The organism is Streptomyces pseudovenezuelae, from assembly GCF_001513955.1.
Lineage (GTDB): Bacteria > Actinomycetota > Actinomycetes > Streptomycetales > Streptomycetaceae > Streptomyces > Streptomyces pseudovenezuelae.
This window is the reverse complement of sequence record NZ_KQ948146.1, coordinates 494,024-550,400: the sequence shown is the minus strand read 5'-3', so window position 1 is coordinate 550,400 and position 56,377 is coordinate 494,024. Positions and strand designations below refer to the sequence as shown.

Annotated in this window: 53 protein-coding genes (2 of these 53 cut by a window edge); 31 read left to right on the top strand and 22 right to left on the bottom strand. The window is 72.2% G+C overall.

What is annotated here, in order from left to right; all coding sequences use genetic code 11:
* The 3 genes in view from AQI94_RS14570 to AQI94_RS14560 are tightly spaced (at most 6 nt apart) and all read left to right on the top strand, a layout consistent with a single transcriptional unit that may run on beyond the window.
* Nucleotides 1-1,165, top strand: the 3' portion of a protein-coding gene (locus AQI94_RS14570; RefSeq protein WP_031048756.1) for a polysaccharide pyruvyl transferase family protein. It extends 68 nt beyond the left edge of the window; only the last 1,165 of its 1,233 coding nucleotides appear in the window; its start codon lies off the left edge, out of view; its stop codon occupies nucleotides 1,163-1,165.
* Entirely contained in the window at nucleotides 1,162-1,713 is a 552-nt protein-coding gene (locus tag AQI94_RS14565) for a dTDP-4-dehydrorhamnose 3,5-epimerase family protein (protein ID WP_031048757.1), read from the top strand. The genes AQI94_RS14570 and AQI94_RS14565 overlap by 4 nt, the downstream gene beginning before the upstream one ends.
* A gap of 6 nt (nucleotides 1,714-1,719) precedes the next feature.
* Nucleotides 1,720-3,063: a glutamate-1-semialdehyde 2,1-aminomutase gene (locus tag AQI94_RS14560; RefSeq protein WP_031048759.1), complete on the top strand. Its 1,344-nt coding sequence runs from the start codon at nucleotides 1,720-1,722 to the stop codon at nucleotides 3,061-3,063.
* Nucleotides 3,064-3,070: 7 nt separating this feature from the next.
* Here AQI94_RS14560 and AQI94_RS14555 read toward each other — a convergent pair whose 3' ends face one another.
* The 4 genes from AQI94_RS14555 to AQI94_RS14540 form a co-directional block, all read right to left on the bottom strand.
* Nucleotides 3,071-3,757: a phosphatase PAP2 family protein gene (locus AQI94_RS14555; protein ID WP_031048760.1), complete on the bottom strand. Its 687-nt coding sequence runs from the start codon at nucleotides 3,755-3,757 to the stop codon at nucleotides 3,071-3,073.
* A 163-nt stretch (nucleotides 3,758-3,920) separates the two neighbouring features.
* Nucleotides 3,921-4,520, bottom strand: a complete 600-nt coding sequence (locus tag AQI94_RS14550) for an acyltransferase (protein WP_031048762.1) — start codon at nucleotides 4,518-4,520, stop codon at nucleotides 3,921-3,923.
* Between the two features lie 14 nt (nucleotides 4,521-4,534).
* Nucleotides 4,535-5,551, bottom strand: a complete 1,017-nt coding sequence (locus tag AQI94_RS14545; RefSeq protein WP_031048765.1) for a zinc-dependent alcohol dehydrogenase — start codon at nucleotides 5,549-5,551, stop codon at nucleotides 4,535-4,537.
* The gene (locus AQI94_RS14540; protein ID WP_324607562.1) at nucleotides 5,551-6,375 is read right to left on the bottom strand and encodes an IclR family transcriptional regulator; all 825 of its coding nucleotides are present in this window, start codon (nucleotides 6,373-6,375) and stop codon (nucleotides 5,551-5,553) included. The genes AQI94_RS14545 and AQI94_RS14540 overlap by 1 nt, the downstream gene beginning before the upstream one ends.
* 39 nt (nucleotides 6,376-6,414) lie before the next feature.
* On the opposite strand from AQI94_RS14540, the gene AQI94_RS14535 reads away from it, so the two are divergent.
* From AQI94_RS14535 to AQI94_RS14520, 6 genes are all read left to right on the top strand, one after another.
* Nucleotides 6,415-8,127: an IlvD/Edd family dehydratase gene (locus tag AQI94_RS14535; RefSeq protein WP_031048770.1), complete on the top strand. Its 1,713-nt coding sequence runs from the start codon at nucleotides 6,415-6,417 to the stop codon at nucleotides 8,125-8,127.
* Between the two features lie 412 nt (nucleotides 8,128-8,539).
* On the top strand, nucleotides 8,540-8,662 hold the full coding sequence (locus tag AQI94_RS46395) for a putative leader peptide (RefSeq protein ID WP_318658107.1): 123 nt from the start codon (nucleotides 8,540-8,542) through the stop codon (nucleotides 8,660-8,662).
* 114 nt (nucleotides 8,663-8,776) lie between these two features.
* Nucleotides 8,777-9,643: a glutathione S-transferase C-terminal domain-containing protein gene (locus AQI94_RS14530; RefSeq protein WP_031048772.1), complete on the top strand. Its 867-nt coding sequence runs from the start codon at nucleotides 8,777-8,779 to the stop codon at nucleotides 9,641-9,643.
* Nucleotides 9,644-9,733: 90 nt separating this feature from the next.
* Entirely contained in the window at nucleotides 9,734-9,880 is a 147-nt protein-coding gene (locus AQI94_RS45035) for a putative leader peptide (RefSeq protein WP_167364503.1), read from the top strand.
* A gap of 84 nt (nucleotides 9,881-9,964) precedes the next feature.
* Nucleotides 9,965-11,167: an LLM class flavin-dependent oxidoreductase gene (locus tag AQI94_RS14525; protein WP_031048774.1), complete on the top strand. Its 1,203-nt coding sequence runs from the start codon at nucleotides 9,965-9,967 to the stop codon at nucleotides 11,165-11,167.
* Between the two features lie 21 nt (nucleotides 11,168-11,188).
* Entirely contained in the window at nucleotides 11,189-12,559 is a 1,371-nt protein-coding gene (locus AQI94_RS14520) for an NtaA/DmoA family FMN-dependent monooxygenase (protein WP_062229753.1), read from the top strand.
* 121 nt (nucleotides 12,560-12,680) lie between these two features.
* Here AQI94_RS14520 and absR1 read toward each other — a convergent pair whose 3' ends face one another.
* Complete coding sequence (gene absR1 / locus AQI94_RS14515) at nucleotides 12,681-13,766, bottom strand: beta-glucuronidase AbsR1 (protein ID WP_031053370.1); 1,086 nt, start codon at nucleotides 13,764-13,766, stop codon at nucleotides 12,681-12,683.
* Nucleotides 13,767-13,861: 95 nt separating this feature from the next.
* Here absR1 and AQI94_RS14510 point away from each other — a divergent pair, with 95 nt between their 5' ends.
* Complete coding sequence (locus AQI94_RS14510) at nucleotides 13,862-15,781, top strand: LuxR family transcriptional regulator AbsR2 (protein ID WP_062229752.1); 1,920 nt, start codon at nucleotides 13,862-13,864, stop codon at nucleotides 15,779-15,781.
* A 112-nt stretch (nucleotides 15,782-15,893) separates the two neighbouring features.
* On the opposite strand, the gene AQI94_RS14505 is transcribed toward AQI94_RS14510, so the two are convergent.
* Nucleotides 15,894-18,461, bottom strand: a complete 2,568-nt coding sequence (locus AQI94_RS14505; RefSeq protein WP_062229751.1) for a CHAT domain-containing protein — start codon at nucleotides 18,459-18,461, stop codon at nucleotides 15,894-15,896.
* 148 nt (nucleotides 18,462-18,609) lie between these two features.
* Here AQI94_RS14505 and AQI94_RS14500 point away from each other — a divergent pair, with 148 nt between their 5' ends.
* Genes AQI94_RS14500 through AQI94_RS14490 form a run of 3 tightly spaced genes read left to right on the top strand, consistent with a single transcriptional unit; the run spans nucleotide 18,610 to nucleotide 21,172 of the window.
* Complete coding sequence (locus AQI94_RS14500; protein WP_031036509.1) at nucleotides 18,610-20,037, top strand: S8/S53 family peptidase; 1,428 nt, start codon at nucleotides 18,610-18,612, stop codon at nucleotides 20,035-20,037.
* Between the two features lie 59 nt (nucleotides 20,038-20,096).
* Nucleotides 20,097-20,672, top strand: a complete 576-nt coding sequence (locus AQI94_RS14495; RefSeq protein ID WP_031036506.1) for an RNA polymerase sigma factor — start codon at nucleotides 20,097-20,099, stop codon at nucleotides 20,670-20,672.
* Between the two features lie 5 nt (nucleotides 20,673-20,677).
* Nucleotides 20,678-21,172 (top strand): hypothetical protein, encoded by a 495-nt coding sequence (locus AQI94_RS14490; protein ID WP_031036503.1) that lies wholly within the window; start codon nucleotides 20,678-20,680, stop codon nucleotides 21,170-21,172.
* Between the two features lie 18 nt (nucleotides 21,173-21,190).
* On the opposite strand, the gene AQI94_RS14485 is transcribed toward AQI94_RS14490, so the two are convergent.
* Complete coding sequence (locus AQI94_RS14485; protein WP_031036500.1) at nucleotides 21,191-21,988, bottom strand: N-formylglutamate amidohydrolase; 798 nt, start codon at nucleotides 21,986-21,988, stop codon at nucleotides 21,191-21,193.
* Nucleotides 21,989-22,035: 47 nt separating this feature from the next.
* Here AQI94_RS14485 and AQI94_RS14480 point away from each other — a divergent pair, with 47 nt between their 5' ends.
* Entirely contained in the window at nucleotides 22,036-22,365 is a 330-nt protein-coding gene (locus AQI94_RS14480) for a DUF5713 family protein (RefSeq protein WP_031036497.1), read from the top strand.
* A gap of 119 nt (nucleotides 22,366-22,484) precedes the next feature.
* Here the strand turns inward: AQI94_RS14480 and AQI94_RS14475 are convergent, their stop codons facing one another.
* The gene (locus AQI94_RS14475; RefSeq protein WP_031036496.1) at nucleotides 22,485-24,704 is read right to left on the bottom strand and encodes an NADP-dependent isocitrate dehydrogenase; all 2,220 of its coding nucleotides are present in this window, start codon (nucleotides 24,702-24,704) and stop codon (nucleotides 22,485-22,487) included.
* A 206-nt stretch (nucleotides 24,705-24,910) separates the two neighbouring features.
* Between AQI94_RS14475 and AQI94_RS14470 the strand changes: the two genes are divergently transcribed.
* Complete coding sequence (locus AQI94_RS14470) at nucleotides 24,911-26,446, top strand: M1 family metallopeptidase (RefSeq protein WP_031036492.1); 1,536 nt, start codon at nucleotides 24,911-24,913, stop codon at nucleotides 26,444-26,446.
* Between the two features lie 5 nt (nucleotides 26,447-26,451).
* Here the strand turns inward: AQI94_RS14470 and AQI94_RS14465 are convergent, their stop codons facing one another.
* Nucleotides 26,452-27,537: a mechanosensitive ion channel family protein gene (locus AQI94_RS14465; protein WP_031036489.1), complete on the bottom strand. Its 1,086-nt coding sequence runs from the start codon at nucleotides 27,535-27,537 to the stop codon at nucleotides 26,452-26,454.
* 482 nt (nucleotides 27,538-28,019) lie between these two features.
* The gene (locus AQI94_RS14460; RefSeq protein ID WP_199814275.1) at nucleotides 28,020-28,994 is read right to left on the bottom strand and encodes a lysylphosphatidylglycerol synthase transmembrane domain-containing protein; all 975 of its coding nucleotides are present in this window, start codon (nucleotides 28,992-28,994) and stop codon (nucleotides 28,020-28,022) included.
* A gap of 144 nt (nucleotides 28,995-29,138) precedes the next feature.
* Here AQI94_RS14460 and AQI94_RS14455 point away from each other — a divergent pair, with 144 nt between their 5' ends.
* On the top strand, nucleotides 29,139-31,049 hold the full coding sequence (locus AQI94_RS14455) for an ABC transporter ATP-binding protein (RefSeq protein WP_078902558.1): 1,911 nt from the start codon (nucleotides 29,139-29,141) through the stop codon (nucleotides 31,047-31,049).
* An 85-nt stretch (nucleotides 31,050-31,134) separates the two neighbouring features.
* Here AQI94_RS14455 and AQI94_RS14450 read toward each other — a convergent pair whose 3' ends face one another.
* From AQI94_RS14450 to AQI94_RS14440, 3 genes are all read right to left on the bottom strand, one after another.
* Complete coding sequence (locus tag AQI94_RS14450; RefSeq protein WP_031036480.1) at nucleotides 31,135-31,773, bottom strand: hypothetical protein; 639 nt, start codon at nucleotides 31,771-31,773, stop codon at nucleotides 31,135-31,137.
* On the bottom strand, nucleotides 31,770-32,480 hold the full coding sequence (locus AQI94_RS14445; RefSeq protein WP_031036478.1) for a YqjF family protein: 711 nt from the start codon (nucleotides 32,478-32,480) through the stop codon (nucleotides 31,770-31,772). Before AQI94_RS14445 ends, AQI94_RS14450 begins: the two co-directional genes overlap by 4 nt.
* A 78-nt stretch (nucleotides 32,481-32,558) precedes the next feature.
* Nucleotides 32,559-32,708: an LmrA/YxaF family transcription factor gene (locus AQI94_RS14440; protein ID WP_225890192.1), complete on the bottom strand. Its 150-nt coding sequence runs from the start codon at nucleotides 32,706-32,708 to the stop codon at nucleotides 32,559-32,561.
* Nucleotides 32,709-32,711: 3 nt separating this feature from the next.
* Here AQI94_RS14440 and AQI94_RS14435 point away from each other — a divergent pair, with 3 nt between their 5' ends.
* Nucleotides 32,712-33,065, top strand: coding sequence for an MDR/zinc-dependent alcohol dehydrogenase-like family protein (locus tag AQI94_RS14435; RefSeq protein ID WP_031036475.1), 354 nt, complete (start codon nucleotides 32,712-32,714; stop codon nucleotides 33,063-33,065).
* Nucleotides 33,066-33,278: 213 nt separating this feature from the next.
* Here AQI94_RS14435 and AQI94_RS45030 read toward each other — a convergent pair whose 3' ends face one another.
* Entirely contained in the window at nucleotides 33,279-33,449 is a 171-nt protein-coding gene (locus AQI94_RS45030) for a hypothetical protein (protein ID WP_167364502.1), read from the bottom strand.
* A 272-nt stretch (nucleotides 33,450-33,721) separates the two neighbouring features.
* Here AQI94_RS45030 and AQI94_RS14430 point away from each other — a divergent pair, with 272 nt between their 5' ends.
* On the top strand, nucleotides 33,722-34,555 hold the full coding sequence (locus tag AQI94_RS14430; protein WP_062229750.1) for a hypothetical protein: 834 nt from the start codon (nucleotides 33,722-33,724) through the stop codon (nucleotides 34,553-34,555).
* A 55-nt stretch (nucleotides 34,556-34,610) separates the two neighbouring features.
* On the opposite strand, the gene AQI94_RS45580 is transcribed toward AQI94_RS14430, so the two are convergent.
* Both AQI94_RS45580 and AQI94_RS14425 read right to left on the bottom strand, forming a co-directional pair.
* Nucleotides 34,611-34,814: an NUDIX hydrolase gene (locus AQI94_RS45580; RefSeq protein WP_225890191.1), complete on the bottom strand. Its 204-nt coding sequence runs from the start codon at nucleotides 34,812-34,814 to the stop codon at nucleotides 34,611-34,613.
* Nucleotides 34,815-34,855: 41 nt separating this feature from the next.
* The gene (locus AQI94_RS14425; RefSeq protein WP_225890190.1) at nucleotides 34,856-35,512 is read right to left on the bottom strand and encodes an NUDIX domain-containing protein; all 657 of its coding nucleotides are present in this window, start codon (nucleotides 35,510-35,512) and stop codon (nucleotides 34,856-34,858) included.
* A gap of 372 nt (nucleotides 35,513-35,884) precedes the next feature.
* On the opposite strand from AQI94_RS14425, the gene panD reads away from it, so the two are divergent.
* Both panD and AQI94_RS14415 read left to right on the top strand, forming a co-directional pair.
* Nucleotides 35,885-36,304, top strand: a complete 420-nt coding sequence (gene panD / locus AQI94_RS14420) for an aspartate 1-decarboxylase (RefSeq protein WP_031036471.1) — start codon at nucleotides 35,885-35,887, stop codon at nucleotides 36,302-36,304.
* A gap of 38 nt (nucleotides 36,305-36,342) precedes the next feature.
* On the top strand, nucleotides 36,343-36,693 hold the full coding sequence (locus tag AQI94_RS14415; protein WP_031036469.1) for a GNAT family N-acetyltransferase: 351 nt from the start codon (nucleotides 36,343-36,345) through the stop codon (nucleotides 36,691-36,693).
* 1,074 nt (nucleotides 36,694-37,767) lie between these two features.
* Here the strand turns inward: AQI94_RS14415 and gndA are convergent.
* Nucleotides 37,768-39,207: an NADP-dependent phosphogluconate dehydrogenase gene (gndA, locus tag AQI94_RS14410; protein WP_031036468.1), complete on the bottom strand. Its 1,440-nt coding sequence runs from the start codon at nucleotides 39,205-39,207 to the stop codon at nucleotides 37,768-37,770.
* A 266-nt stretch (nucleotides 39,208-39,473) separates the two neighbouring features.
* On the opposite strand from gndA, the gene AQI94_RS14405 reads away from it, so the two are divergent.
* The gene (locus AQI94_RS14405) at nucleotides 39,474-40,598 is read left to right on the top strand and encodes a transglycosylase family protein (RefSeq protein ID WP_031036467.1); all 1,125 of its coding nucleotides are present in this window, start codon (nucleotides 39,474-39,476) and stop codon (nucleotides 40,596-40,598) included.
* Here AQI94_RS14405 and AQI94_RS14400 read toward each other — a convergent pair.
* The gene (locus AQI94_RS14400; RefSeq protein WP_031036465.1) at nucleotides 40,588-41,718 is read right to left on the bottom strand and encodes a DMT family transporter; all 1,131 of its coding nucleotides are present in this window, start codon (nucleotides 41,716-41,718) and stop codon (nucleotides 40,588-40,590) included. The two genes, AQI94_RS14405 and AQI94_RS14400, sit on opposite strands and share 11 nt — an antisense overlap.
* A 210-nt stretch (nucleotides 41,719-41,928) precedes the next feature.
* Between AQI94_RS14400 and AQI94_RS14395 the strand changes: the two genes are divergently transcribed.
* From AQI94_RS14395 to glgC, 3 genes are read left to right on the top strand one after another with little or no spacing between them, the layout of a single operon-like run.
* On the top strand, nucleotides 41,929-42,675 hold the full coding sequence (locus tag AQI94_RS14395; RefSeq protein WP_031036461.1) for a (2Fe-2S)-binding protein: 747 nt from the start codon (nucleotides 41,929-41,931) through the stop codon (nucleotides 42,673-42,675).
* A 39-nt stretch (nucleotides 42,676-42,714) separates the two neighbouring features.
* A complete protein-coding gene (gene glgA, locus AQI94_RS14390) occupies nucleotides 42,715-43,866 on the top strand; it encodes a glycogen synthase (protein WP_031036458.1) in 1,152 nt (383 codons plus the stop codon).
* Nucleotides 43,867-43,919: 53 nt separating this feature from the next.
* Nucleotides 43,920-45,140 (top strand): glucose-1-phosphate adenylyltransferase, encoded by a 1,221-nt coding sequence (gene glgC, locus AQI94_RS14385; protein WP_031036450.1) that lies wholly within the window; start codon nucleotides 43,920-43,922, stop codon nucleotides 45,138-45,140.
* Between the two features lie 6 nt (nucleotides 45,141-45,146).
* Here glgC and AQI94_RS14380 read toward each other — a convergent pair whose 3' ends face one another.
* The gene (locus AQI94_RS14380; protein WP_031036447.1) at nucleotides 45,147-45,530 is read right to left on the bottom strand and encodes a cupin domain-containing protein; all 384 of its coding nucleotides are present in this window, start codon (nucleotides 45,528-45,530) and stop codon (nucleotides 45,147-45,149) included.
* Between the two features lie 161 nt (nucleotides 45,531-45,691).
* On the opposite strand from AQI94_RS14380, the gene AQI94_RS14375 reads away from it, so the two are divergent.
* The 4 genes from AQI94_RS14375 (at nucleotide 45,692) to AQI94_RS14360 (ending at nucleotide 51,734) form a co-directional block, all read left to right on the top strand.
* Nucleotides 45,692-48,295 carry a PA14 domain-containing protein gene (locus AQI94_RS14375; protein ID WP_225890189.1) on the top strand — a complete coding sequence of 868 codons (2,604 nt, stop codon included), beginning with the start codon at nucleotides 45,692-45,694 and terminating at the stop codon, nucleotides 48,293-48,295.
* Nucleotides 48,296-48,454: 159 nt separating this feature from the next.
* Nucleotides 48,455-49,783 carry a wax ester/triacylglycerol synthase family O-acyltransferase gene (locus tag AQI94_RS14370; protein ID WP_031036441.1) on the top strand — a complete coding sequence of 443 codons (1,329 nt, stop codon included), beginning with the start codon at nucleotides 48,455-48,457 and terminating at the stop codon, nucleotides 49,781-49,783.
* Between the two features lie 104 nt (nucleotides 49,784-49,887).
* A complete protein-coding gene (locus AQI94_RS14365) occupies nucleotides 49,888-51,408 on the top strand; it encodes an SDR family NAD(P)-dependent oxidoreductase (protein WP_031036438.1) in 1,521 nt (506 codons plus the stop codon).
* A 95-nt stretch (nucleotides 51,409-51,503) separates the two neighbouring features.
* Nucleotides 51,504-51,734, top strand: coding sequence for a hypothetical protein (locus AQI94_RS14360; protein WP_031036431.1), 231 nt, complete (start codon nucleotides 51,504-51,506; stop codon nucleotides 51,732-51,734).
* A gap of 23 nt (nucleotides 51,735-51,757) precedes the next feature.
* Here the strand turns inward: AQI94_RS14360 and AQI94_RS14355 are convergent, their stop codons facing one another.
* A complete protein-coding gene (locus AQI94_RS14355; RefSeq protein ID WP_031036428.1) occupies nucleotides 51,758-52,549 on the bottom strand; it encodes an SDR family oxidoreductase in 792 nt (263 codons plus the stop codon).
* A 25-nt stretch (nucleotides 52,550-52,574) separates the two neighbouring features.
* A complete protein-coding gene (locus tag AQI94_RS14350) occupies nucleotides 52,575-52,925 on the bottom strand; it encodes a hypothetical protein (protein ID WP_031036426.1) in 351 nt (116 codons plus the stop codon).
* 467 nt (nucleotides 52,926-53,392) lie between these two features.
* Here AQI94_RS14350 and AQI94_RS43945 point away from each other — a divergent pair, with 467 nt between their 5' ends.
* The gene (locus AQI94_RS43945; RefSeq protein WP_007386357.1) at nucleotides 53,393-53,566 is read left to right on the top strand and encodes a hypothetical protein; all 174 of its coding nucleotides are present in this window, start codon (nucleotides 53,393-53,395) and stop codon (nucleotides 53,564-53,566) included.
* Nucleotides 53,567-53,617: 51 nt separating this feature from the next.
* Nucleotides 53,618-54,109, top strand: a complete 492-nt coding sequence (locus tag AQI94_RS14345; RefSeq protein ID WP_031036423.1) for a GNAT family N-acetyltransferase — start codon at nucleotides 53,618-53,620, stop codon at nucleotides 54,107-54,109.
* Between the two features lies 1 nt (nucleotide 54,110).
* Here the strand turns inward: AQI94_RS14345 and AQI94_RS14340 are convergent, their stop codons facing one another.
* On the bottom strand, nucleotides 54,111-55,454 hold the full coding sequence (locus AQI94_RS14340; RefSeq protein WP_031036421.1) for an amidase: 1,344 nt from the start codon (nucleotides 55,452-55,454) through the stop codon (nucleotides 54,111-54,113).
* Between the two features lie 249 nt (nucleotides 55,455-55,703).
* Between AQI94_RS14340 and AQI94_RS14335 the strand changes: the two genes are divergently transcribed.
* On the top strand, nucleotides 55,704-56,377 hold the start of the coding sequence (locus tag AQI94_RS14335) for a family 20 glycosylhydrolase (RefSeq protein WP_031036419.1). Its footprint extends 1,147 nt past the window's final position; only the first 674 of its 1,821 coding nucleotides appear in the window; the start codon lies at nucleotides 55,704-55,706; the stop codon falls past the right edge of the window.

Here is a 56,377-nt window from a genome sequence, read left to right as displayed (position 1 = left end):
CAACGACGGGTCGCTGGAAGCCCTCCTCGCACACCTGCGCGCCGAGCACCCGGACGCGAGCGTGGACGCGCTGTGCGGCGGACCCGAGGCGGTGACGGCCAGGTTCCGGATCCCCGCGACGCGGCTGCACTGGAACCGCGCGGAGTACCGGACCGCGTCCCGGGCGAGTGCGATCGTGTTCAAGGGGCTCGGCAAACTCGTCGACGTCTACCGCACCGCCGCCTGGGTGCGCCGGCACGACGTGGTCATAGTGCCGGGCATGGGCGTCCTGGAGGCCACCCTGCCGCTGCGGCCGTGGGGCTTCCCGTACTCGCTGTTCCTGCTCTGCGCGAGCGGACGGCTCCTTGGCACCCGGGTCGCGCTGGTCAGCGTAGGCGCCGCCGAGATCCGCAACCGGCCGACGCGTGCCCTGGTGCGCTGGTCGGCACGGCTCGCCGTGTACCGGTCCTACCGGGACGAGCAGTCCCGTGACGCGATGCGCGCGATGGGCGTGGACACCTCGCGCGACGAGGTCTACCCCGACCTCGCGTTCGCCCTGCCCGCACCGCAGTCCGAAGTGCCCGCCGGTGCGCCGGGTCCCGTCTGCCTCGGCGTCATGGACTTCCACGGCGGCAACGACGACCGCGACCGGGCCGAGGAGATCTACCGGCGCTACCTCGACGGGACGATCACGTTCGTCCGCGCGCTCGTCGAGGAGGGCAGACCGGTCCGGCTCCTCACCGGCGACCAGTGCGACCTGTCGGTGGTCGCCGCGATCCTCGACGCCGTCGACTCACCCCTGGTCACCGCGGCCGAACCGGCCTCACTGGCCGACCTGATGAACGAGATGGCGGCCGCCGACACCGTGGTGGCCGTCCGCTACCACAACCTGATCTGCGCCCTGAAGACCGGAACGCCCGTGCTCGCCCTGTGCTACGCGGCGAAGAGCAACGCGCTGATGGACCGGATGGGCCTCGGCGCGTACTGCCACCCGGCCCGCGAGGTCGACGCCGACCGGCTGCTCGAACAGTTCCGGGACCTGGAGAAGCACGCGGCGGAGGTACGGCGGACCCTCGCCGAGGGAAACCGGGTCGTCGCCCGGCAACTCGCCCAGCAGTTCACCGCTTTGACCACGACCCTGTTCCCGGCGAACTCCCACGCCCACGCCCCGCGGAAGGCTCCATGAAAGCGACCGAAGTCCCCGAGATCGCCGGCGCGTACCTGTTCGAGCCCACCCCGTACGCCGACGAACGCGGCTTCTTCTGCCGCACCTTCGACGTCGACGTGGTCCGCTCGGTGGGCCTCGACCCGCACGCCTTCGTCCAGGACAGCCTCTCCCGCTCGGTCCGGGGCGTGGTGCGCGGCCTGCACCTGCGCTCCGGCGCCGGCGAGGCCAAGCTCGTGCGGTGCTCGTACGGGGAGATCTTCGACGTCGTCGTCGACCTGCGGCCGGACTCGCCGACGTACCTCGGCCGGGCCTTTTTCGAGCTGTCCGGTGAGACGCAGAAGACCGTCTACATCCCGGCGGGATGCGCTCACGGCTTCCAGGCTCTTACCGAAATCACAGATACCTCTTACCGTATCGACAGAGAGCACGATCCCTCCGAGGACGTGACGATCGCCTTCGACGACCCGGAACTCTCCATTCCCTGGCCACTGCCGGTCACGTCGATGTCCCAGCGGGACCGGGAGGCGCCGAGCCTCGCCGAGGTCCTGAAGCACAAGGAAGGCTGACGTCGGTTGACCCACGAACACACCGAAGAGACCGCGGAGTTCGTCCTGGCCCGGTCGCGGACGGCGAATGAGCGGCTGCACGCCCTGATCCCCGGGGGCGCGCACACCTACGCCAAGGGTGACGACCAGTACCCCGAGAACCTGGCCCCCGTCATCAGCCACGGCCGCGGTGCCCACGTATGGGACGTCGACGGCAACCGCTACATCGAGTACGGGTCCGGCCTGCGGTCGGTCAGCCTCGGACACGCCCACCCTCGCGTGACCGAGGCGGTGCGGCGGGAGATCGACCGCGGCAGCAACTTCGTCCGGCCGTCCATCGTGGAGGTCGAGGCCGCGGAACGCTTCCTGGCCACGGTGCCGACCGCGGAGATGGTGAAGTTCGCGAAGAACGGCTCCGACGCCACCACCGCCGCGGTACGCCTCGCCCGCGCCGCCACCGGGCGCCCGCGGGTGGCCCTCTGCGCCGACCATCCGTTCTTCTCCACCGACGACTGGTTCATCGGCACCACACCGATGTCCGCCGGCATTCCGTCGGCGACCAACGAGCTCACCGTGTCGTTCCCCTACGGGGACCTGGCCGCCACGGAGGACCTGCTCACCCGGTACCAGGACGAGGTCGCCTGTCTGATCCTCGAACCCGCCACCCACACCGAGCCGCCGCCCGGGTACCTCGCCGGCCTGCGTGAACTGGCCGACCGGCACGGCTGTGTCCTGATCTTCGACGAGATGATCACCGGCTTCCGCTGGTCCGAGGCGGGCGCCCAGGGCCTGTACGGCGTGGTCCCCGACCTCTCCACGTTCGGCAAGGCGCTGGGCAACGGGTTCGCCGTGTCCGCGCTGGCCGGGCGTCGCGAGCTGATGGAGCGCGGCGGACTGCGTCACTCCGGCGAGCGCGTCTTCCTGCTGTCCACCACGCACGGCGCCGAGACGCACTCCCTGGCCGCCGCGATGGCCGTGCAGACCGTCTACACCGAGGAGGGCGTCACCGCGCGGCTGCACGCCCTCGGCGAGCGGCTGGCCGCCGGTGTCCGCGAGGCCGCGGCCGGCATGGGCGTCGAGGAGCACGTCGTCATCCGGGGCCGGGCCAGCAACCTGGTCTTCGCCACCCTCGACGAGAACGGGCAGCCGTCGCAGGAGTACCGCACGCTGTTCCTGCGCCGGCTCCTCGCGGGCGGGGTGCTGGCCCCGTCGTTCGTGGTGAGCGGCGCGCTCAGCGACGCCGACATCGATCACACCGTCGACGTGGTGGCCGAGGCATGTGCGGTGTACCGCAAGGCGCTGGACGCCGCGGACCCCACGCCCTGGGTGGGCGGACGCCCGGTGAAGCCCGTATTCCGTCGCCTGGCGTGACGTGACGTCAGCGCGGCTCCCGCCGGCCGGCGCCGGCCGTACGGACGGCCAACCGGTCGGCTGCCCGGTCGACCAGCCACGCGGTCGCCGGAACCACCGCCAGCGCGGTGCACCAGCCGCCGAGCGCGTCGGTGGGATAGTGCGCGCCCAGGGCGACCTCCGCCCACCCCATCGCGGCGCCGGCCAGGAGCGCCGCGCAGAGCACGAGTGACGTGCCGGCCGTCCTGCCGAGGCCGAGCCGGTCCGTCGCGAGCAGCGCCACGACGAGGGCGAGTGCGGTGAAGAAAGCGGTGTGCCCGCTCGGATAGGACAGGTTGTCGGCGCCGTGGATGGTGCGCCCCACCAGACGCTTGAGCAGCGTCGCCGTCCCCACGACCACGACGGCGCCGGCGACGGCGAGCACCGCCGCGCGTGGACGGCGGAGCAGCAGGCAGCCCGCCACGACGACCGTCACCAGCAGCACCGATCCGACAGGCTCTCCCAGGAAGTCCAGAGCCAGAGCGACACGCCGCCATGGCGGCCCCACACTGTCCGCCGTCGGCGCGACGATCCACCGGTCCACCCTGCCGGGCAGACCGTGGCCGGCGTACAGGGCCCCGATCACCGAGACCACCAGCGCGGCGAGGGCCGCGACCAGCCCGAGCGGCGCACGCAGCGACGGGGGCAGCACCGCGGACGTCCGCCGGCCGGTCACACGCCCACCGCGCCCGCGGGCCCCAACGCGTCCCGGACGCGGTCCCCCTTGCCCTCGATCTCGCCCGTGATCACGGTCGACACGCTATCGGAAGGCACCGCCAGGCGCGGGCGGACCAGGGACGAACAGGACACACAGCCCGCGCTTCGACGGAAAACAGACGTCATACGCGCGCGACGAGACGGCCGTCCCGCTCGTCGTGCAGCGCACCCGTCTCGGGGCACTCCCAGACCCCCGGCTCGCCCTCCCGCTCCACCAGTCGTACGCCGGCCCGGCCCACCCAGCCGACGCGGCGTGCCGGAACCCCGGCCACGAGCGCGTGGTCGGGCACGTCCCGAATCACCACGGCGCCCGCCGCGACCAGGGCCCAGCGACCGATCCTTACCGGGGCCACGCACACCGAACGGGCCCCGAGGGAGGCCCCTTCGGCCACCTCCACCGCCACGGCCTCCCAGTCGCCGCCGCGCTTGAGTCTGCCCTCCGGGTCCACCGACCGTGGGAAGCGGTCGTTGGTGAGGACCGCCGCGGGGCCCACGAACACCCCGTCGCCGAGCACCGCGGGCTCGTAGACCAGCGCATGGTTCTGGAGCTTCACGTGGTCGCCGATCCGCACCCCGGGGCCGACATAGGCGCCCCGGCCCACGACGCACCCGCGCCCGAGCCGGGCGTGCTCCCGGATCTGGGCCAGGTCCCAGACCGTCGTCCCCTCGCCGATCGCCGCAGTCTCGTCGACCTGGGCGGTCGGCCGCACCTTGATCGCCATCGGGCCGAACCCCCTCAGACCGAGCCGGGATCGACGTGGATCTTGGGGCCCGGCCCGGCGCCGGGCGGCCGCTCGCCCGCGAGGACGGGGCCGATCGCGTCCAGCGCGACGGTGGCGGCCACGAGCGGCCTCGGGTCGACGACCCGCTCGGCGTAGGCCCTGATGGTGGCGTCCAGCCCGGGGGAGGCCGACAGGACGCCGACCGCCGTCACGTCCTTCAGGACGAGCGCGCGGGTGTCGATCCTGCTGGGTTCGCCGGCCAGCCCGATGTACACGAGCCGCCCGCCGGGTTCGACCAACTCCTGCGCGAGTGCGGGCAGACGGACCGCGTTGGTGGCGTCGACGACCGCGTCGAACGGCAGGTCCGGCAGGCTGTCCTCGCGCCAGGCGTGCGGAAAGCCCAGCGAGCGCGCGAAGGCGAGCGAGCCCTCGGTGGCACCCATCAGATGCACCTGCGCACCGGCGGCCCGGACGAACAGCGCGACCAGCAGGCCGATGGTGCCCGGCCCCAGCACCAGCACCCGGTCGCCGGGCCCCGCTCCGGTGGCCTGCGCGGCCCGCAGGGCGTTGCCGCCCGGTTCGACGAGCGCACCGAGCACCGGGTCCACGGAATCGGGGAGAACGTGCAACGAGAAGGCGGGAACGGCGAGTTGCTCGGCCAGGGCACCCGCGCGACCGCCCCGGATGCCCACCTCCTCCCGCTTCTCGCACACGTGCTGCCGGCCCCGCCGACAGCGGCGGCAGACCCCGCAGCCGAGCATCGTGTCGCCCATGACCCGCCGCCCGACCCAGCCCGGCTCGACCCCGGCACCCACCGCCCGCACCCGGCCCGCCCACTCGTGGCCCAGCCGCATCGGATAGCCGGCGTGGCCCTGGTGCAGATAGGTCATGGCGCCGGTGAAGAACTCCAGATCGGTGCCGCACACGCCGACCCGCTCGACATCGACGACGACCTCACCGGGAGCGGCGACGGGTGCCGGAACCTCCTGCACGGCGAACGCGCCGGGAGCCGTGAGGACGAAGGCACGCATCAGAAGGGCTCCTTCAAGGGGCCGAGTGCCTCACGGATCTCCGCCACGGCGTCCACCAGCACCCGCAACGGGGTCCGGTACGCCAGCGCGCTCACGCTCACGGCTCCGGAGGGAACCCGCGGCGAGGCGCCGTACACGGGCAGGGCGAGGCAGACGACGCCGGGCTCGTTCTCCTGGTCGTCGAGGGCGTATCCCCGCTCGCGCGTCTCCCGCAGCTCGCGGTGCAACTCCGCGGCCGTGCACAGGGTTCGGGGCGTCCGGCGAGCCGGGCGCGCCGTGCCGACCCATCGCCGTACGGCGTCAAGGGTGCCCAACTCGTGGGCGAGCAGCACCTTTCCGACGCCGGTCGCGTGAGCGGGGTTGCGGCCGCCGACCGTGGAGGTCAGCCGGACGGCACCGGTGGGAGGGTCGACCTTGGCGCGGTAGACGACCTCGCGGCCGTCCAGGACCGCGTAGTGGGCCGTCTCGCCGAACCGGGCGGCCAGGGTCTCCAACAGGGGCCGCATTCGGACGTGTTCGGGGCGGGCCTCGTGATGGGCGAAGGCCATCCGCAGGAACTCGTCGCCCAGCAGATAGCGCCCGCCGCGGTCCTGGCCGGCCAGACCGGCCCGGCGCAGTGCGGCCAGCGCCCGATGGACGGTCGGCTTGGGGCTGCCGACCGCCCGGGTGAGCTCGTCGAGCGCCACGCCGTCCGGATGCCGGGCCAGCTCCTTGAGCACCCCCAGCACCCGGTCCGATCCCACCAGACGGTCGCCCTCGGCGCGTTCCGTGCCGGGGGCTGTCGAAGCCGGAAGCCGCTGCGTATGCTGCATCGCGTTCCGGATAGTAGACCGCCGTACCGATTACCGGAAAGAGCCCCAGCGATGAACCTTCGCAGCGCGCAGTGGTACGCGGGACAGGACCGCAACGCCTACATCCACCGGGCCTGGATGCGCCGGGGCGTCCCGGCCGACGCCTTCACCGGCCGGCCCCAGATCGCCATCGCCAACACCGCCTCCGACCTCACCCCCTGCAACGCCCATCTGGACGAGGTGGCCCGATCCGTCCGGGACGGCGTCCACGAGGCGGGCGGCATCCCCCTCGACCTGCCCGTGGTGTCGCTGGGCGAGACCAACGTGCGGCCCACCGCCATGCTCTGGCGCAACATGGCGGCGATGGCCACGGAGGAGATGCTGCGCGCCAACCCCCTCGACGGCGTGGTCCTGCTGGGCGGCTGCGACAAGACGATCCCCTCGCTGCTGATGGCCGCCGCCTCGGTGGACCTGCCCGCCGTGGTCGTGCCCGGCGGGCCCATGCTGACCGGCACCTTCCGCGGCACCCCGCTGGGCTGCGGCACCGACGTGTGGCGGCTGTCGGAGGAGGTCCGTGCCGGGACCCTGTCGCAGGAGCAGTTCACCCGCTCCGAGTCGTCGATGATCCGCAGCCGCGGGCACTGCAACACCATGGGCACCGCCTCCACCATGGCGCTGGTCGCCGAGGCACTGGGCACGGTCGTCCCCGGCGTGGCGGGCACCCCCGCTCCGGACAGCCGGCTGCTGGAGGCCGCGCACGGCACCGGACGGCTCGCGGTGGAACTGGTGGCCGCCGAACGCCGCCCGAGCACCTTCCTGACCAAGGGGTCCTTCCACAACGCGATCGTGGCGCTGGCCGCGATCGGCGGCTCCACCAACGCCGTCGTCCATCTCCTCGCCATCGCGGGCCGGTTGGGCATCGAACTGACCCTGGACGACTTCGACCGCATCGGCTCCCGGGTGCCGGTCCTGGTGGACCTGCAGCCCGCCGGGCGCTTCCTCATGGAGGACTTCCACCGGGCCGGCGGCCTGCTCGCCGTGCTGCGCGAGGTCGCCGACCTCCTGGACCCCGACGCGCTCACGGTGACCGGACGGCCGCTGGTGGACCACCTCGCCGACGCCCCGATCTGGGACGCCGAGGTGATCAGGACCCGGGCCCGCCCCCTCGTCGAGGAGGGCGGCATCGCCGTCCTGCGCGGCAGCCTCGCCCCCGACGGCGCCCTGATCAAACCCGCGGCCGCCTCGGCGCATCTGCTGCGCCACCGGGGCCGTGCGGTCGTCTTCGACAGCATCGAGGACTTCCACGCCCGCGTGGACGACCCGGACCTTGACGTCGACGCCGACTCCGTCCTGGTGCTGCGCGGCTGCGGCCCCCGGGGCTATCCGGGCATGCCCGAGGTGGCCAACATGCCGCTGCCCACCAAACTGCTGGAGCAGGGCGTGCGGGACATGGTCCGCGTCTGCGACGGCCGGATGAGCGGCACCGCGTACGGCACCGTCGTCCTGCACGTGGCCCCGGAAGCGGCGGCGGGCGGCCCGCTCGCCCTCGTTCGGACCGGCGATGTCATCAGCCTCGACGTCGAGGCCCGCCGCGTCGACCTGGAGGTGCCCGCCGACGAACTCGCCGCCCGCACCCCGAACAAGGCCACCGTCGAGGGCTTCGCCAACCCGAGGCGGGGCTGGGAGCGGCTGTACGTGGACCATGTCCAACAAGCCGACAAGGGTGTGGACCTGGACTTCCTCGTCGGTTCCAGCGGCTCGGAGGTGAGCCGCGAGTCGCACTGACGGGGCGGCGGACGTCCGGGTGCTCGTACCAGGCGCCCGCGGAGCCAACCAGTTGTAGCCGGCCCCGCGTGCCGTTCGCGGGCAGGAACCGGATGCCGGGGAGGGACGGTGATCGCCGTCGTCGGCGTAGGTCCGATGGGCGCGGCCACCGCCTGGCACCTCGCCCGGCGGCCCCGCGAGGTCACGCTGATCGGGGCATTCGGCTCGGACACCGCCGCGGAAGTGCGCACGGCAGCCCACGGATCTTCCGACGGGCGTGCCCTGGCGGCGCCCGCCAGCCCGCTCGTCGGCGCGACGGCCGCCGACCCCGCCACCGGCCGGCTCTTCTGCTCGCCTCGTGGACGCCCTCTTGACGTGTGTGCCCGCCCGATCGACACTCCAGACGGGAATCCTAGTGAACAGGTAGGGAAACATGGGGTGCCTTGAGCCGGCCGTCGGCCGAGTGAGTCGTACGTCTCGGCCCTCGCCTCTCCTCACCTCCCGCCGTCACATCGATCTGCTGCGGGTCTGCAGCGCGATCAGGCCCCTGGGCTGAGCCCGGCCGCCTTCCGGTGCCACCCCCGCCGCCGCGCAGGGGGACCGCCGCCCGCTCCCGCCCGACGACGCTTCCGCCGCGCGTACGTCTGCGCACCGACCCCCGGGGAGACCCATGTCCGTCACACCGCTCGCCCACGTTCCCACCCACCCGGCCCCCAGGTTCCGCGGACGGATCGGCCGGGACGCGCGCAGCGGGCACTACGCCGTGCCGCGCCGCTACCGGCTCCACCTCACCCCCGCCTGCGCCGACGGACTGCGCATCGCCGTCGTGCACGGACTGCTCGGCCTCGACGACGTCTGTCCCGTGACCTGCCTGGACCCGGTCCCCGACTGTCCCGACGGCGGACACTCCGCGCTGCGCCCGCTGTACGAGGCCAGCGCGCACCGGTACACCGGCGCGGCCGTCGCCCCGGTGCTCAGCGACGACTGGTCCGGGCGGATCGTCAGCACCCACGCCGCCGACATCACCCGCGACCTGGCCGGACACTTCGGCGGTGGCCGCCCGGCCCTGTACCCGTGCGGGGCCGAGTCGGAGACGGAGGCCGTCGAGCGGATGTGCGCCCAGGGCATCGAGCGGGCCGCGCAGCGCGCCGGATCGGCGGGTGGCGACGAGAGCGAGCGGGCCGCCGGACTGGAACGGCTGCTGGACTCGCTGGGCTCCCTGGAGCGCTGGCTCGACGGACGCGCGTACCTGATCAGGGATCACCTCACCGCCGCCGACGTCGAGTTGTGGGTCGCGCTGGTCCAGCTCGACACCGTGCACCGTCACCACCTGGACGCCGCCGCGGTGCAGCGCGTCGCCGGCCACCCGACCCTGTGGGCCTACGCCCGCCGCCTGACCGCCCACCCGGCCTTCGGCACCCACCTCGACCTCGACGGCATCGCCCGCCGGCACCACGCCCACTGCCGGGGCCTGGAGGCCGCAGGTGCCGCCGTACAGATCCTGGACTGGGCCGCGCACACGGGCCGACCCGCCTGAGGACCGTTCCGCGTGCGGGAGCGGGCGTCGACAGGACCCCGACACCGGTGGCCGCGCGGGCCGAGCCCCCCCCCGCGAGGACAGGGCGTTGTGGCCGACGACGAGATCCGCCGGGCGCCCTCGCGCGCCCAGAAGGAGGAGGGGACGGGCGTGCCGCACACACTCCGCTCCGTCCACCTCCACTCCCGGCCCCACATCGATCTCCAGCGCGTGTCCGCCGCGCTCTGTCGTTCCTGACCCGTCACCCGCCCGCCCCGCCGCCGTGCCCTGCCCACCCACGGGCCGGCGCCCCCGTACGGATCTTCAGGAAGGCACCCTTCCGTGTCCCCTTCTCCTGCGCTTTCCTCCGCGCTGCACCTCGCCGTCGCCCTGGACGGCACCGGCTGGCACCCCGCCTCCTGGCGCGAGCCGGTGGCCCGCCCCCGTGAACTGTTCACCGCCGGATACTGGGCCGACCTGGTCGCCGAGGCCGAGCGCGGCCTGCTGGACTTCGTCACCATCGAGGACGGCCTGGGCCCCCAGTCCTCGCACGCCCTCGACCCGGACGAGCGCACCGACCAGGTCCGCGGCCGGCTCGACGCCGTCCTGATCGCCTCCCGCGTCGCCCCGCTCACCCGGCACATCGGCCTGGTCCCGACCGCGGTGGTCACCCACACCGAGCCCTTCCACCTCTCCAAGGCCATCGCGACGCTCGACTACGTCAGCACCGGCCGGGCGGGCCTGCGCGTGCAGATCACCGCCCGCCCGAACGAGGCCGCGCACTTCGGCCGCCGCACCGTCCCCCGGATCGAGACCTACGACAGCCCGGTGGTGGCCGACCTCTTCGACGAGGCCGCCGACCACGTGGAGGCCGTGCGCCGCCTCTGGGACAGCTGGGAGGACGACGCCGAGATCCGCGACGCCGCCACCGGCCGCTTCGTCGACCGGGACAAGCTGCACCACATCGACTTCGAGGGAAAGCACTTCAGCGTCAAGGGGCCCTCCATCACACCCCGCCCGCCGCAGGGCCAGCCACTGGTCACCGCCCTCGGCCACCAGAGCGTCCCCTACCGGTTCATCGCCCGCCAGGCCGACATCGGCCACATCACCCCGCAGGACACCGACCAGGCCCGAGCGATCGTCGCCGAGATCCGCGCCGAACAGGAGTCGGCGGGACGATCCGGTGAACTCCTGCACCTCTTCGGTGACATGGAGGTCTTCCTCGACGACGACCCCGCCGAGGCCGCCGCCCGCAGGGACCGACTCGACACGCTCGCGGGGGAGCCGTACCGCAGCGACGCCCGGGTCTTCACCGGCACCCCCGCCCAACTCGCCGACCTGCTCACCGAGTTCCGAGAGGCCGGGCTCACCGGCTTCCGGCTGCGGCCCGCGGTCCTCGGCCACGACCTCCCGGCGATCACCCGCGGCCTGGTCCCCGAGCTCCAGCGCCGGGGCGCCTTCCGCACCGCGTACGAGTCCGGCACCCTGCGCGGACTCCTGGGCTTCCGCCGCCCCGCCAACCGCTACGCCGCCACGTCCGCCTGAGCCGGAAGGACCCCCGCAGCCATGTCCAGGCCCCTGAAGCAGATCCACCTGGCCGCCCACTTCCCCGGCGTCAACAACACCACCGTGTGGAGCGACCCCGAGGCCGGCAGCCACATAGAGTTCGCCTCCTTCGCGCACTTCGCGCGGACCGCCGAACGCGCCAAGTTCGACTTCCTGTTCCTCGCCGAGGGCCTGCGCCTGCGCGAACACGGCGGCCGGATCTACGACCTGGACGTCGTGGGCCGCCCCGACACCTTCACGGTCCTCGCCGCGCTGGCCGCCGTCACCGAACACCTCGGCCTGACCGGCACCATCAACTCCACCTTCAACGAGCCCTACGAGGTGGCCCGCCAGTTCGCCAGCCTCGACCACCTCTCCGGCGGCCGCTCCGCCTGGAACGTGGTCACCTCCTGGGACGCCTTCACCGGCGAGAACTTCCGCCGCGGCGGCTTCCTCCCGCAGGAGGAGCGCTACTCCCGCGCCAAGGAGTTCCTCGCCACCGCTCAGGAGCTCTTCGACTCCTGGCACGGCGACGAGATCCTCGCCGACCAGGCCTCGGGCGAGTTCCTGCGGGACGCGAGGGCGGGCTCCTTCGTCCATACCGGCCAACACTTCGACATCCACGGCCGGTTCAACGTCCCGCGCTCCCCGCAGGGCCGTCCGGTCGTCTTCCAGGCGGGCGACTCCGAGGAGGGCCGAGAGTTCGCGGCCTCCGCCGCCGACGCCATCTTCAGCCGCCACGCCACTCTCGACGAGGGCCGCGCCTTCTACACCGACGTCAAGAACCGCCTCGCCAAGTACGGCCGCACCCCCGACCAGCTGCTGATCCTGCCCGCCGCCTCCTTCGCCCTCGCGGACACCGACGCCGAGGCCGAGGAACTCGCGCGGATCGTCCGGCGCCGGCAGGTCAGCGGGGCCACCGCCCTCAAGCACCTGGAGTTCGTCTGGAACCGGGACCTGTCGTCGTACGACCCCGACGGCCCGCTCCCCGACATCGACCCGGACGTCAGCGACCACCACATCGCCAAGGGCCGCGCCCAGGTCCGCATGTACCGCGACCCGCTGGCCACCGCCCGGGAATGGCGCGAACTGGCCGCCGCCCACCACTGGTCCATCCGCGACCTGGTCATCCACACCGGCAACCGGCAGAACTTCATCGGCTCGCCCCAGACCATCGCGCGCACCATCAACGAGTACGTCCAGAGCGACGCGAGCGACGGCTTCATCCTGGTCCCGCACATCACCCCGACCGGCCTCGACGCCTTCGCCGACAAGGTCGTACCGCTCCTCCAGGAACAGGGCGTCTTCCGCACCGAGTACGAGGGCCCGACCCTGCGCCACCAGCTCGGCCTCGCGCACCCAGACGACGACAGCGCCCGGCGGGTGGCCTGATCCCGCGCGGAACGCGGTGTGGCCGGAAGTACGTGTCCCTCCCCCGAAGGCTACGTACTTCCGGCCGTTCCCCCGGCGCCGGACTGTGGTCCAGCCTCGCCCGTGCGGCCTGTCCGTGCTGTCACCAGCACATGACCGCGGTTTCCCCCGAACCCCACGCGGAGTACAGGCGCACACGGACGAAGTAGCGGCGGCCCTTCACCAGACGGGCCTTGAGTGTGGCGTTGTGCGGGGTGCCTCCGTCGTCCCGGCCGCAGAGGTAGCGGGGTTCCCCGTCCCGCTCCTCGAAGACCACCACGACGGTGTCGCCGTCGCCGAACGTGCCCACGGCGTACTCGCGGGTCTCCGGCGGTTCCACGGTGAAGTCGGCCTGCTCACCCGGGCCGAGCCCGAGCGGCGCGGACCGGAAGGGCACCAGCGCCGGCGGCCGGGTCGGCTCGGTCGGCGGGTACCAGCGCAGCACGTACTCCTTGTCGGCGGCCGACAGCGTGCCGGGCGGGTTGAGGCCCGCACGGTACTGCTCGGGCTCCAGGATGAGCCCCGCCTCGAAGGGATACTCCATGATCGACTGGGGGTCCCAGACGGGGCCGTTGACCTCGTCCGGGTCCAGCTTGCGCAGGATGTTGAAGCCCGTCCGGTCCCGGCTCCAGAAGTTCGGCGGGCCCGCCAGATCGGCGTAGACGGCCTCGTCGTCCCAGTGGATCCCGGCGAACGGGCTCTGGTGCTCGTGCAGCATGCCGAGCGCGTGCCCGATCTCGTGCAGGGCCGTCCCGCGCTCCCCGGGCGCGGTCAGGTCCCAGCCGAAATTCATGGTGCGCTCGTTCAGACCGACCAGGAGCGCGTCCTTGCCCACGGCCGACCAGGAGCCGTCGCCGATCTGGAAGCCGATGCGCAGCTCGGCCTCCGAACGGTCGCCGACCTCGGCGAATCGCACCCCGATCCCGAGGTCCTGCCACTCCTGGAAGCACGCACGGACCACGTCCCGCTGCTCCTCGGCGCCCACCCACGACACCCGACGGGACTGGCCGGTCCCCGGAACCGGAATGACCGACCCGTCGGCGTCGCCGTCGAAGAAGCAGTAGTGCAGGACCGTGCTGTTGAGCCACATCCGGCAGCCGCCGATGAGCGCACTCAGCCGCTCGGCGGCCAGTCCCGGCGCGAACGCCGGAGCCGACTGCTGCGCGAGGGAGCAGTAGCGTGCGGTCATGGGGTTCAGCGTGCCGTCGGGCGTCCGGGGGCGCCTGAGTCGGGGGCTACTCAAGTCCCCCTGTATCAGGACTGAGTAGCGCCGCTCTAGCTTCCGTGACGACTTTCGAACGGGACGCGAAGACCCTGGAGCTGCCCTGGCCGTTCACCGGGCGCGAGGACGAACTGGAGCTGGTGCGCGGGTCCGTCGCCGGGGGACGGCAGGGCATGGTGGTGACCGGTCCCGCGGGCCGCGGCAAGACCCGGCTCGTCACGGAGGCCGTACACGGCACGGACTGCGCCCGGGTGGCGGGCACACCGGGGACCGGCGGGCTCCCGTTCGCCGCCTTCGCGCATCTCCTCCCGGAGACCGTGTCCCTGCACCGGGCGGTCCAACTCCTGTCGTCCGTACGGCTGCTGCTCGTCGACGACGCCCATCTGCTGGACGACGTCTCGGCTGCCCTGGTCCACCAGCTCGTGGTGCACGGCCGCACCCGGCTCCTGGTCGTCGCCACCGACGGCGCACGGGTGCCGGACGCGATCTCCCGGCTGTGGACCGGCGAGCTCCTGCCGCGCCTCGCCCTGGAGCCGCTGCCCCGCGAGGAGACCGCGCAGCTGCTCGCGGCCGGCGCCGGCGGTCCGGAAGCCCTCACCGTCAACCGGCTGCACCGCCTGTGCCGGGGCGATCTGCGCCTGCTGCGCGAGTTGGTGGACGCGGTGCGCGAGCGGGAGCCGCTGCACCGGGCCCCGGGCTCGGCCGAGTGGGCGTGGCGCGGCCCGGTGCCGGTCACCGCGACCGTACGCGAGCGTGCCGCGCCTCTCCTCGACCGCACCGGTCGCGGGGAGCGGGAGACCCTGGACCGCCTGGCTTTCTCCGAGCCGCTCCCAAGGGACGCCGACACCCTCGACCTCGGCGCCCTCGAAGTCCTGGAGGCCGACGGGCTGGTCCACGTCGACGAGCAGGGTGCCGCCCGTCTCGCCGAGCCCCTGCACGGTCCGGTGCTGCGGGCCGTCGCCGGACGCCTGCGGGCCCGGCGCCTGGCCCGGACCCCGGACAGCTGCGCGGTCGCCCTGGAGACCGAGACGGCCACCCTGACCCGGGCGATCGCCGGGACGGACGTACGAGCCGTGCCGGCCCCGGTGGGGGAGTGGCTCGTGGACGAGTGCTCCGGCGTCCCGGCCCGGCACGCCGCCGTACGAGCCCGGTTCGCCCGTCTGCGAGGTGAGCTGCGGGAGGCCGCGGCCTGGGCCGCGGAGGGACTGCGGAGCGACCCCGACGCCCCGGCCTGCCACCTCGAACTCGGCCTGGCGGCAGCGCAGTCGGGAGAGACGGCGTATGCGGTGAGCCCGCCCGGCGCGGCCACCGACGACCGCCGTGAGCCCAGCTCCTCGACCGAGCCGCGGGGCGGTCGACGCACCGTCACCCCGACTCGTTCCACCCGTCCCGGCGGCGCCGCCGGCTCGGGGGAGGGCGCGCACGGCTCGGCCGTCACCTGGTGGGCCGCCGCCCGCGGTGATCTCGACGCGGCCCTCCGCACGGTCGGGGAGGAGCCGTACGACGCCGTCCGCCTCGGCGCGCCCGAGCGGGCCGTCGGCCGGCTGACGGGCGTCTTCGCCGCCCACGCCGAGGCGCTCGCCGGAGGCGACGGCCCCGCCCTCGACCGCGCGGCCCGGGCGCTGGAGGAGCGTGGGTTCCTGCTCTTCGCGGCCGAGGCGTACGCCCAGGCCGTCGGGGCGCACCGCGACCCGAGCGCCGCCCGCACCTCGCGCACCCGCGCCGTCGCCCTGGCCCGCCGCTGTCAGGGCGCCCGGACCCCGGCCCTGTCCGGGCTGGTCCTCGGCGAACTCACCGTCCGCCAGCGGCAGATCGTCACCCTCGCGGCCGCCGGACTGAGCAACCGCCAGATCGCCGAGCGGCTCACCCTGTCCGTCCGTACGGTCGGCAACCACCTCTACAGCGCGTACGCCCGCCTCGGCGCGAGCGATCGCGACGCCCTGCCGTGCCTGGTGGAGCTGCCGGAGGCACAGCCGGCCTGAGCCGTATCCCGGACCGGGGCGGTCTGACCCCCAGTATTCGGGGGAGGGGTCAGGCCGCCCCACACCTCACGCGCTCCACAACTCCACGCACTGCGATCGCACTTCGCGGCCGTCACGCAGCCCCGAACGCCGAGAACGCCCACCCCGTCGCCTGATGCACCGAGTCCCCCGGCAGCGCGGCCCGCGCGTCGCGCAGCGCCTCCGCCATGGACGCCCCCGCACCGAGCCCTTTGTGCAGCGTGAGCATCAGCGGCACCACCGCCTCGTCGTTGACCGGTGCGCTGCACGCCACCACTCCCGCCGTGCCCAGCGGCAGCAGCGCGGTGACCAGGCCGAGCAGTTCGTCCGCGCCGACCGAGGCGAACCGGGCGGTGTCGCAGCAGGACAGGATGATCCGGTACGGGCTGCGGTCCAGACGCTCGAAGTCGTGGACGATGAGCGGCCCGTCGGCCATCCGCAAGGACGAGAACAGCGGACTGTCCGCACGGAACGTGCCGTGCGCGGCGATGTGCGCCAGCGCCGCCCCGTCCAGTTCCTCCAGCACCCGCGGCACACGTGCCTCGTCGTGCTCCAGAACGGTCGCCGAGCCGTTGCGCCCGGCGAGTTCGGGTACCTCGGCGCCGCCGGTCGCGAGCCCCGGCCCGCGGACGAGTACCTGGCGTCCGCTCGGCGGCGGCGCGGTCTCCCTCGCCCGCAGCCAGCTGCTCGCCGACGGCGACACGCTGAACACCCGCTCCCGCAGCGAGGGCAGCAGCGCCCACGGCACCTGGTGCAGCCGCCCCGGCGGCACCACCACGACCGGTCCGGACCCGAGCTGCGCCGCGGCCGGCCCGAGCAGCAGTTCCTCCAGCCGCCGCCCGGCCGCCTCCACCACCGGAAGCCGGGCCTCCGCCCCGGGGTGGGCCAGTCTCCTGAGCCCCGCCTGGACGTGCTCCGCCTCACGCTCGGCGTCCGCCAGCAGTCCGGCCTCGAACCTCCGCACCCGCCCCTGCGCGCACAGCAGCACCTGGACCCGCCCGTCGAGCACGGCGAGTTCGACCAGCCGCACCTCGTCACCGAGCCGCTCCAGCAGCCTGCCGGGGTCGAAGCGGTAGCCGTCGCCGGACGCGTCGCCGCGCTCATGGAGGCTCCGGGAGCGGATCTCCCGTTCCAGGCGCCGCTGTTCACGTTCCAGCGTCGGCACCGGCCGGCCCTCCATCCGGGCCCCCTCCGCGCGGGCCGCTATCTCCCGGAAGGCGGTGAGGTCGCTGAGCAGCGCCGGGTCGGCCGGCGGGCGGGTCGGCGGCGCGGACAGCACGGTGGCCCGCCAGCGCTCGCTCCACACCAGCAGCCGCCGGGGCCCGCCCGACCTGAGGGAGGCCCGCGCGGCGAGCCCGGCGAGCTCGGCGCCCTGCGCGGTGGCCCGGGCCCGCAGTTCCGAAGCACCCAGGGTCGTACGGTGATCGTCGAGCACGTCCAGACCGCGGCGACAGGCCTCCAGCACCCGCCGGTCCGACCCCGCGGCCCGCGCCCACAGCGCCCGCGCCGCCCATCCCGTCATCCGCGCCAGCGGCGGCCCGCTGTGCCGGCTGCGGGCGGCCACCTCAAGATGCCGTCGCGCATCGTCCTGCCACCCCAGCCCGAGCGCGATACGGCCCGCCAGCAGCGAGGCCTCCGGGGCGGCGGGCGCGCCGAAGGAGGCCAGCCGGTCGGCGACCGCCGCCGCGTCCGCGACCAGCCGGCCCGAGCCGCGCCCGGCGGCGACCCGTGCCTCGATCAGCACCAGCCGGGCGTGCGTCTCCCACCAGGTGCGCCGCTGCCCGGCGAACAGCCGTACCGCCATGTCGGCGCGCGCGATCGCGGTGTGCGCGTCCCCCGCGTGCCGGGCCGCCCGCGCGGCGGCGAGCAGCAGCTCCGCCTTGCGGGTGGACTGTCCGCCGATGCCGTCGAGGACCTTGATCGCCGCGTCCGCCTCCGCGAGCGCCTCCGGGGCGAGCCCCGCGGCCATCAGGACCTCGCAGCGCCGCACGGTGAGCATGAACGTCGGCGTGCCGAGCTTGGCGTACCGCTCCTGCGCCTCGTCGAGCAGCCGCAGCGCGGCCGGGATGTCCCCCGACCGGTAGGCGGCCAGCCCCCGGCTCTCCACCGCGTCGGCCTTGTCGTGCTCCTGGCCCGTGGTGTCCCACAGCGCCTCCGCCGCCGTGAAGTCGGCGTCGGCCCGCTCCACCGCCCCGAGCGCCAGATGCACGGTGGCCCGCAGGGTCAGCGCCCGCGCCGTCCAGATCACGTCGCCGGCCTGCCGCAGCACCGGAACCGCCCGCCGTACGTCCTCCAGCGCCGCCCGGTGATGCCCGAGCACCCACGAGGCGTACGCCCGCCGGAACAGGACCTGCGCCCTGGTGTGCCCGCTGCTGACCGCGACGCCCCGCTCCAGCGACTCCAGGCCCTGCCGGGTGCGCCCCGCGTGCACCAGCGCCACACCGAGCGCGGCCAGCGCGTCCGCCTCCCGGTCGGTCGACTCCGAGCGCGCGCCGAGATCGCGGGCCCGGCGCAGATGGTCCAGGGCGAGCCGCAGGTCGCCCCAGTCGCGCTGCCAGATGCCGATCACCTGGTGGGCGACGGAGGCGTGCAGCGGTGAGGGATCCGAGCCGAGTACTTCCTCTGCCCTCGCCAGCGCCTGGTTGGGCGCGGCGAACACCATCGGCAGCAGTTCGAGAACCGAGTCGCTTCCCGCTGTCACTCCATGGATGGTAGTGGCCCAGGTGGCAGGCCACACCGGTTTGGCGCTGTATCAATCACCGGACCCGCGGCTCTGACTGACGACCGCCGCCTCAGTGGGAGGACACGCCATGGCACCTCAGCGATTCCACGAGCAGTTCGACCAGATCCAGCGTTCCATGCCCGACGTCCCGCTGGCCCTCGGACCCGACGACGCCTCGGAGTTCATCTACGAGAAGGGTGTCGTCCTCGCCCGGGACGGCCGTGACGCGGCACTCGTCGAGGAGACCGTGCGCACCCACTTCACCGAGGCGACCGGGCTGACCGGCGATCACGTCCGCCGCGACAGCCCCGAGACCAACCGCTCGGGCATCACCCGGATCAAGGTCGGCGACCCGGGCCACGGCGACCGGCGCGGCGACCGCGCCGTCACCCACGCCCTGCGCGCCATGAGCGAACGCGAGGGACGCGCCGGACACCGCCTGGTCAGCCGCAACCACGTGGTGTCGATCGCGGTCAACTCCTGCCCCGGCGACGAGCCCGTGCCCGCCGCGCTCAGCCAGGGCACCAACCCGGCTCCCGCGGAAGGGGGTTACGACACCGACACCGCCGTGAGTGTCCTGGTCGTCGACAACGGCCTCACCCACGACCACACGCTCGTCCCGCTGCTCGCCCATGTCGAGGGCGACCTGCACGGCACCGAGACCGACGCGGCCGGCAACCTCCTCCAGTACGTCGGCCACGGCACGTTCATCGCCGGTGTCCTCGCGGCCGTCGCGCCCAACACCGACATCACCGTCCGCAACACCCTCAACGACGCGGGCGCCATCCTGGAGTCCGAGCTCGGCGACAAGCTCTTCGAGGCGGTCGCCGGCGGCTGGCCCGACATCATCAGCCTGTCCGCGGGCACCTCCAACGGCCGCCCCGACGGCCTGCTCGGCCTGGACGCCTTCATGCAGGAACTGCGCGCCCACGGCACCCTGTTGGTCGCCGCGGCCGGCAACAACGCCAGCGCCAGCCCGTTCTGGCCCGCCGCCTACGCCGACCTGCCCGACTACCAGGGAGTCGTCCTGTCGGTCGGCGCGCTGCGCGGCGACGGCGAGTTCGGCGCCTGCTTCAGCAACCACGGCTCCTGGGTGGACGTCTACGCCCCCGGCGAGCGCCTGACCAGCGCCCTCACCGGCTTCGATGCACCGGTGCCCTACCTCTACCAGCACTCCACGTACGGGGCCTGCCGGTACGGCTTCACCTACGTGTGCACCTGCCAGTCCCCGTCCCACGTCGGTGTGCTGAGCGAGGACGGCAGCGTCGCCAAGCCGGACCAGGTGATGTTCGAGGGGTACGCGCACTGGAGCGGCACCTCCTTCGCGACCCCGGTCGTGGCAGGTCTGGTCGCCGCCCACATGACCGCGAACAAGGAGACCGACCCGAGGGCGGCCCGGCAGCAACTGCTGGCCACGAACACACAGTTCGCCGAAGTGCGCGGGGCGCGCGTGGCGGCGCTGAAGCCGGCCGGCTGGCGCCCGGTGCCGGTCGTGCAGCGTCCGGTCGGCACATGAGGGCCGGAGCGCTCCCCTCCACGGCGTACGATGACTTGCCGTACACGAGGGGTGGGACCGTGGACCGAGCAGATGTCGGTGCGCTGGTCCAGTCCGCCGTCGACGGTGACGCGGCGGCCTGGAAAGCGCTCGTGGAAGGGCTGAGCCCACTGGTGTGGGCGGTGGTGCGCGCCCACCGGCTCTCCGACGCCGACGCGCACGAGGTGTACCAGACCGTGTGGTTCCGCTTCGCCCAGCACCTCGGGCGCATCCGCGAACCCGACAAGGCCAAGTCCTGGCTGGCGAGCACCGCGCGCCACGAGTGCCTGAAGGTGCTCAAGGGCTTGCGGCGGCTCACCGTCACGGACGATCCGCAGTTGCTGGACCGGATCAGCGAGGACCGTACGCCCGAGCAGTCCTTCATCGACTCCGAGGAGGCCGCCGCCCAGAGCGAGCGCGTCCGGTACCTGTGGCAGGAGTTCGAGGAACTCGGCGAGCGCTGCCGGCAGTTGCTGCGCATCCTGATGGCCTCGCCGAAGCCCGGCTACCAGGAGGTGTCCGCCGCCCTGGGGATCGCGGTGGGCAGTATCGGACCACTGCGCCAGCGCTGCCTGAGGCGGCTGCGGGCGCGGCTCGAAGCCCGGGGGGCGGTATGAGCGACATGGACGACGACCTCGGTGACGACGTCCTCGACTTCGGCGAACAGGCGCTGCCGGACGAGGAGTTCGCCCTTGAGCTGCTGGAGGAGGAGCTCCGCCAGGCGACGGCCATCCTGGACCCCGTACCGGTTGCCCTGCGGCAGATCGCCATGGAGGCGTTCGCGCTGCACGACCTGGACAGCCGGATCGCCGAACTCTCCTTCGACTCGGTGGTGGACGCCCTCCCGGTGAGGGGAGCGACGGGGGCGCCGCGGATGCTGACCTTCCACGCGGGCGAGGTGACGGTCGACGTCGAACTCACCCCGCAGGGCCTCATGGGCCAGGTGCTGCCGCCCCGGTCGGCCCGGATCGAGGTGCTCAGCGGGCCGCAGGCGGGCTCGCCGCTCACCACCGACGACATGGGCCGCTTCACCTGCGACACGTCCCCGGCCGGCCCCTTCGCGCTACGGCTGCGGACCGGCGGGCAGGTGATCGTCACCGACTGGCTGACGGTCTGAACGACGGGTCCCCGTCACTCACGGGGAGCCTTCCGAGCAAGGCCGGCCCAGGGCGTCCACGAGCGCGGCGAGCGCCCGCGCGAGCCGGTGGAACCCCGGACCGGCAGGCCCGCCCGGTTCGGTCATGTACGTGTCCCGCCGGATCTCCACCATCAGGGCGCTCACCCGGGGATCGCGACCGTGGAAGTCCAGCGGCACGTACGTCCCGCTGAAGGGGCTGTCCAGCCCGACCTCCCCGAACGCCTCCCGGGCCGCGGCGAGCAGCCCGGGAGGCGTGTGGAAGGAATCGGTACCGAGACAGACCGGTGGCCGCGGCCCCTGGCCGTGCAGCTCGTAGGGCAGCGGCGCGCTGGGGTAGGAGTGCACGTCGATGACGACGGCCCGCCCGGTGACCTCCAGCCGCCGGGCCACGGCCTCGGTCATCGCCCGGGCGTACGGCCGGAAGTAGCGTGCGATCAGCGGACCGGGATCGGCGTCGTCCGGCCGCAGGTCCTCGCGGTGCGTGGTCTTCGTGTACACGGCCCCCATCCCCACGGCGAGCATCTCCTCCCGCTCGTCGGGAAACCGCTCGGGATCCACGACCAGCCGTGACAGCCGGTTCACGAACCGCCAGGGAACCACCCCGGCCATCCGCGCCGCCTCCTCGGCGAGCTCCGCCGTGTGCGCGTCGACGATGTGGTCCAGCTCCCGCTCCAGCGCGGTGTCGTCCAGCACGATCCCGGCCCGCACCTCGGCCGGGATCTCCCGCGCGGAGTGCGGGACATGGAGGATCACCGGCGATTGGGCGGCACCCGGCAACAGTTCGAAAGAGGGCATACGGCTGCTCCGGGGGCGTTGTCAGTGGTGTGGTGCACCATCTCAGCATGAACATCGGAAACCAGCAGGTGGCCACCCACCCGTTCCTCAAGGCGCTCTACCGGGACGGGTATTACCCCGACCGCGCGGTGGACCGGGGCAAGGAGATCCTGCTGCGGCTGTGCGAGCGGATCGAGGCGGACCGGCCCGCCGACCTCGCCGCGCTGTACGTACTGACCCAGGCGGCCACCGAGGAGTTCAACGACCTTCAGGACGACGACTTCGACATCGAGACCGTGGCCCGCGAGGAGATAGCCGAGGAGTTCAGGTTCATCGCCCGGACCTACGGGTTCGAGGACGCGGACGTGGAGGAACTGATCGGCACCCGGGACTGGTGAGCCGCCGCGCCGTCGGCCGACGGGCCGCCCCGGGGAGCGCCTTCGGGTGCGCGCCCCGGACACGCCTCCGCCCCGGCCGGGCAGAAGCCGGCCGGGGCGGAGGCGCACAGCGGCGGGCGTCAGCTCAGGGACGCCAGCGCCTCGTTCCACGTCGTCGACGGGCGCATGACCTTGGCGGCCTTGGCCGGGTCGGGCTGGTAGTAGCCGCCGATGTCGGCCGACTGGCCCTGGACCGCGTTGAGCTCCTCGACGATCTTCTGCTCGTTCGCGGCGAGCGACTCGGCGAGCGGGGCGAAGGCCTTCGCCAGGTCCGCGTCGTCGGTCTGCGCGGCCAGCTCCTGGGCCCAGTACAGGGACAGGTAGAAGTGGCTGCCGCGGTTGTCGATGCCGCCGACGCGACGGGTCGGGGACTTGTCCTCGTTGAGGAAGGTCGCCGTGGCGCGGTCGAGGGTGTCGGCGAGCACCTTGGCACGGGTGTTGCCCGTGAAGTCGGCGAACTGCTCCAGCGAGGGGACCAGCGCGAAGAACTCGCCGAGGGAGTCCCAGCGCAGGTAGTTCTCCTTGACCAGCTGCTGGACGTGCTTCGGCGCGGAACCGCCGGCGCCCGTCTCGAACAGACCGCCGCCCGCCATCAGCGGGACGACCGACAGCATCTTGGCGCTGGTGCCCAGCTCCAGGATCGGGAAGAGGTCGGTCAGGTAGTCACGCAGGACGTTGCCCGTCACCGAGATCGTGTCCTCGCCGCGGCGGATGCGCTCCACCGACAGCTTGGTCGCCTCGACCGGGTTGAGGACGCGGATGTCCAGGCCCTCGGTGTCGTGCTCGGTCAGGTACTGCTCGACCTTGGCGATCAGGTTGGCGTCGTGCGCGCGGGTCTCGTCCAGCCAGAACACGGCCGGGTTGCCGGTGGCGCGGGCGCGGGTGACGGCCAGCTTCACCCAGTCGCGGATCGGGGCGTCCTTGGTCTGGCAGGCGCGGAAGATGTCGCCGGCGGAGACCGTCTGCTCGATGACGGCGTTGCCGTTCTGGTCCACCAGGCGGACGGTGCCGGTGGTCTGGATCTCGAAGGTCTTGTCGTGGGAGCCGTACTCCTCGGCCTTCTGCGCCATGAGGCCGACGTTCGGGACCGAGCCCATGGTCGACGGGTCGTAGGCGCCGTTGGCACGGCAGTCCTCGATCACGGCCTGGTAGACACCGGCGTACGACGAGTCCGGCAGGACCGCGAGGGTGTCGGCCTCCTGGCCGTCCGGGCCCCACATGTGACCCGAGGTGCGGATCATGGCCGGCATCGAGGCGTCCACGATCACGTCGGACGGCACGTGCAGGTTGGTGATGCCCTTGTCGGAGTCGACCATCGCGAGAGCCGGGCCCTCGGCGAGCTCGGCGTCGAAGGAGGCCTTGATCTCGGCGCCCTCGGGCAGGGACTCCAGGCCCTTGTAGATGCCGCCCAGACCGTCGTTCGGGGTCAGGCCGGCCGCGGCGAGCGTCGGGCCGTACTGCGCGAAGGTCTTCGGGAAGAACGCGCGCACCACGTGACCGAAGATGATCGGGTCCGAGACCTTCATCATCGTGGCCTTGAGGTGCACCGAGAACAGCACGTCCTCGGCCTTGGCGCGGGCGATCTGCGCGGTGAGGAACTCCCGCAGCGGGGCCACGTGCAGCACCGAGGCGTCGACGACCTCGCCCGCGAGGACCGGTACCGACTCGCGCAGCACGGTGGTGGAGCCGTCGTCGCCGACCAGCTCGATCCTCAGCGAGCCGGCCTCGGAGATCACGACGGACTTCTCGGTGGAGCGGAAGTCGTCCACACCCATGGTCGCCACGTTGGTCTTGGACTCCGACGACCAGGCGCCCATGCGGTGCGGGTGGGTCTTGGCGTAGTTCTTGACCGAGGCGGGGGCGCGGCGGTCGGAGTTGCCCTCCCGCAGGACCGGGTTCACGGCGGAGCCCTTGACCTTGTCGTAGCGGGCCTGGATGTCCCGCTCCTCGTCGGTCTTGGGGTCGTCCGGGTAGTCCGGCAGCGCGTAGCCCTGGGCCTGCAGCTCGGCGACGGCGGCCTTGAGCTGCGGGATCGACGCCGAGATGTTCGGCAGCTTGATGATGTTGGCCTCGGGCGTCTTCGCCAGCTCGCCCAGCTCGTGCAGGGCGTCCGGGATCCGCTGGTCCTCGGTCAGGTACTCCGGGAACACGGCGATGATCCGCCCGGCCAGCGAGATGTCCCGCGTCTCCACGGAGACACCCGCCTGCGAGGCGTACGCCTGGACCACCGGCAGGAAGGAATACGTCGCCAGGGCCGGGGCCTCGTCAGTGTGCGTATAGATGATGGTCGAGTCAGTCACCGGGTGCTCCGCTCCACGTCTGCAACATTGCTCGACATCAAGATATCTCGTGACCGTCCCGGTCTCGACAGGGGTCCTCGACCGACGGCGAAGATCCCGTACATCCCTCGGGGCAACCGACGCGTCTGATCTTGTGGTCATGCACGTTGATCACAGTCATCCGACGGCCGGACCCGACCATCCGGCCGCCCGAGGGAAAGCAGACCATGAGATATCGCACCAGAGTGACGGCACCGGCAGCTCTGCTCGGCACCGTGGCGGCCCTGTCCGTGGCCGCCCCGGCGCACGCGGACCCGGAGACCGGCACCCCTGGCCCGGAGACCCTCGGGGATCCCGTCTTCCCGGGCCTCGGCAACGACGGCTACCGCGTCTCCGCCTACGACCTCGACCTCGCGTACGACGGCACGACCCGGCTCGTCGACGCGACGGCGACCCTGACCCTCACCACCGCGCAGGAGCTCAGCCGCCTGTCCCTGGACGCGTCGGGCCTCGACGTGCATGAGGTGCTGCTCGACGGCGTCCCGGCCGCCCGGGAGCAGGCCGGCCAGAAGCTGCGGATCACCCCCGCCGCCTCCCTGCCCGCGCAGACAACGGCGACCGTGACGGTGACGTACACGGTGGACCCGCGCGCCGCCCTCACTCCCACCGCCTGGGTGCCCACCCCGGACGGCTTCGCGGTCTGCCCCCAGCCCAACGCGGCGCACACCGTCTTCCCGTGCAACGACCACCCCTCGGACAAGGCCGACTTCACGTTCCGCATCACGGTCCCGGCGGGGCTCAAGGGGGTCGCGAGCGGCCGGCTGGTGAGCACCGAGGACCTCGGCGACGGCCGGACCGCGTACGGCTACCGGTCCCGGGAGCCGATCGCCACGGAGCTCGTGCAGATCACGGTCGGCGACTACGTCATCAAGGACCGGCAGGGCCCGCACGGACTCCCGCTCAGGGACGTCGTCCCGACCGCCCGGGCCGCCGCCCTGGAGCCCGCGCTCGCCCTCACCCCGAACCTGGTGAGCTGGATCGAGCAGCGGCTCGGCGCCTTCCCCTTCGAGACGTACGGCCTGCTGCCCTGCAACAACGACGCCTCGAACGCCTTCGACTTCACGGGCCTGGAGACCCAGACCCTCACCCTGTACAAGCCGAACTTCCTGCTCCAGGCGGAGAAGAGCATCGGCTCGCACATGATGCACGAGCTGGTCCACTCCTGGTTCGGTAACAGCGTGAGCCCGGCGACCTGGTCGGACCTGTGGCTCAACGAGGGCCACGCCGACTTCTACGGGCTGCTGTACCGCTACGAGCGCGGCTGGGCCGACTCCCTCGGCCTGACCACCATGGAAGCCCGTATGAAGGACACCTACGCGCGCGGCGACCAGTGGCGCAGGACCTCGGGCCCGGTCGCCGCCCCCAACGAGGCCAACCTCTTCGACAGCCAGCGCTACCTCGGCGGCGTCCTCGTCCTGTACGCGCTGCGCGAGCAGGTGGGCGGGACGGTCTTCGCCGCGATCGAGTCGACCTTCCTGGAGCGCTTCCGCAACTCCTCGGCGTCGACCGAGGACTACATCGCCGTCGCCTCGGAGGTCTCCGGCGCCGACCAGTCCGGTTTCCTGCGGGACTGGCTCTACGGCACCAGGACCCCGAGGATGCCCGGCCACCCGGACTGGACGGTGACCCCGGTCAGCTCGGCGCTGCGGCAGCCGCAGAACCGGACCGACGGCCACTGGCACGACAACTCGGCGACCCTCTAGGGGACTCAGTCGAGCCGGGCGGAGGGCATCTCGCCCGGCTCGATCACGGTCTGCGCGCCGCGCTGGTGCGGGATCGACACCGAACCCTGCTGGAGGGCCACGGTCCGCGCGGGCGCCGGGATCCGGATGCCCTCCTCGCGGTAGCGCCTGTGCAGCTGCTTGATGAACTCGTGCTTGATGCGGAACTGGTCGCTGAACTCACCGACGCCCAGGATGACCGTGAAGCCGATCCGCGAGTCGCCGAAGGTGTGGAAGCGGACCAGCGGTTCGTGCTCGGGGACCGCGCCCTCGACCCGCGTCATGACCTCGATGACGACCTCGCAGGTGACCCGCTCGACGTGCTCCAGATCGCTGTCGTAGGCCACGCCGACCTGGACCAGGATCGTCAACTGCTGCTCGGGACGCATGAAGTTGGTCATGTTCGTCTTGGCGAGCTCGCCGTTGGGGACGACGATCAGGTTGTTGGAGAGCGCGCGTACGGTCGTCTGACGCCAGTTGATGTCCTCGACGTAGCCCTCCTCGCCGCTGGCCAGCCGGATGTAGTCGCCGGGCTGGACGGTCTTGGAGGCGAGGATGTGGATGCCCGCGAAGAGGTTGGCGAGCGTGTCCTGGAGGGCCAGCGCGACCGCGAGACCGCCGACGCCCAGGGCGGTGAGCATGGGCGCTATGGAGATGCCGAGGGTCTGCAGGACGACCAGGAAACCGATCGCCAGGACCAGCACCCGCGTGATGTTGACGAAGATCGTGGCGGAACCGGCGACCCCGGAACGGGACGTGGTGACCGTCCGCACCAGCCCCGCGACCAGCCGGGCCGCCGCCACCGTGACGACGAAGATCAGCAGCACGGTCAGCACCTGGTTGACCGTGCGCTGGACGCCCTTGGTCAGCGGCAGGGCGGCCGCGGCGACGGCGATGCCGCCCGCGACCGCCGCCGAGGGCACCACGGTCCGCAGCGCGGCCACGAGGACGTCGTCGCCGCCCCACTTGGTGCGGTCCGCGTGCTTGCCGAGCCACTTGAGCAGCATGCGCAGCAGGAAAGCCGCCACCAGACCGGCGACCACGGCGATGCCGGCGCCGACCATGTCGTCCATGGTGAGATCCCGTTGAAATGCCGTCACGTTGCCACCTGTTCGAAAGTGCGGGAAGTGCGATCGCGTCGGTTTGCGTGAAGGTTCCGTGGCCGACGCGACCGCTCATCCTGCCGTATCCGCCACGGGAGTTCGTACCGGGCGGGGCGCCGGATCGCCGGGTTTCGGACGATGCCCTCGGCGGGTTCGGCCTGCGACCGCTCCGAGTGCGCGGCCGTGGTGGGCGTCCTGTACGAAGGCCGCTCCACCTGCCCGGGCGCCACGGACCCGGCTGAAGACCCGGCTGAAAACGGCTCCCCGCGCCCCGTCGCGGCCGGACCCGCTGGATCGCCCCGAACCGTGGGGACGGCCGTGCTGCACCGCGAACGCCTTCGCCCGGGGACCGTCCCCAAATGACCGCGCGCCGGACCCATCGACTGGACCCCAGGGCGGCCCCGTACGGGTACGGCGCACCGACCGGCGCGTCGGGAATGGTCCGCGACCGGTCAGATCACCTTCAGCCGCACCAGCGCACCCAGCGTCAGCGCCCCCGGCACCAGCGGCACCCAGACCGTGATGATCCGGTAGGCGAGCACCACCGCCGTGGACACGGCCACCGGGCCGCCCGCCGCCACCAGCGCCACCACCAGGGCCGCCTCCACCGAACCGACCCCGCCCGGTGTGGGCACCAGAGCCACCGCGCAGGTGGCGGCCAGATACGCGACCGCCATGTGCACGGGCGGCACCGGCAGCCCCAGCGCCTGTCCCACCGCGGCGAAACCGGCCGCCTGGAGGGCCGGGAAGGCGAGCGAACCGCCCCACAGGGCGAACGCCCGGGACGGCATGGCGTGCACCGAGCGGGCCTCGCACAGGGCGGTCCGCAGGAAGGAGCCCACCGCCGACCGCACCCGGCGGACACCGGCGAGGACACCCACGGCGATCACCAGCACCGCGCCCAGGCCCAGCAGCAGCGGACCGGCCGCCGTGTCGGGCAGCAGCGCGCCGAACCGCAGCGCGTCCGGGAAGGTCACGAAGAGCAGGGTCAGCAGGGCGAGCCGGCCGATCGACTCGGCCAGCAGATACAGGGCCAGCGCGGCCGAGGAGCGGGCGAGCGGCACCCCGCACACGGTCATGAACCGCAGGTTGACCGCGCCGGCGCCGAGGCCCGTCGGCAGCAGGTGATTGGCCGCGCCGGCCGCGAACTGCGTGGCCAGCAGCCGTCGCCGGGGCAGCCGTTCCACCACGGCGCCCTGCCGGGTGAAGGAGGCGGCCACCCACGTCAGACAGGTGGTGCCGGTGGCGGCCACGAGCCAGGGCCACTCGGCGTTGCGCAGATGGCCGAAGCCCTCGACGAGAACGGAACGGTGCCGCACCGCCACGACGGTGACCAGCAGGAGCGGGACCAGACACAGGATCTGGCGGATACGGCGGACGGGGAGGCGCTGGAGAGGGCGTCCCTGGGGGAGTTCTACCGCTGTCACACCGGGAGAGGTTTTCCCCACCGCGCCAACGGCGGGTTGCGGAAGCGGGGCCAGGGCCTTACGTACGGTCATCGAGTCCTTCGGTCGAGCGGTTGAGGTTCGGGCGTTGACCTCGATAACGCTTGAGGTTCTAAGTTCTCTCCCATGAGCATGGAGACCACAGCGTGGACACAGCTGCACAGTGTCATGAACGCCGAGCAGGAACGCCGCCCGTTCGCCCGCGCGACACTGCGCCGCATCGGCGCGTTCGCCCGCCCGCACCGTACCCGTATCGCCCGCTTTGTTGTGCTCGGCGTGGCGACCGCGCTGCTCGCCGTGGCCACGCCCGTACTCGCCGGCCACGTCGTGGACGCGATCGTGTCGGGCGACGACGAGAGCAAGGTCGTCCGCCTGGCCCTGCTCATCGCCCTCATCGCGGTGGCCGAGGCGGCGCTCGGCATCCTCGCCCGGCGCCTGTCGGCCTCGCTCGGGGAGGGACTCATCCTCGATCTGCGCACGGCTGTGTTCGATCATGTGCAGCGCATGCCGGTCGCGTTCTTCACACGCACTCGTACGGGAGCGCTGGTCTCCCGTCTCAACAACGACGTCATCGGCGCCCAGCGCGCCTTCAGCAACACCCTCTCCGGCGTGGTCAGCAATCTGGTCACCCTGCTGCTGACCCTTGTGGTGATGCTCACCCTGTCCTGGCAGATCACCCTGCTCGCGCTCGCGCTGCTCCCGGTGTTCGTGATCCCGGCCCGGCGCATGGGCAGCCGGATGGCCCGGATGCAGCGGGAGGCGGCCACCTTGAACGCGGCCATGGGCACCCGGATGACCGAGCGCTTCTCCGCGCCCGGCGCCACCCTGGTCAGGCTCTTCGGCCGGCCCGAGCAGGAGTCCGTGGAGTTCGCGGCCCGCGCCCGCCAGGTGGCCGACATCGGCGTACGGACCGCCACCGCACAGTCGGTGTTCATCACCGCCCTGACCCTGGTCTCCGCCCTGGCCCTCGCCCTGGTCTACGGCCTCGGCGGCTGGTTCGCCCTGCGCGGCAGCCTGGAACCCGGCGCCGTGGTCTCCCTCGCCCTGCTCCTGACCCGGATGTACGCCCCGCTCACCGCCCTGGCCGGAGCCCGCGTCGAGGTGATGAGCGCGCTGGTCAGCTTCGAGCGGGTCTTCGAAGTGCTGGACCTGAAGCCGCTGATCGAGGACAAGCCGGACGCCCGGGAGGTGCCCGAGGGGCCGGTGTCCGTCGAGTTCGCGGACGTCCGCTTCGGCTACCCCTCCGCCGACAAGGTCTCCCTGGCGTCCCTGGAGGAGGTCGCCTCCCTCGACACCCGCGGCGGCGCCGAGGTCCTGCACGGTGTCTCCTTCCGCGCCGAACCCGGCCAGACGATCGCCCTCGTCGGCTCCTCCGGCGCCGGAAAGTCGACCGTCGCGCAACTGCTGCCGCGGCTCTACGACGTCGACGAGGGCGCCGTCCGCGTCGGTGGTGTCGACGTCCGCGACCTGAGCGCCGGCTCGCTGCGCGCCACCCTCGGCATGGTCACCCAGGACGGCCACCTCTTCCACGACTCCGTCCGCGCGAACCTGCTCCTGGCCCGCCCGGAGGCGAGCGAGAGCGAGCTGTGGGACGCCCTGCGCCGCTCCCGCCTCGACACGCTCGTACGGTCCCTGCCCGACGGCCTCGACACCGTGGTCGGCGAGCGCGGTTACCGGCTCTCCGGCGGTGAGCGCCAACGCATGACCATCGCCCGGCTGCTGCTGGCCCGCCAGCGGATCGTCATCCTCGACGAGGCCACCGCCCACCTGGACAACACCTCGGAGGCCGCCGTGCAGGAGGCGCTCACCGAGGCACTGGAGGGCAGGACGGCCATCGTGATCGCCCACCGCCTGTCCACGATCCGCTCGGCCGACCTGATCCTGGTGGTCGAGGACGGACACATCGCGGAGCGGGGCACGCACGAGGAACTCCTCGCCCTCGACGGCCGGTACGCGGAGCTCTACCGGACCCAGTTCAGCGCACAGGACGGCGCCGGAATGCCGGAGATCGAGGCGGCGGGCGAGGCCGTGGCCTAGGCGTACGGCCGCTGTGATGGCCGAGGACCGTGTGCATCAGCCGCCGCAGGGCCTCCTGCGGTGGCGGATGCCCGTCCGGATGTCGTCACTGCGGAGCGAGGTCCACCGTTGTCGTGACGCGGGTGAGGGAGGGGGACCTCGGTACGGACCCGAACCCGAAGCGCACGGGCGGGACGACGGGTGCGGTCGCACCGAGGTCGACGCCCTCGAAGCGCCCCGACACCGCGTGGACGGGCCGCAGGTCCTGGGCCCCGTACCACTCGCGGCGGCCCGCCCGCGCACTCCCGCGGGTCCGGACGCCGGGCAGCAGCAGGCGGGCGGGAAGGGAGGTGAGCGCGCACCAGGCCGGTTGCCGGGCGAGCGCGCCGGGGACCGCGCACAGCAGCAGCCCCAGGAGCCGTCGGCGGCCCGCGGTGAAGCGCAGGTCGAGCGGTCCTGCCGTGACGTTCCAGGTGTCACCGGTGACGCGCACGCCGACCGGGAGGACGCGCACGGTGTCGAAGACATAGGTGCCGCTGACGAAATCCGCCGTCTCCCGGGTGGGGGCGAGCAGCAGCCGTTCCCCGTCGGGCCGCTCCAGCATCACGTCGCTGAACGGCCCGAACGGCGACCGGGGCCAGTGCCCCAGCACGACACGGGTCCCGGAGGTCGTGCCCAGGCCGGCGATCCAGCCGTCGAAGCGCAGCCGCCCGCCGTGGGACACCGCGCCCGGCGGCCCGCTCATGAGGACGACGTCCGGGAGGCTCCCAGCCGGACGTGCTCGACCCCCGGGGAGAAGTGCACGACGGGACCGTCCAGCGGGGCGGGCAGGCCCGCCGCGGTGGTCAGGGTCTCCTCCAGCACCTCGACGACCGCGCCGGCCAGCGGCCAGGGCTCGTGCTCCACCGGTGTCTCCCACAGACGCCCGAGCCGGCGTGTGTACGCGCGCCAGCGCGAGGTCAGCCACACGTCCCGCTCGCTCGGCTGAAGGGGGTCGCCGGGACGGACGCGCAGCCGGTACGAGACACCGCGCGCCCCTCGCGACCCGGCGTACGAGACGGAGGCGCCGTCGCCGGCCACGCGCAGATGCCCCAGGTGGTACGGCACTCCGACGGCCCGAGCCGCCAGCATCAACGGGCAGGCCACCTCGATGGACAGGAACCAGATCCCGTCCCGGCCGTCCTCGCGGCGCGCATAGGTCCGCAGGTTGGTCTCCGCGAAGGAGGGGAGCCCGGGTACCGAGGCAGGGAGGCCGGCGGGACGTACGTCCGCCATGACGAACGGAGTGAGACCCACCCATGCCGCCCCGTCGTACTCGTCCACGGCCAGTTCCGGTGGCAGGAGGGCCTGCACGGCCTCCGGCCGGAAGGGCCAGTGCACGAACGTCTGCCGCAGCCAGCGCGCCCGCACCGCCGGCACCCGCACGCGCTGCTCCGCTCCGTACGCCACCACGACCGCCGGGTCCCCCTCCGGGGGCCACGGAAACGCGCAGGCAGGAGGGGAAGGCCACCGCCCGTCCCGGGTGTGCCGTCAGTCCGTGATCGCCGCCAGGATCAGGTCCCGCAACTGCTCCGCCGTGTCGTCGGGCTGGGGACTGCGCTTGGCGCGGCACATGGCGACGGTCCCCTCGACCGCCGCGACGACGAGCGTCGCGAGCTGCGCCGCCTTCCGCGGCACCACGCCGTGCTCAACGGCAGGCGGGAGAAGGACTTCCACCTCGCCCTGGACGCCAGTTGCGACCCCGAGCGGCTGCGCAGGGCACTGCTGTCGGTGATGCCCGAGGGTCACGTCAACAGCGTCGGCATCTACTTCGACGAGGTCCCGCTCCCGTTGCTCGCGCTGTACCAGCGCGGAGTCCACTTCCACAACGGCAAGGGGCACGCGCGGCCCCACATGACCCCGACGCTGGAGGCGGTCGCCGCCGGCACGCTCCACCCCGAGCTGGTCACCAGCGGGGTGTACGGCTGGGACGAGATCCCCGGCGTACTGACCTCGGACCGTCCCGGCCACAAGCCGATCTTCGTCCTGGAGGACTGAGAACCCTCCCTCCACAGCGCGGTGTCTCCGTCTCGCTCCGTTGTGTCGGGAGGGGCGGAGCCGGGTTCGGCGGCACCGTCCCGACCGCCGCGATGCTCAACGGCGACGCCTGATCTCCGTCCCCGAGGGGGCCCGGCGCCACAGCACCGGGCCGCACCGCTGGGGAGAGTACGACCAGGGTCCCCTCGGCAGCGGGGCCGACCGCCGGCGGACTCATTCCCGGGCGCGGTGGTTGAGGAGAGTGGGCAGCGCGGCGGTGAGCAGGCGCCAGGCACGGCCGCGCCGGGCGGTGTCGGCCGACCACAGGTAGACGCTGCTGAGCATGAAGACGAGCAGCCCGAGCAGCACGGTGAGGGCCAGGGCGAGCAGGAGGAGAACAGTCACCGTCGGGCTCCTTGACGAGAGGCGATGCGCCGGACCTTCGTGGAACGCGGCGTGTCACAAGCGTTCGTCGCCCGGTGGAGGCGTTGACACGGCGGGCGCGGGCGGCACCGAACGCGTACACCGGCTGCCGGACGCGTACACGGCTCCACCGTCTGCTGACACTTCCGTACAGGCCGTCCCGCGTCCCGGTCGCTTCGTGGGCCGAACACGTCTCGGCGTGAGCGCCGGGCTGCGATGATCGGGCACCGCGGCATCGCGCAAGGGGGGACTTCATGGCGTCTGCGACCCACCAGCCTTCAGGACCGGCGCTCCAACGGCTGAGATACGAGCTGCAGAACCAGCGCCGCCACGCCGGTGACCCCAGCTATCGAGACATCGCGCTGCGTACCTCCAAGGCTCTGAGCCACACCACGGTGGGAAGCGTGCTGCGCTGCGAAAGCGTCCCCAACTGGGGGCAGTTGGAGCTGGTGGTCGACGTCCTGGGCGGGGACGTCGAGACGTTCCGGGTGCTGTGGAGGGCGGCCCGCGACGAAACGTCGCCGCTGGCTCTGCCCGCGCCCTCGCCGGAATGGTTCCCGGAGGAGACCGTACGGACCCCGGCCGCCGAACTGACCCTTTCCGACCTCGACGAAGCCGAGGCGGACCTGAGGGAACGGGACACCGACCGCCGCAGACGTGAGGCCGACACCCGCCGTGAGCTGGTCGCCGCCTTGGACGAACGGGCGGACCTCGGCGACCGGCTCGGCGCCTTGCGGGAACGCCTCGGCCGCGAACGTGGCCGCACCGAGGAACTGGAACGGCAGATCGCCGATCTGCGGAACGCCTGCGAACGCCACGCGCGCAAGATCAAGCGGTTGAAGGACGAGCTGCGCGTCCTGCGGGAGGAGCGCATCACCTTGTTGGAGCGGCTGGAAGTGCTCAGCATTCGCCGCGGCGAGCTGAACTTCACCTGGGCGAGGGAGGTGGAAGCGCAACTGCGCAGCGCGGAGGACCTGCACCGGACCAAGGACGCCCGGCTGGCGGCGCTCGATGAACGACTCCTCGCCGCGGAGGCGCTTCTCACGGAGATGGCGAAACGAGCTGAGCGGGCCCGGCCGGAAGCGTAGCCGCCCGCCGCCCGCCCCGCGCCGGGACGCTCCTCCTGGGTGGCCGTGCCGGGCATCAGGTGTGCGTGACGAGGTAGGCGGGGCCTTCGCCGCGCCGGGCTCGTTCGATGGCGTCGAGACAGGCGAAGGCACGCGGCGCCATCAGCTTCTGCCAGGTGGCGAGGTCGTGGACGGCCCACATGTCGTGCTCGGCGGGGTCGAGCCGGATCCGGTCGAGCTGATCCGCGGTCAGCCGCCCTCCGTCGAAGACCGGCCCCACCTTGTTCAGCGGCAGGCGGGGCCCAGCGTGCAGGAAGTGCGTCAGGGTGAGCCTCGGAGCCCCTGTCCGAGGTCGAGCCCGGTCTCTTCGACGGCTTCGCGGCGCGCGGTCTGCAGCGGGACCTCTCCCTGAGCGTCCAGGTCGCCGCCCGGGAACTGCCAGGGGCGCGAGCCGTAGACCGAGCGCAGCTGCACCGGCCGGTCGCGTTCGTCGCGGACGTACAGACAGCCGTACACCGTGTGGTGGGGGACGGTCTCCGCGTACTGCGTGGGTGTCATCGGCATGGGGTGGCCCGGCCGTGCGGGGCGGTGGTCGAATGCGAGGGCGAGGACACCGAGCGCTTCCTTGGCCGGCGGATAGATGCTCCGCAGGGTGGAGAGCAGTTCTCCGGGCGTGCCGTCCGGGTCGATGCATGCGGGATCCTCCGTGTCGAGCAGATCCTCGAAGGACGGGTAGGAGGTGATCCGCCGCACGACGACGTCGAGTTCCCGACCGGTGTCGCGGTCGTGGAGGACGACCGTCTCACCGGCTGCGATGTCGCGCTTCCGCGGGGTCGCCACCCGCACCTCGATCGTCTTGCGGCCCGCTTCCACTTGGCGGTAGTACCGCGGGAGCAGACGCATGTGGTGCTCGCGCGGTACCTCCCTCGTCCTTGGACTTGAGACGGCCGGGATCGCCTGGTGGGTGTCGTCAGGCATGCGTGCCTCCGATCGATGCGGGGTGGTGCGGGCAGGGCGACGGCGACGAACCGGACAGCAGCCCCCTTGCCCCCGTGGTGCCGACGTCCCGAGCGTTCCCGGCTGTCGTCAAGGGCGACCGCGTGACGATGGTCACGGACGTCCTCCGGGGGCGCTGCGTAGGCTTGGGGCCGTCGCGACGGTGGCGTCCGCGAGAGTGGGCGAAGCCCTTCCCCCACTCGCTGACGGCACGTCAGAAACGACGGCAAGTGGTCGGCGCGAGTCCGGAAGGCCTGCAGAGAGCTGCCCGGACCTGTGACCGCTTGTAGGGTGTGCAAACAGCCCTTGACCTGCGACAACGCGGGCAGGGAGCCTACTTTTGGGAGTGCCCCGATGATGCGTACCATGTTCAAGTCCAAGATCCACCGAGCCACCGTCACCCAAGCCGACCTGCACTACGTGGGATCGGTGACCATCGACGCGGATCTGCTCGACGCCGCCGATCTGCTGCCGGGTGAGCTCGTCCACATCGTCGACATCACCAACGGTGCCCGGTTGGAGACGTACGTCATCGAGGGCGAGCGGGGTTCGGGCGTGGTCGGCATCAACGGTGCCGCCGCTCATCTCGTCCACCCCGGCGACCTGGTGATCATCATCAGTTACGCTCAAGTGACCGACGCCGAGGCGCGGGTACTCGAACCCCGGGTCGTGCACGTGGACGCCGGCAACCGCATCGTCGCCCTCGGGGCCGACCCCTCCGAGCCGGTTCCGGGTTCCGATCAGGAGCGCAGCCCGCAGGCGGTGTCGGCCTGACCCAGCTGCTCGACGACCTTCGGACCAGGAGCGTGCCCATGAGCGACATCGAGATCCGTGACGACCGACAGGCGGGACGTCTGGAGGCGTTCGGTTCCGGGGGAGGTGAAGTCGTGGGCCACATCCAGTACTTCGTCCTCGAATCCCCCGGGCGCGCCCTCGTCCCGGTCCACACCATCGTGGAACCGGCCCATGAGGGACAGGGCATCGCGGGCTCCCTGGCACGCGAGCTCTACGGCATCGCGGCGCGCGAGGACATGGCCGTCGCCCCCCTCTGCCCGTACGTCGTCAAGTGGGCCGAACGCCACCCGGACGAGGCCCCCGCCGCCGCCCCGGAACTCCTCCACGCGGCGAAGCGGTGGCTGGCGGCCCACCCCGAGGGCTTCTGACCCCGACGGCACACACCCACGCCGGGCCTTTCGACCGCCACCGGGCGAACGGCAGGGGGCCGGCCATCGCGCCTTGCCGATTCCGCTCGGCCGGGTGCCAGGCCCCCGGCGGCTGCGGCGCACCAAGGCATCGTGCGGAGCCCGTGGGGCGCCGTGTTCAGCCCGGTGAGCACCGCGACGCCAAGCCGCCCGCCGATGCGGCGGCACCGGGGCGTGATGGCGTGTCCGTGGCGGGTTCGGCCGGTGTCGCACGCTGCGGCCGCAGGCCTCACCCCCCCGGCTCTGGCACGCCAACCCACCGCCAAGCCACCTCCCAGCCCTCGGCCCTTGACCCCCGGCCCCCCACCGCCCGCCCCGCACGCCCAGCGCCTCCACCCGGACCTCGCTCGTCACGCGGCTGGGTGACTGGCGGGGAGCCTCGCGGGTACGCGGGGAGTAGTCCAGAGCCGACGTCGACCGATTGGCTGGAGGACCTGATGACCAACCCGTACCCCGACCCCGTCCCGCCCGGCCCCACTCCGGGCCCCGGTCCCGGCCCCGTACCCACGCCGGGCCCGCCCCCGGAACCCCCGAACCCGACCCCGACTCCCGACCCGTCGCCCATCCCGCCGGGCCCGGAGCCGGTCCCGAACCCGGAACCGGGGCCACCGCTGAGCTGACCGCGGCAAGGCCGGCTCGGCCCGCGACGCCCCGGCAGCACCGTGCCGCGCGACCAGCGCGCACCGCGCGAACACGAAGGAGGAGGGCCGCCCGAGGGCGGCCCTCCTCCACGTGGTTCTGATGCCGGGCCGTGCTGATTCGGACCCCGCCTCCGTCGGGTCGCCTGGTCGGCGCCCGCCGCGGGGACCGGGTAAACGCGAAGGAGGAGGTGTCGCCCAAAATCGGCCCTCCTCCACGTGGTCGTGACGCCGGGCCGTGCCGATTCGGTCCCGCCTCCGCCCGGTGACCCGTGCGCGCCGCCCCGGCAGGGACCGTGCTGCCCAGTCGGCGCCTACCGCGCGAACGCGAAGGAGGAGGGTCGCCCGAAGGCGGCCCTCCTCCGCGCGTACGGCATACCTGCCGCGTGCGTGATGCCTAGCCGGTCACCTCGGAGCGGTCCCCGCCCCACAGCGTGTGGAACGATCCGTCGCGGTCCGTCCGCCGGTACGTGTGCGCACCGAAGAAGTCCCGCTGGCCCTGGGTGAGCGCGGCCGGCAGACGTTCGGCGCGCAGGGCGTCGTAGTACGCGAGGGCCGCCGAGAACCCGGGCACCGGCACCCCCTGCCGCGTCGCCGCGACGATCACGTCACGCCAGTCGTCCTGCGCCGAGGCGATCTCCTGCGCGAAGGTGTCGTCGGAGAGCAGGCTCGGCAGGTCGGCGCGCGTGTCGTAGGCGGAGCGGATGCGGTCCAGGAAGGCCGCGCGGATGATGCAGCCGCCGCGCCAGATCGCCGAGACCGCACCGAGGTCGATGTCCCAGTCGTACTCCTCACGGGCGGCCGCGATCTCGTGGAAGCCCTGGGTGTACGACACGATCTTCGAGGCGTAGAGGGCCTGCTCCACACGGTCCGCGAAGGCACCCGCCTCGGACTCCGACAGCGGGGACGCCTTGGGCCCGGCGAGACCGCGGGACGCCTCGCGAAGCTCCGCGTGGCCGGACAGGGAGCGGGCGAAGACCGCCTCCGCGATACCGGACACCGGGACGCCCAGGTCGAGGGCGATCTGGACGGTCCAGCGGCCGGTGCCCTTCTGCTCGGCCTGGTCCACCACCACGTCCACGAACGGCTTGCCCGTCGCCGCGTCCACATGGGAGAGCACCTCGGCGGTGATCTCGATCAGGTACGAGTCCAGGCGGCCGGTGTTCCAGGTGCGGAAGATGTCGGCGATCCGCGCGGGGGAGTACCCGGCCACGTCCCGCAGCAACTGGTAGGCCTCACCGATCAGTTGCATGTCGGCGTACTCGATGCCGTTGTGCACCATCTTCACGAAGTGCCCGGCCCCGTCGGGACCCACGTGCGTGACACAGGGCGCCCCGTCCGCCGCCTTCGCGGAGATCTTCTCCAGCATCGGGCCGAGCGAGTCGTACGACTCCTTCGGGCCACCCGGCATGATGCTCGGGCCGTTGAGCGCGCCCTCCTCGCCGCCGGAGACGCCCATGCCGACGAAGTGGATGCCCTGCTCGCGCAGTTCGCGCTCCCGGCGCCGGGTGTCCGCGAAGTGCGCGTTGCCGCCGTCGATGATCATGTCGCCGGGCTCCAGCAGCGGCGCGAACTCCTGGATGACCGCGTCGGTCGGCTCACCGGCCTTCACCATGATGACCAGACGGCGCGGCCGCTCCAGGGCCGCCACGAACTCCTTCGCGGTCTCGGCCGCGATGAAGTCGCCCTCGCTCCCGAACTCCTCGACCAGGGCGTGCGTGCGCGACGCGGTCCGGTTGTGCAGAGCGACCGTATAGCCGTTGCGGGCGAAGTTGCGGGCCAGGTTGCGGCCCATGACCGCGAGGCCCGTGACACCGATCTGCGCTGTGTTGCTCATACCGCCTGCTCCCAAAAGATCCCGTGGATCGCGTAGGTCGTCTATCGCTGCCGGTCGTGCTGGTCAGTATCGTCCACCGGTCATCCTGGCCTGTCGGGGGACTGTCCGCACACCAGGGATACGGTTCGGGCGCCTCGTTGCGTTCAGCGGGAGCCGCCGGTCCGGCGCGCGCCCCTACGCGGCTGGTTGCCGTCTTGTCATGGCCTGTTCGCGGCGCTTACTTTTGCCCCTCCTGACGCATGACGCATGTCTAGGGGGAGGCCTCCATGGCCGTACGCGGCCGGCATCGCCGGTATCAGCCGAACAGGATCAACCGCGCCTCGCTCACCGTCACCGCGGGCGGTGTGGGCATCGCGGTCCCGCTCATCGGCGCCGGCACCGCCCACGCGGCCGACGTGGGGACCTGGAACAAGGTCGCCGCGTGCGAGTCCAGCAGCAACTGGAGCATCAACACCGGCAACGGCTACTACGGCGGCCTCCAGTTCACCCGCTCCACCTGGGAGGCGTACGGCGGCACCCGCTACGCGGCCCGCGCGGATCTGGCCACCAAGGACCAGCAGATCGCCGTGGCGGAGAAGGTGCTGGACGGGCAGGGGCCGGGCGCCTGGCCGGCGTGCTCGGTACGGGCCGGGCTCACCCGCGGGGGCTCCACCCCGGACGTGCACCCCCGCACCGAGAAGACGGTCTCCGTGCGGGACGTCCAGCCGCAGACCACTCCGCAGTCGCGGGCCGGCACCGCCGAGATGTACACAGTGGTCCGCGGCGACTCGCTCTCCGGGATCGCCGACGCCCAGAAGGTCCGGGGCGGCTGGCGGGGGCTCTACGCCGCCAACCGCAGGACCGTCGGCGCCGACCCCGACCTGATCCTGCCCGGGCAGCGGCTGAAACTGCGCGCCACGACCGCCACGCCCACCACCACCGAGCACACCTCGACGACGAAGAAGCGCTCCTCCGACACCGGGAAGAAGACCGAGAAGGCCGCGGACACCGGCCTGGTCGCCCCCGTGAACGCCTCCCTCGGCACCCCGTACCACAAGGCGGGCTCCGCCTGGTCGAAGGGCTACCACACCGGCGTCGACTTCCCGGTGCCCACCGGGACCTCCGTGAAGGCGGTCGCGGCCGGCAAGGTCGTCACCTCGGGGTGGGGCGGCTCCTTCGGCTACCAGGTGGTGATCCGGCACGCCGACGGCCGCTACACGCAGTACGCCCACCTCTCCGCGATCTCCGTGAAGGCCGGGCAGAGCGTGGGCGGCGGGCAGCGCATCGGGCGTTCGGGCTCCACCGGCAACAGCTCGGGCCCGCATCTGCACTTCGAGGTGCGGACGGGGCCCGGCTTCGGCAGCGACATCGACCCGATGGCCTATCTCAGGGCCGGCGGCGTCAGGATTTGACCCGTGCCCGGTGCCGGTCGAGGACCGGCATCGGGATGTACGCGGCGCCGAAGAAGGGGCCGTAGTACGCCGGGGGATCCTCGGCCGGTGCCGGCAGCTCGTCGGACGGGCCGTGACCCGGCGCCGTCCCGGGTGCGGCCGGGGCCGGCAGGAGCAGTTCCTCCCGCAGGGCCGCGACCTGCTCGACGAGCACGCCCTCGCGCACCAGGGCATCGGCCGGTCCCTCGGCGGGCGCCGGGACGAACGCGTCCCCGTGGTCGAGGGCCGCGGCTGCCGTCGGCTCGGCGTGGGTGCGCTGGATGCGCTCGGTCGTCAGCAGGATCAGGCCGCCCGCCGCCACCACCCCGCAGCTCAGGGCGAGCGCGGTGCCCGTGGTGCCGTAGCGGAAGGTTTCGCCGAACATCGTGATGCCGACCGCAGCCGCCACCACCGGGTTCACGACGGTCAGCGTCGCCAGCGGGGCCGCGAGGCCCGCGCCGCGGTAGGAGGCCTGCGACAGCATCAGTCCGGCCGTGGCCAGGACGCCGATCGCGGCCAGCGCGGGCACGTCCGCCGCGCTGACGCCACCGGTCCAGTCGACGGCGACGGTCTTGGTGAACACGGAGGACATCCCGAACGCTATGCCGGACGCGGTCGCGAGCAGCACACTGCGCACCACCGGGTGCCGGTGCGCGGCCCGGCCCGCGATCATGAGCGCGACCACCGCGGCGGCCGTCACCAGCCCGGCGAACACCCGCTGGGGCGTGCTCAGGGACTGCGCGTCGGAGGCTCCCACCAGCGAGAGCAGACCGGCCAGGCCCACCGTCGCCATGATCGCGCCCCGCCAGGCGGTGGCCCCGGCCCGGCGGCCCACGAACAGCGCGGCCATCGGCAGCGCGAACACGATCGTCAGGGCGCCCAGCGGCTGCACCAGACTGAGAGGACCGTAGGCGAGCGCCACCACGTGCAGGAGTCCGCCGAGGCCGTTCAGCGCGACAGCCGCCCACCAGCTCGGCCGGCGCAGGGGTGCGTAGTGCTCGTCGGGGTGCGACACGGCGACCTGCTCCTGCACGATCGCTCCGCCCGCGTAGGCGACGGCGGAGACGAGCGAGAGGAGCACGGACAACGCGAGGGCACTCATGAGCTGCTCCTCTGCGTGAGGCGGGGGCTGGCTGCCCGGCGCGACGAACGGTCGTCTTCCATGACCAACACGATGCCCGGAAAAGTTCTTCCCGTCGTCGTCCCTGAGCAGGCAATGGGTCCTACTGCCGATGGAGTACAAAAGGGTCCGTGTCCTCCCCAAGGCGGGTGACACGGGGGGAGGGCCCCCTGCGGGGTACCCCTACGGGCCTTGGTACTACTGCTGGTCGTGGACCTGGACCCGGAACTCGCGGCGCTGCGACCGCTCGGCGCCTTCTTCGTACTACGGACGATCGGCGGCATTCCCGGCGCACCGAGCCCGGCGCTGCCGACCCTCGCACAAGTCTACGAGCATCGAGGGTCGGATGTTTACCGAAATCCCATGACTTTCCGGGTCCGGAAGGTCGCCGAGGCCCTGCGGGCCCCCGAGCCCCGGATCGCGGCCTCCATCGCCCACCAGGGTCTCGCGGCCCGGCTGTGGTCGGTGGCGCTCGGCAGCGCGGTCCTGTACGGCCGAATCCCCGATCTGTCGCCGCACCGACTGCGCTGGGACCCCGACGCGAGCGCCCCCGACGACCTGTGGCTGGACGGCGTCGAGGCGTTGCCCGGCGATGCCGGGACCGTCACCGAGGCCGTGCTGGACCGCCATCTCGAACCGCTGACGGCGCTGCTGCACGCCGAGTACCGGCTGGCCACCGGACTGCTGTGGGGGAATGCCGGATCGGCGCTGACGGGCGCCGCCCGTCAGCTGCTGGAACGGCGTCCGGACGTCTCCGCGCCCGTCCGCGACCTCACGGCGGGACTCCTCGCCCACCCCCTGCTCCACCGCACGCTCGACGGCACCACGCTCCGCCGCCGCAGCTGCTGTCTGTACTACCGGTTGCCGGAGGGTGGCGTGTGCGGTGACTGTTGCTTCACACGAGCCCCGCGCTCTTCCCCGCGCGGCGCATCTGGGTGACCATGAAAGCCGATCAGCCGTCGAGACAGGGGGTTCCGGGTGCGTGTGGGCCTGCTGACCCGGGAGTACCCGCCGGATGTGTACGGCGGTGCGGGTGTCCATGTCGAGTTCCTCGCCCGGGAGTTGAGATCCCTCGTCGACCTGGATGTGCACTGCTGGGGCGAGGGCCGGGCGGAAGGTGTAGTCCGGCACCGGCCCTGGTCCGCGCTGGACACCGCCAACGACGCGCTGCGCACGTTCTCCGTGGACCTGTCCATGGCCGCGGGCCTCGAAGGCCGTGAGCTGGTCCACTCGCACACCTGGTACGCCAACCTCGCCGGCCACCTGGGCAAGCTGCTGCACGGCATCCCGCACGTGATGACCGCCCACTCCCTGGAGCCGCTGCGCCCCTGGAAGGCCGAGCAGCTCGGCGGCGGGTACGCGCTGTCGAGCTGGGCCGAGCGCACCGCGATCGAGACCGCCGACGCGGTGATCGCCGTGTCGGGAGCCATGCGCGAGGACATCCTCGGCTGCTATCCGGCGCTGGATCCGGCCAAGGTCCACATCGTGCACAACGGCATCGACACCACCCTGTACCGGCCCGACCACGGGACCGAGGTGCTGGACCGGATCGGCCTGGACCGGGACCGCCCGTTCGTGCTGTTCGTCGGCCGGATCACCCGCCAGAAGGGCGTGCCCCATCTGATGCGCGCGGTGCGGGACATCGACCCGGCGGCGCAGGTCGTGCTGTGCGCGGGCGCGCCGGACACTCCGGAGATCGACCGGGAGTTCCGCGAGCTCTTCGAGGAGCTGAGCCGGGTCCGCGAGGGCGTGCACTGGATCCCGCAGATGCTGCCGCGCCCCGAGGTGATCCAGCTGCTCACCCATGCCGCGGTGTTCGTCTGCCCCTCGGTGTACGAACCCCTCGGTATCGTCAACCTGGAGGCGATGGCCTGCGGGACCCCCGTGGTGGCCTCGCGGGTCGGCGGTATCCCCGAGGTCGTGGACGACGGCAGGACCGGACTGCTCGTGACCGTGGACGACGGGTTCGAGACGGCCCTCGCGGGGGCACTCGACTCGGTGATCGGCGATCCGGCCACGGCACGGCGGATGGGCGAGGCGGGACGGCGGCGCGCAGTGGAGGAGTTCGGCTGGGACGCGGTCGCGCGGCGCACGGTCCGGTTGTACGAGGAGATCGTCAAACAGGCGTAGCGAGCCCCTGACAAGGGCAAGCATGGGTCACAAACCAGGTGAGGGGAGCGGCCATGCGTCGTGGCGGACCTTCGGTGCTCGGCATCGTACTCGCGGGCGGAGAAGGCAAACGCCTCATGCCCCTGACCACTGATCGCGCCAAACCGGCGGTCACCTTCGGAGGGACGTACCGTCTGGTCGACTTCGTCCTGTCCAATCTGGTCAATGGTGACATTCTGCGCATCTGCGTACTCACGCAGTACAAGTCGCACTCGCTGGACCGGCACATCACGACCACCTGGCGGATGTCGAGCCTGCTCGGCAACTACATCACTCCGGTGCCCGCCCAGCAGCGCCTCGGGCCGCACTGGTACCTCGGCAGCGCCGACGCGATCCTGCAGTCCCTGAACCTGATCTACGACGAGCGGCCGGAGTACGTGGCGGTGTTCGGCGCCGACCACGTGTACCGCATGGACCCGCGCCAGATGCTCGCGCAGCACATCGAGTCCGGTGCGGGCGTCACGGTGGCCGGCATCCGTGTCCCGCGCTCCGAGTCCCCGTCCTTCGGGGTGATATCCCCGGGCTCGGACGGCCTCACGGTGGAGCGCTTCCTGGAGAAGCCCGCCGACCCGCCCGGGCTCGCGGACGACCCGGAGTCCGTGTTCGCCTCGATGGGCAACTACATCTTCACCACCAAGGCCCTGATCGAGGCGCTCCAGCGGGACTCCGAGGACGAGCACTCCGTCCACGACATGGGCGGTTCGATCCTTCCGCAGCTCACCGACCGCGGTGAGGCCCAGCTCTACGACTTCAGTGCCAACCACGTGCCCGGCGAGACCACCCGCGACCGCGGCTACTGGCGGGACGTCGGCACCCTGGACGCCTACTACGACGCCCACATGGACCTGATCGCCGAGCGCCCCGCCTTCAACCTCTACAACCGGCAGTGGCCCGTCTACACCCACTCGGGCCAGCTGTCCCCGGCCCGTTTCAACGCGGGCGGCATCGCCAGCGAGTCCATCATCAGCGCGGGCTGCCTGATCCGCGGCCAGGTCAGCCGGTCCGTGCTGTCACCGGGCGTGCTGGTCGACCCGGGGGCCGTCGTGCAGGGCTCGGTCCTGCACGACAACGTCAAGATCGGCCGGGGCGCGGTGGTCCGCGGTGCCGTCCTCGACAAGAACGTCGAGGTCCCGCCGGGCGCCACGATCGGTGTCAACCCGGAGCGGGACGCGGAGCTGTACACCGTGTCCAAGGGTGGGGTGATCGCGCTCGGGAAGGGGCAGCTGGTGTCCTGAAGCCCGTCAGCCCTGTTCACGCAGGGACTGGAAGTTCTTCATGATCACCTCGCCGGTCCGGCGCAGCTCGTCCGAGGGGCTGATCTGGAGGTATTCGCTGCCCGGTTCGGTGTGGACGGGTATATGCCCCGCGGGCGCGTAGAACGCGTCGCCCTCGTGGTAGGTCTCGTCGTGGTCCGAGTAGTGGAAGGTGAGTTCCCCCCTGAAGACGTAGCCCCAGTGCGGGCACTGGCAGCGGTCGTCGGGCAGCCCCTTGAGCAGGGGGCGGTGGTCGACGTCCTCGCGGAAGGTCAGGAAGTCGACCGTGTAGTCGCCGAACTCCTCGGAGCGGTCGACCACCGCCCCGTAGTCGCCGCCCTGGGTGGTCGTGTCGCGGGAAACCTTCGGCATCTCCGTCGCCTTCTTCCGGCAGGGGAGGGGTGTAGTGCCCATTGTCCGCGTGCGCCCCGGCGACGGCACGCGCTGCAGACTTGTCATGTCCCTGGACGGAAGTCGGAATCCGTGTTGTCATGCCAACTCCTGCCCATGACAACGTTGTTATGGAGGCTTCTGTGCACAGCAGGCACCTCACCCGCCTCAGAGACCGGCTGGCGTTACTGGTCGCCGCCCTCCTCGGGCTCGCCGGTCTGACCGCGGCGCCCGCCCTGGCCGACGACCCCGTCGAGGCCCGCGGACTCAAGGGCGAGTACTGGACCCAGTCCGCCCCCGGCGCCTTCGACTTCCATGAGCTCAAGGCCACCACCTTCGACCCGAACCTCGACTTCGACACCCTCGAACCCCGGCTCGCCGCCGCGACCGGCCGCTCGGACGACGTCAGCGTCCGCTGGACCGGCAGGCTCGTACCGACGGCGTCCGGCCCCCACACCTTCTCCGTCACCGGCGACAACGGCTTCCGTCTGTGGATCGGCGGACAGCTCCTGATCGACCACTGGGTCGACGACTGGGACATCGAACAGACCGCCCAGCCGGTCGAGTTGACCGCCGGACAGTCCTACGACGTCAAGGTCGAGTACTTCGAGCACTACGGCGGCTCCAACCTCCACCTGCGCTGGGTGCGGCCCGGCGGCACCAAGGAGGCCGTACCGCAGTCGGCGTTCCGGCTCCCCGACGGCTACGACTACGACGGCCCGATCGCGACCACCGTCCTCGGCACCGGCCGCACCCTCAAGCTCGACTTCGCCCAGCCGCTCGCCGCGCCCCCGGCCGGCCTCACCGACCACCTCCAGGCGGTGATCGGCGGCGCCAAGTGGCCCCTCGGCGCCGCGAGACAGGACCCGCGGGACCCCCGGGCGCTGCTCGTCGCCCTCGCCGAACCCGTCGTGGGCAACAAGGCCGGCACCGCGCGCGGCACCGCCGATCTCCGCTACGACGGCGAAGGCGGGCTCACCGGCGCGGACGGCAACGTTGTCAACGCCTTCTGGAGCAGCGGCCCCAACCGCTCGACGTACGAGCTGCGCACGCGGTGGGCCGACCAGGTGGGCCCCGGCAACGCCCATCCCGAGTACCCCCGGCCGCAGTTGACCCGCGACGCGTGGCAAAACCTCAACGGGCGCTGGCAGTTCGCCGCCGCCGAGCCGGGCGAACAGCCGCCGGTCGGCCGCGATCTGGCCGAGCGCATCCTCGTCCCGTACCCGGTCGAGTCCCGGCTCTCCGGCCTGGAACGGCACGAGGACCGCATGTGGTACCGCCGCACCTTCACCGTCCCGGCCGACTGGCGCATCGGCTCCGGCAAGCGCCTGCGGCTCAACTTCGGGGCCGTCGACTGGCGGTCCGAGGTGTACGTCAACGGGACCAGGGTCGCCGAACACACCGGCGGCTACGACAAGTTCAGCGCCGACATCACCGACGCGCTGAAACCCGGCCGCACCCAGGAACTGATCGTCGGCGTGTACGACCCCACCGACGCGGCGGGCGCCGAGAACCCGCCCCTCGGCAAGCAGCGCCTCGACCCCAGCGGCATCTGGTACACCCCCTCCTCCGGCATCTGGCAGACCGTCTGGATGGAACCCGTCGCCCCCGACCACGTCGACTCCCTCAAACTGACCCCCGACGTCTCCGCCGGCCGGCTGACCGTCGAGGCGCAGGGCGTCCGCGACGGCGTACCGGTCACGGCGACGGCGTACGACGGAAAACGGAAGGTCGCCACCGCCCGCGGCCGGACCGGTGAGCCCCTCTCCCTGAGCATCGCCGAGCCGCGCCTGTGGTCGCCCGACGACCCGTTCCTGTACGGCCTGAAGGTGACCGTCGGCGCCGACCGCGTCGGCAGCTACTTCGGGATGCGCTCCATCGCCGTCGAGAACGTGAACGGCACCCCGCGCACGGTCCTCAACGGTCAGCCGGTCTTCATGATGGCCACCCTCGACCAGGGCTTCTGGCCCGACGGCCTGCACACCGCACCCACCGACGAGGCCCTCGCGTACGACCTCAGGGTCCACAAGCAGCTCGGCTTCAACGCGGTGCGCAAGCACATCAAGGTCGAGCCCGACCGCTGGTTCTACTGGGCCGACCGGCTGGGCCTGATGGTGTGGCAGGACATGCCCGCCATGACCGCGGGGGTGAATCCGGGCCCGGCCGCCCGCGCGGAGTACGAGCGCGAGATGAAACAGATGATCGACGAACACATCAGCAGTCCGTCGGTCGTCATGTGGGTGACCTTCAACGAGGGCTGGGGGCAGTACGACGTCGGCCGGATCGCCGAGCAGGCCAAGGCCTGGGACCCGACCCGTCTGGTCAACAACCAGTCGGGACTCAACCTCGGCGCCGACGGCAACGCCGGCGACATCATGGACGAGCACGGCTATCCCAGTCCCGCCCTGCCGCCTCACCCGGACGGCAGACGTGCCCTGGTCAGCGGTGAGTACGGCGGCCTCGGCCTGGCGGTCCCCGGACACGCCTGGTCGGTCCAGCAGTCGTACGTCGACGTCGACCCGGCGACCTACACGGACGACTATCTGGCCAGGCTCGACGAGGTGCGGGCCCTGGCCTGCCGCGGCGGCAACGCGGCCGTCTACACCCAGATCTCGGACGTCGAGGGTGAGCTGAACGGGCTGCTCACCTACGACCGCACGGTCCTGAAACCGGACGCCGAACGGGTCAGGGCCGCACACCAGGCCCTCATCCGGGACGCCTCCCGGGCGACTCCGGCGGGGTGCTGAGCACCTACGGGTGAGCCCATCCGCACCATGTGTCCCGCCCCTTTCACTGGGGGCGGGACTTAATCTGCTGTTAACTGTGCGTAGCTTGATCGTACTTGACCGTAATCGCCGTGGGGCGATTGACTGCTGGCCCACCTGTTGTCGACGCGAGGCAAGCCATTGACTTCTGACCTGCTGGCCCCTCTCGACCTGGCGTTCTGGAACATGGAGTCCGCCGAGCACCCGATGCACCTGGGGGCGCTCGGTGTCTTCACGGCGCACTCGCCCACCGCCGGCGCCCACGCGGCCGACCTGCTCGCGGGCCGGGCGGCCGCCGTCCCCGGTCTGCGGATGCGGATCAGGGACGTGTGGCCGCTCGGCTTCCCGTACGCCTTCGGGGGAGCCGCCCGCGTCCCCGATCCCGACTTCGACCCGCTGCGGCACGTCCTGCTGCACGCCCCCACCGCGGACTTCCACGCCGAGGCCGGCCGGCTCATGCAGCGGCCGCTGGACCGTGAACGCCCGCCCTGGGAGGCGCACGTGCTGCCGGGGGAGGACGGCGTCTCCTTCGCCGTGCTCTTCAAGTTCCACCACGCCCTGGCCGACGGACTGCGGGCCCTGACGCTCGCCGCCGCCGTCCTGGACCCGATGGACCTGCCCGCACGCAGGCCACGCCCCGAGGAGCCCGCGAAGGGCGTGTTCCCGGACGTGCGCAAACTGCCCGGGCTCGTCCGGGGCGCCGTCTCCGACCTGGGCCGCGCCCTCGACATCGGCGCCTCCGTCGCGCTCTCCTCCATGGGCGCGCGTCCCTGCGGCGCCCTCACCTCCGAGCCGAGCGGTACCCGGCGCACCGCCGGAGTCGTCGTCGATCTAGACGACGTGCACCACATCCGCAAGAGCCGGGGCGGCACCGTCAACGACGTCCTGATCGCGGTCGTCGCGGGCGCCCTGCGCCGCTGGCTGGACGAGCGCGGCGACGGCAGCGAGGGCGTGGCACCCCGGGCCCTGATCCCCGTCTCCCGGCGCCGTCCGCGCACCGCGCACCCGCAGGGCAACCGGCTCTCCGGGTACCTGATGACACTTCCGGTCGACGACCCCGACCCGCTGGGCCGCCTCGACACGGTCCGCACGGCCATGGACCGCAACAAGGACGCGGGCCCGAACCGGGGAGCGGGAGCGGTCGCCCTGCTCGCCGACCACGTCCCGGCCCTCGGCCACCGCCTCGGCGGACCCCTGGCCGGTCAGGGCGCCCGCCTGTGGTTCGACATCCTCGTCACCAGCGTCCCGCTGCCCGGCGTCGGCCTGAAGCTGGGCGGCAACCCGGTCACCGAGGTCTACCCGTTCGCCCCGCTCGCCCGCGGCCAGTCCCTGGCGGTGGCCATCTCGACCTACCGGGGACAGGTCCACTACGGCCTGGTCGCCGACGGGGAAGCGGTGCCCGACCTGGACCTGCTGTCCCAAGCGCTGACCGAGGAGGTGAAGGAACTGCTGGTCGCCTGCGGTTCTTGATCGTTTCCGGTTTGCGGACGGGCCCCGGCGCTGAAGTAAAATTTCGCGTTCGACAGCGGACGCGGCACAGCGCCGCACGGGTGACCCAGGGAAGCGGCAGCGCGATGACGGTGACAGAGGACGGTTCGGCGACGACCATGGACGAGGTCGTGCGCGAGCCCGGGGACGAGGTCGTATACGGCCCCGGCATCGACCCGGAGCGGCTGGCCGTCTGCCTCGGCGTGCTCGACGAGCTCGAGAAGCTGGAGGTCGACCACCCCGACGCGATCGCCGTGCGCCGGGCCACCGCCGGGGTCTACCGCACGGTGAAGCAGCGCCGCAGGCAGGAGCGCCGGGCCGCCAAGACCGCCCACGACAAGGCGGTCACGGAAGCGACCGCGACCGGTTCCGCCCAGCGCATCGACGACGAGACCGAAGGCATCCTGCCGTCCTCCGTCACCGAGGAGGGCCGGATCGCGGGGATACTCCAGCGCCCGCGCTCCTGCTACACCTGCAAGACCCGGTTCGTCGAGGTCGACTACTTCTACCACCAGCTCTGTCCGGACTGCGCCCGCCTGAACCGCGGCAAGCGCGACGCCCGCGCCGACCTCACCGGCAAGCGGGCCCTGCTCACCGGCGGCCGCGCCAAGATCGGCATGTACATCGCGCTGAGGCTGCTGCGGGACGGCGCGCACACCACGATCACCACCCGGTTCCCGAAGGACGCCATCCGCCGCTTCAAGGCCATGGACGACTCCGGGGACTGGCTGCACCGCCTGGAGGTCGTCGGCATCGACCTGCGCGACCCCGCGCAGGCGGTGGCGCTCGCCGAGCAGGTCGCCGAGGCGGGCCCGCTCGACATCCTCGTCAACAACGCGACGCAGACCGTACGCCGGCTGCCCTCCGCCTATGCCGCCCTGGTCGACGGCGAGAGCGCCCCGCTGCCCGCCGGGGAACTCCCCGCCCACCACGTCATCGGCGCCTTCGGCTCCGGCGCGGTCGACGGCCTCGCCTCGCTGCCCGCGGGGATCTCCGGCATGGACGCGCAGCAGGTGGCCGACCTCGCCCTGGTCGCCGGCAACGCCAGTGTGGCCCGGCACCTCGACGGCACCGCCATCGACGCGGGCGGCCTGGTCCCCGACGTCGTCGACAGCAACACCTGGGTCCAGACCATCGAGCAGATCTCCCCGGTGGAGCTCCTCGAAACCCAGCTGTGCAACTACACGGCACCGTTCATCCTGATCAGCGCCCTGCGTCCGGCCATGGCCGACGCCGCGAAGAAGGCCGGGAGCGGCCGCTCCTACGTCGTCAACGTCTCCGCGATGGAGGGTGTCTTCGGCCGCGGCTACAAGGGCGCGGGCCACCCCAACACCAACGCCGCCAAGGCCGCCATGAACATGGTCACGCGGACCAGCGCCCAGGAGATGTTCCAGACCGACGGCATCCTCATGACCTCGGTCGACACCGGCTGGATCACCGACGAGCGCCCCCACTACGACAAGCTCCGCCTCGCCGAGGAGGGCTTCCACGCCCCCCTCGACCTGGTCGACGGCGCGGCCCGGGTCTACGACCCGATCGTGCGCGGCGAGGACGGCGAGGACGTGTACGGGGTCTTCCTGAAGGACTACGCTCCCGGCAAGTGGTGAGTCAGCGGACCTGACCTCCGGCCGGCGGCCCGGCGTGTGGGTCGCCGCCGAGGGGGAACCCGGGGGTCCGGGAGCCTCCCCCGCCAGGAGTTGTCATGGCACGTCCACACAGCATCGATCCGCGCGCCTTCAACGATCCGCGCAACCACTACCCGACCGACGAGGAGTTCTACGCGAGCGACCGTCCGGTCCACCGCGAGCTCCCCGAGGACCGGCCCCGAGGCGGTGCCTCCGACCCGATCAGGCACCCCTGGAGCTGGGGCATGATCGCGTTCGTCGTCTTCGCGTGCCTGATCGTCCTCATGGGCATCGCCCTGTTCCCGTGACGTCGTCATAGGGGCCGACGTCCTCATGAGGGCGGCGGGGCGTGCGACCGCAGCCGGTCGTGCACCGCGTACCCGCCCGGCTGCGCCGCCCGCACCCGGGTGCCCCCGTCCACCAGGAGGTCGGCCCCGGTGATCCACTCGGCCGCGTCGGACACGAGCCACACCACGGCCCGCGCGATGTCCTCGGGCTCGCCGACACGCCCCAGCGGCAGCTCGACGGGACCCTTCTCCCACACGAACCGGGCCATCTCCGTCCTGACGAGTCCGGGCGAGACGGAGTTGACCCGCACCTTCGGCGCCAGCTCGCCCGCCAGCTGCTGGGTGAGGTGCAGCAGCGCCGCCTTGCTGGTGCCGTACGCGCCGACGTTCGGGCCGACGTGCCCGGCGCCCTCCGTGCAGACGTTGACCACCGACCCGCCGTGCTCGCGCATCCATCCTCGCCACGCCTGCTGCACCAGCCGCAGCGGCGCCTCGACATTGACGGTGAAGGCCTCGCGCCAGGCATGCGGATCCACGTCCACGAGGGGGCCGTACGGCTGATTCGTCGCCGCGTTGTTGACCACGATGTCCAGGCGGCCGAACTCGTGCAGGGCGAGGTCCACGAGGGCACGCGGATGGGCGGGATCGGCGACGCTGCCCGCGAGTCCGACACCGCCGAGCTCGCTGGCGGTCCGCCGCACGTCCTCCCGGTTCCTCGCCGTGACGCACACCAGCGCGCCGGCGTCGGCCAGTTGCCGAGCCACCTCGCGCCCGATCCCGCGGGTGCCGCCGGTCACCAGGGCGGCCCTGCCGTGCAGTCCGTACGACGACGTCATCGCCGTACCGTCTCATGACGGACCGTCAGTCGACAGACTCCAGGCGGGAGTTGCGTGCGGCCACCAGCTCCAGGACGGCACGCCAGTCCTCCAGGACACCGGCGTTGAACCGGGCCGTCAGGCTCTCCTCGGCCGCCAGGCGCAGCAGCTCTTCGTCGTCGGCGGGGCCGCGCCGGCGCAGCAGGCGGCAGACCCGTTCGCCGAGCAGGGTGCGGACGACCTCGGCCGCCTGTCCGGTGCCCATCACCAGGCCCGCCACCTGGAGTTCCTTGTCGGCCGGCCGGCTGCGACGCAGCAGCGCGGCGGTCCGCAGGGCGTGTTCGCTGCCGCAGGCGTGCAGCAGATCCATCAGCTCGTCGACACTGCGCAGTTCCATACGTCAGACCTCCCGCCGGCCGGCCGTTGCCGTGGGTCAGCAGATCATGGGTGCCTTGCGAACCGGCCAACGGGACTTGAACTGCGCGACCCCGATGGCTCGGAGGCTCGGTCGAGCCGTAGGCCGAACGGGTGACTTCAGAAAGGGGCTTCAAGGAACAAATCAGGCCAAACTAGGCCGGAGAAGCCACAGTGAATTGCAATGGTTACACCTTGTTTTCAGCCCCTATCGAGCGGCCCCCCGCTCATCTGGTTAATCTGTAGCCGACGGACGGCAGTACGGGGTCCCACCCACACCCACAGTCCGTCCCGGGACAAGCCGGTCACCACGGTTTGCTCTCACCTGAGTTGCCGGCGCCACCGCGTCCGAACCCGAACTCGACCCAGACCCGAGCGGACGTCAGGCGCCGGACCGTAGGTTGACAGGTACCCGTCCCGAGGGTGAGCCCGACACATAAGGAGTGCGCGGTGACACCGGAAAAGACGAATCGCGAGCAACGCCCCAAGGAACGCCCGGAGCGAGCGGGCCGACGGCCTGGGGACATCGGCAGTCTCGACGTGTGGGCGCGCTCAGCCCCCATCCGTCTCGCGGGCTACGAGGACGACCTCGCCGAGCCCCACATCCTGCCCAGCGTGGACTGACCGCAGGACCTTCGCGATCGCCGACGGCATGGGCGTGCGAGACTCACGCCCATGCTGATCAGAGAAGCCGCGGCCGACGACTGGCCGCGGATCTGGCCGTTCTGGCACCGGATCGTGGCCGCGGGCGAGACCTACGCCTGGGACCCCGACACCTCCGAAGAAGCAGCGCGCGCCCTGTGGATGAACCCGGCCAAGCGCGTCCACGTCGTCGAGGACGAGAGCGGCGACCTCGTCGCCTCGGCCTACGTCACCCCCAACTACGGCGGCCCCGCCGCCCGGATCGCCAACGCCGGCTTCATGGTCGACCCCGACCGCGGCGGCCGCGGCTACGGCCGGGCCCTGGCCGAGCACATCCTGGCCGCCGCCACGGCCGACGGCTACCGGGGCATGGTGTTCAACGCCGTCGTGGAGACCAACCCGGCCGTGCGGCTGTGGACCTCGCTCGGCTTCACGATCCTCGGCACCGTGCCGGAGGCCTTCGAGCACCCCCGGCACGGGCTGGTCGGCCTGCACATCATGTACAAGGCCCTCCAGGACCGGTAGTTCAGTCGAGCGGCGCCGTCCGCCGCCACGGCTGCCGCCGCTCCAGCTCCTCCGCCACCTCCAGCAGCAGCGCCTCCGAACCCGGCCGGGCCACCAGTTGCACGGCGGTGGGCGCGCCCGAGGGCAGGGTGCCGAACGGGACCGACATGGCCGGCCAGCCGGTGAGGTTCCACGGCGGGGTCAGGGGCGAGTAGTTGGTGTTGACGAGGACGTTGCGCAGCCAGCCCCGCTCGTGCCAGGCCTCGGCCTTGGGCGAGCGGCGGGCCAGCGCAGGCAGCACCAGCACGTCGTGCTCGGCGAAGAACGGCTCCAGGCGCTCGCGCAGCTCCTCCCGTGCCCTGCCCGTCCGCACGGCCTTGACGAAGCGCCGGCCGATCGCCGCGTGCACCCGGGTGCGCCGGGCCAGGAGACGGGGGTCGAGTCCCTGGGCGTCCACCGAGGTACCCGCCGTCCAGGTGGCCAGGGACGTGACGCCCAGCGAGAGCGGGTACGGCGGGTCGGCGCGCCGCACCTGATGCCCCGCCTTGATCAGCAGTCCGGCCGCCTCGCGGACCGCGTGCGTGTACGGCGCGCTGATCGTGACCCCGGCGAGCGGGCTGCGCAGGGACACGGCGATGTCGAGGGTGGCGGGAGTGTCCCGTCGTACGAACTCGGTGCCGGCGAGGACCGAGAGCAGCAGCCGCGCGTCCTCGACCGTGGTCGCCAGGGGGCCGTTCTCGGACATGCCGAACCAGTCGCCGTCGCTGATGCCGGCCGGTACCACTCCCGACCCGGGCTTCAGTGTGACGAGCCCGCAGTTGGCCGCGGGGATGCGCAGGGAGCCCATGCCGTCGTTGCCGAGGGCGATCGGGACCAGCCCCGCGGCGACCGCGGCCGCGCTGCCACCGGACGAGCCGCCCGCCGTGCGCGAGGTGTCCCACGGGTTGCGGGAGGTGCCGTGCACGCCCTCCGTGGTGCCGAAGACGCACAGCTCCGGCACGTTCGTCAGCCCCACGACCACCGCGCCCGCGGCCCGCAGCCGGGCCACGACCTCGTGGTCGGCCTCTGCGGGCGAGTCCGGGGTCGCGACGGAACCGACCCGGTTGGTCTCACCGCGCACCGCGAGGTTGTCCTTGACGGCCACGGGCACCCCGGCCAGGGGCAGTTCACCGAGATCACCCCGGGAGCCCACCTCGTCGGCCTCCGCCAGTGCCGCCTCGGCGCGCACCACCCGGAACGCCCCGATCCGCCCGTCGAGCTTCTCGATCCGGGCGAGGTGCTCGGCCACCACCTCCCGGGGCGTGGCCCGCTTCTCGCGGACGGCGGCGGCGATCTCGGCGGCGGTACGGCCGACCCAGCTGGTCACGTGCGCTCCTCGGGGCTACTCGCGAGTACGTAGGGAGAACTCTGCCCGGAGCCGGACCGCACGTCGAGAGCGCTCGCGCTTGGACATTCGGACCGGTCTTCTTGGACTTTTCGCGAGGAGCGAGGCCGGGAGAAGGGCATCGACCAGCAGGTCATCCGATCTCTGTCTCAACTCTCGACTGTTTTCACACCGTTGACAGTGCATCTGACGACCTCAATCATCAGCCGTCCGATGAATAGGGAGTCGCTCATGAGGAAACGGCTGGGATTCGCCGCCGTCATGGCACTGCTGGTGCTGCTCCTGGCACCCGTTCCGGCGGTGGCCCGTCCGGACCAGCGGGCGCCGGTCACCGTGCCCGCCCTGACCCGCTGGACTCCGGAGTCGGGTGCCTACGCCTTTCGGTCAGGGGCCCGGCTGGTCGCGGACGGCCCGGCCGAACGCCGGGTCGCCGACACGCTGGCGGGCGATCTGCGGGCGGCCGGCCATGGCACGGTGCCCGTCGTGCGCGGTGGAGCCCGGACCGGTGACATCGTTGTCGACATCAGGTCCTCGCGGACCTCCCTCGGCGCCGAGGGCTACGAACTCCACGCCGGCAGCCGCCTGTCCATCACCGGGGCGACCGAGACCGGCGCCTTCCACGGCACGCGTACCCTGCTCCAGCTCCTCGCGCAGGACGACCGGATCCCGGCCGGACGCACGGTCGACGTGCCGCGCTACAAGGAACGCGGTGTGGGTGTGTGCGCCTGCTACATCCACATCTCGCTGCCCTGGCTGGAGAACCTCGTCCGCGAGATGGCCTACAACAAGCTCAACCAGCTGCTCGTCGAGCTGAAGGTCAAGAGCGACGCCCACCCCGAGGCCAACAGCTGGGGCTACTACACCAAGGACGAGATACGGCAGCTCGTCGCCCTCGGCGACAAGTA

Coding starts and splice junctions, on each gene's coding strand:
- AQI94_RS14405 (WP_031036467.1), top strand. CDS start 39,474: ATGGCCGTACGCGGCCGGCATCGCCGGTATCAGCCGAACAGGATCAAC.
- AQI94_RS14355 (WP_031036428.1), bottom strand. CDS start 52,549: ATGACGTCGTCGTACGGACTGCACGGCAGGGCCGCCCTGGTGACCGGC.
- AQI94_RS14415 (WP_031036469.1), top strand. CDS start 36,343: ATGAGCGACATCGAGATCCGTGACGACCGACAGGCGGGACGTCTGGAG.
- AQI94_RS14365 (WP_031036438.1), top strand. CDS start 49,888: ATGACGGTGACAGAGGACGGTTCGGCGACGACCATGGACGAGGTCGTG.
- AQI94_RS46395 (WP_318658107.1), top strand. CDS start 8,540: ATGGGGTGCCTTGAGCCGGCCGTCGGCCGAGTGAGTCGTACGTCTCGG.
- AQI94_RS14490 (WP_031036503.1), top strand. CDS start 20,678: ATGGACGACGACCTCGGTGACGACGTCCTCGACTTCGGCGAACAGGCG.
- AQI94_RS14550 (WP_031048762.1), bottom strand. CDS start 4,520: ATGGCGATCAAGGTGCGGCCGACCGCCCAGGTCGACGAGACTGCGGCG.
- AQI94_RS14380 (WP_031036447.1), bottom strand. CDS start 45,530: ATGCCGAAGGTTTCCCGCGACACGACCACCCAGGGCGGCGACTACGGG.
- absR1 (WP_031053370.1), bottom strand. CDS start 13,766: ATGACCGCACGCTACTGCTCCCTCGCGCAGCAGTCGGCTCCGGCGTTC.
- AQI94_RS14520 (WP_062229753.1), top strand. CDS start 11,189: ATGTCCAGGCCCCTGAAGCAGATCCACCTGGCCGCCCACTTCCCCGGC.
- AQI94_RS14345 (WP_031036423.1), top strand. CDS start 53,618: ATGCTGATCAGAGAAGCCGCGGCCGACGACTGGCCGCGGATCTGGCCG.
- AQI94_RS14455 (WP_078902558.1), top strand. CDS start 29,139: ATGAGCATGGAGACCACAGCGTGGACACAGCTGCACAGTGTCATGAAC.
- glgC (WP_031036450.1), top strand. CDS start 43,920: ATGCGTCGTGGCGGACCTTCGGTGCTCGGCATCGTACTCGCGGGCGGA.
- AQI94_RS14400 (WP_031036465.1), bottom strand. CDS start 41,718: ATGAGTGCCCTCGCGTTGTCCGTGCTCCTCTCGCTCGTCTCCGCCGTC.
- panD (WP_031036471.1), top strand. CDS start 35,885: ATGATGCGTACCATGTTCAAGTCCAAGATCCACCGAGCCACCGTCACC.
- AQI94_RS14470 (WP_031036492.1), top strand. CDS start 24,911: ATGAGATATCGCACCAGAGTGACGGCACCGGCAGCTCTGCTCGGCACC.
- AQI94_RS14425 (WP_225890190.1), bottom strand. CDS start 35,512: ATGCCTGACGACACCCACCAGGCGATCCCGGCCGTCTCAAGTCCAAGG.
- AQI94_RS14450 (WP_031036480.1), bottom strand. CDS start 31,773: ATGAGCGGGCCGCCGGGCGCGGTGTCCCACGGCGGGCGGCTGCGCTTC.
- AQI94_RS14480 (WP_031036497.1), top strand. CDS start 22,036: ATGAACATCGGAAACCAGCAGGTGGCCACCCACCCGTTCCTCAAGGCG.
- AQI94_RS14535 (WP_031048770.1), top strand. CDS start 6,415: ATGAACCTTCGCAGCGCGCAGTGGTACGCGGGACAGGACCGCAACGCC.
- AQI94_RS14485 (WP_031036500.1), bottom strand. CDS start 21,988: ATGCCCTCTTTCGAACTGTTGCCGGGTGCCGCCCAATCGCCGGTGATC.
- AQI94_RS14565 (WP_031048757.1), top strand. CDS start 1,162: ATGAAAGCGACCGAAGTCCCCGAGATCGCCGGCGCGTACCTGTTCGAG.
- AQI94_RS14430 (WP_062229750.1), top strand. CDS start 33,722: ATGGCGTCTGCGACCCACCAGCCTTCAGGACCGGCGCTCCAACGGCTG.
- AQI94_RS14350 (WP_031036426.1), bottom strand. CDS start 52,925: ATGGAACTGCGCAGTGTCGACGAGCTGATGGATCTGCTGCACGCCTGC.
- AQI94_RS14545 (WP_031048765.1), bottom strand. CDS start 5,551: ATGCGTGCCTTCGTCCTCACGGCTCCCGGCGCGTTCGCCGTGCAGGAG.
- AQI94_RS14500 (WP_031036509.1), top strand. CDS start 18,610: ATGGCACCTCAGCGATTCCACGAGCAGTTCGACCAGATCCAGCGTTCC.
- AQI94_RS14530 (WP_031048772.1), top strand. CDS start 8,777: ATGTCCGTCACACCGCTCGCCCACGTTCCCACCCACCCGGCCCCCAGG.
- AQI94_RS14505 (WP_062229751.1), bottom strand. CDS start 18,461: ATGGTGTTCGCCGCGCCCAACCAGGCGCTGGCGAGGGCAGAGGAAGTA.
- AQI94_RS14465 (WP_031036489.1), bottom strand. CDS start 27,537: ATGGACGACATGGTCGGCGCCGGCATCGCCGTGGTCGCCGGTCTGGTG.
- gndA (WP_031036468.1), bottom strand. CDS start 39,207: ATGAGCAACACAGCGCAGATCGGTGTCACGGGCCTCGCGGTCATGGGC.
- AQI94_RS14360 (WP_031036431.1), top strand. CDS start 51,504: ATGGCACGTCCACACAGCATCGATCCGCGCGCCTTCAACGATCCGCGC.